The sequence below is a fragment of the Priestia sp. YIM B13491 genome (assembly GCF_042787605.1).
GTDB classification, from domain to species: domain Bacteria; phylum Bacillota; class Bacilli; order Bacillales; family Bacillaceae_H; genus Priestia; species Priestia megaterium_E.
The window spans coordinates 1-57671 of sequence record NZ_JBHZOR010000008.1; the positions used below are offsets into that span (position 1 = coordinate 1).

60 protein-coding genes and 2 riboswitches (1 of these 62 running past the window's edge) are annotated in these 57671 nt (G+C 38.0%); of the genes, 21 read left to right on the forward strand and 39 right to left on the reverse strand.

Translation table 11 applies throughout. From position 1 onward, the window contains the following. Positions 1-325: 325 nt before the first annotated feature. Positions 326-1192 carry a nucleotidyltransferase-like protein gene (locus tag ACFX4E_RS22695; RefSeq protein WP_377238662.1) on the reverse strand — a complete coding sequence of 289 codons (867 nt, stop codon included), beginning with the start codon at positions 1190-1192 and terminating at the stop codon, positions 326-328. 222 nt (positions 1193-1414) lie between these two features. Here ACFX4E_RS22695 and ACFX4E_RS22700 point away from each other — a divergent pair, with 222 nt between their 5' ends. Next, positions 1415-1774 carry a YgzB family protein gene (locus ACFX4E_RS22700; RefSeq protein WP_014461817.1) on the forward strand — a complete coding sequence of 120 codons (360 nt, stop codon included), beginning with the start codon at positions 1415-1417 and terminating at the stop codon, positions 1772-1774. A 22-nt stretch (positions 1775-1796) separates the two neighbouring features. Here ACFX4E_RS22700 and perR read toward each other — a convergent pair whose 3' ends face one another. The 6 genes from perR to ACFX4E_RS22730 form a co-directional block, all read right to left on the reverse strand. Next, positions 1797-2231, reverse strand: coding sequence for a peroxide-responsive transcriptional repressor PerR (gene perR / locus ACFX4E_RS22705; RefSeq protein ID WP_013055172.1), 435 nt, complete (start codon positions 2229-2231; stop codon positions 1797-1799). A gap of 255 nt (positions 2232-2486) precedes the next feature. Further along, positions 2487-2957: a thioredoxin-dependent thiol peroxidase gene (gene bcp / locus ACFX4E_RS22710; protein WP_043977888.1), complete on the reverse strand. Its 471-nt coding sequence runs from the start codon at positions 2955-2957 to the stop codon at positions 2487-2489. A 69-nt stretch (positions 2958-3026) separates the two neighbouring features. Next, positions 3027-3419, reverse strand: coding sequence for an ion channel (locus tag ACFX4E_RS22715; protein WP_028410112.1), 393 nt, complete (start codon positions 3417-3419; stop codon positions 3027-3029). A gap of 92 nt (positions 3420-3511) precedes the next feature. Next, positions 3512-4297 carry an ABC transporter permease gene (locus ACFX4E_RS22720; RefSeq protein WP_028410113.1) on the reverse strand — a complete coding sequence of 262 codons (786 nt, stop codon included), beginning with the start codon at positions 4295-4297 and terminating at the stop codon, positions 3512-3514. A 9-nt stretch (positions 4298-4306) separates the two neighbouring features. Then, positions 4307-5098, reverse strand: a complete 792-nt coding sequence (locus tag ACFX4E_RS22725; RefSeq protein WP_028410114.1) for an ABC transporter permease — start codon at positions 5096-5098, stop codon at positions 4307-4309. Next, a complete protein-coding gene (locus ACFX4E_RS22730; RefSeq protein WP_377238664.1) occupies positions 5091-6104 on the reverse strand; it encodes an ABC transporter ATP-binding protein in 1014 nt (337 codons plus the stop codon). The genes ACFX4E_RS22725 and ACFX4E_RS22730 overlap by 8 nt, the downstream gene beginning before the upstream one ends. Before the next feature lie 202 nt (positions 6105-6306). Between ACFX4E_RS22730 and ACFX4E_RS22735 the strand changes: the two genes are divergently transcribed. Next, complete coding sequence (locus ACFX4E_RS22735) at positions 6307-7605, forward strand: glutamate-1-semialdehyde 2,1-aminomutase (protein ID WP_028410116.1); 1299 nt, start codon at positions 6307-6309, stop codon at positions 7603-7605. Between the two features lie 549 nt (positions 7606-8154). After that, positions 8155-9243: an FUSC family protein gene (locus ACFX4E_RS22740; protein WP_013081550.1), complete on the forward strand. Its 1089-nt coding sequence runs from the start codon at positions 8155-8157 to the stop codon at positions 9241-9243. 35 nt (positions 9244-9278) lie between these two features. On the opposite strand, the gene ACFX4E_RS22745 is transcribed toward ACFX4E_RS22740, so the two are convergent. The 5 genes from ACFX4E_RS22745 to fabL all read right to left on the reverse strand — a co-directional run bounded on the left by ACFX4E_RS22745 (position 9279) and on the right by fabL (position 13522). Then, positions 9279-11030, reverse strand: coding sequence for an ABC transporter ATP-binding protein (locus ACFX4E_RS22745; RefSeq protein ID WP_016762869.1), 1752 nt, complete (start codon positions 11028-11030; stop codon positions 9279-9281). A gap of 169 nt (positions 11031-11199) precedes the next feature. Next, positions 11200-11736 carry a nucleoside tri-diphosphate phosphatase gene (gene ntdP, locus ACFX4E_RS22750; protein ID WP_028410117.1) on the reverse strand — a complete coding sequence of 179 codons (537 nt, stop codon included), beginning with the start codon at positions 11734-11736 and terminating at the stop codon, positions 11200-11202. A gap of 195 nt (positions 11737-11931) precedes the next feature. Continuing rightward, positions 11932-12192: a YgaB family protein gene (locus ACFX4E_RS22755; RefSeq protein ID WP_013081548.1), complete on the reverse strand. Its 261-nt coding sequence runs from the start codon at positions 12190-12192 to the stop codon at positions 11932-11934. A gap of 189 nt (positions 12193-12381) precedes the next feature. Then, complete coding sequence (locus ACFX4E_RS22760; RefSeq protein WP_013055161.1) at positions 12382-12675, reverse strand: gamma-type small acid-soluble spore protein; 294 nt, start codon at positions 12673-12675, stop codon at positions 12382-12384. Between the two features lie 97 nt (positions 12676-12772). Next, positions 12773-13522: an enoyl-[acyl-carrier-protein] reductase FabL gene (fabL, locus tag ACFX4E_RS22765; protein ID WP_013055160.1), complete on the reverse strand. Its 750-nt coding sequence runs from the start codon at positions 13520-13522 to the stop codon at positions 12773-12775. Between the two features lie 116 nt (positions 13523-13638). On the opposite strand from fabL, the gene ACFX4E_RS22770 reads away from it, so the two are divergent. Further along, positions 13639-13863 carry a hypothetical protein gene (locus ACFX4E_RS22770; protein ID WP_014461827.1) on the forward strand — a complete coding sequence of 75 codons (225 nt, stop codon included), beginning with the start codon at positions 13639-13641 and terminating at the stop codon, positions 13861-13863. Between the two features lie 34 nt (positions 13864-13897). Here ACFX4E_RS22770 and mutY read toward each other — a convergent pair whose 3' ends face one another. Further along, complete coding sequence (gene mutY / locus ACFX4E_RS22775) at positions 13898-14992, reverse strand: A/G-specific adenine glycosylase (protein WP_028410119.1); 1095 nt, start codon at positions 14990-14992, stop codon at positions 13898-13900. Positions 14993-15231: 239 nt separating this feature from the next. On the opposite strand from mutY, the gene ACFX4E_RS22780 reads away from it, so the two are divergent. Beyond that, positions 15232-16212, forward strand: coding sequence for a metal-dependent hydrolase (locus ACFX4E_RS22780; protein WP_028410120.1), 981 nt, complete (start codon positions 15232-15234; stop codon positions 16210-16212). A gap of 63 nt (positions 16213-16275) precedes the next feature. Here ACFX4E_RS22780 and ACFX4E_RS22785 read toward each other — a convergent pair whose 3' ends face one another. Next, positions 16276-16545, reverse strand: a complete 270-nt coding sequence (locus ACFX4E_RS22785; RefSeq protein ID WP_377259224.1) for a YfhJ family protein — start codon at positions 16543-16545, stop codon at positions 16276-16278. A 135-nt stretch (positions 16546-16680) separates the two neighbouring features. Here ACFX4E_RS22785 and ACFX4E_RS22790 point away from each other — a divergent pair, with 135 nt between their 5' ends. Next, complete coding sequence (locus ACFX4E_RS22790; protein ID WP_016762865.1) at positions 16681-16836, forward strand: small, acid-soluble spore protein K; 156 nt, start codon at positions 16681-16683, stop codon at positions 16834-16836. Positions 16837-16914: 78 nt separating this feature from the next. On the opposite strand, the gene ACFX4E_RS22795 is transcribed toward ACFX4E_RS22790, so the two are convergent. After that, positions 16915-17229, reverse strand: coding sequence for a YfhH family protein (locus tag ACFX4E_RS22795; protein ID WP_028410121.1), 315 nt, complete (start codon positions 17227-17229; stop codon positions 16915-16917). An 82-nt stretch (positions 17230-17311) separates the two neighbouring features. Here ACFX4E_RS22795 and ACFX4E_RS22800 point away from each other — a divergent pair, with 82 nt between their 5' ends. Next, positions 17312-17965, forward strand: coding sequence for an SDR family NAD(P)-dependent oxidoreductase (locus tag ACFX4E_RS22800; protein WP_377238667.1), 654 nt, complete (start codon positions 17312-17314; stop codon positions 17963-17965). A gap of 155 nt (positions 17966-18120) precedes the next feature. Here ACFX4E_RS22800 and recX read toward each other — a convergent pair whose 3' ends face one another. Beyond that, positions 18121-18930 carry a recombination regulator RecX gene (gene recX, locus ACFX4E_RS22805; protein ID WP_028410123.1) on the reverse strand — a complete coding sequence of 270 codons (810 nt, stop codon included), beginning with the start codon at positions 18928-18930 and terminating at the stop codon, positions 18121-18123. A gap of 97 nt (positions 18931-19027) precedes the next feature. Between recX and ACFX4E_RS22810 the strand changes: the two genes are divergently transcribed. The 4 genes from ACFX4E_RS22810 to ACFX4E_RS22825 all read left to right on the forward strand — a co-directional run bounded on the left by ACFX4E_RS22810 (position 19028) and on the right by ACFX4E_RS22825 (position 22154). Continuing rightward, the gene (locus tag ACFX4E_RS22810; protein WP_050688500.1) at positions 19028-19930 is read left to right on the forward strand and encodes a TIGR01777 family oxidoreductase; all 903 of its coding nucleotides are present in this window, start codon (positions 19028-19030) and stop codon (positions 19928-19930) included. 61 nt (positions 19931-19991) lie between these two features. After that, positions 19992-21119: an amidohydrolase gene (locus ACFX4E_RS22815; protein ID WP_028410125.1), complete on the forward strand. Its 1128-nt coding sequence runs from the start codon at positions 19992-19994 to the stop codon at positions 21117-21119. Between the two features lie 255 nt (positions 21120-21374). Continuing rightward, positions 21375-21935 carry a GNAT family N-acetyltransferase gene (locus ACFX4E_RS22820; RefSeq protein WP_013055149.1) on the forward strand — a complete coding sequence of 187 codons (561 nt, stop codon included), beginning with the start codon at positions 21375-21377 and terminating at the stop codon, positions 21933-21935. Between the two features lie 102 nt (positions 21936-22037). Further along, a complete protein-coding gene (locus ACFX4E_RS22825) occupies positions 22038-22154 on the forward strand; it encodes a YfhE family protein (RefSeq protein ID WP_013055148.1) in 117 nt (38 codons plus the stop codon). A 424-nt stretch (positions 22155-22578) separates the two neighbouring features. On the opposite strand, the gene ACFX4E_RS22830 is transcribed toward ACFX4E_RS22825, so the two are convergent. From ACFX4E_RS22830 to ACFX4E_RS22860, 7 genes are all read right to left on the reverse strand, one after another. Next, on the reverse strand, positions 22579-24720 hold the full coding sequence (locus tag ACFX4E_RS22830) for a PAS domain-containing sensor histidine kinase (RefSeq protein WP_028410126.1): 2142 nt from the start codon (positions 24718-24720) through the stop codon (positions 22579-22581). Positions 24721-25063: 343 nt separating this feature from the next. Beyond that, positions 25064-26404, reverse strand: coding sequence for an amino acid permease (locus tag ACFX4E_RS22835; protein ID WP_377238671.1), 1341 nt, complete (start codon positions 26402-26404; stop codon positions 25064-25066). Between the two features lie 159 nt (positions 26405-26563). Next, positions 26564-26644, reverse strand: a riboswitch (glycine riboswitch). Between the two features lie 199 nt (positions 26645-26843). Continuing rightward, the gene (locus ACFX4E_RS22840; protein WP_377238673.1) at positions 26844-28193 is read right to left on the reverse strand and encodes an FAD-binding oxidoreductase; all 1350 of its coding nucleotides are present in this window, start codon (positions 28191-28193) and stop codon (positions 26844-26846) included. Between the two features lie 341 nt (positions 28194-28534). Then, positions 28535-29920 (reverse strand): 23S rRNA (uracil(1939)-C(5))-methyltransferase RlmD, encoded by a 1386-nt coding sequence (rlmD, locus tag ACFX4E_RS22845; RefSeq protein ID WP_377238675.1) that lies wholly within the window; start codon positions 29918-29920, stop codon positions 28535-28537. Positions 29921-30082: 162 nt separating this feature from the next. After that, complete coding sequence (gene pdaA, locus ACFX4E_RS22850; RefSeq protein WP_028410132.1) at positions 30083-30892, reverse strand: delta-lactam-biosynthetic de-N-acetylase; 810 nt, start codon at positions 30890-30892, stop codon at positions 30083-30085. A 94-nt stretch (positions 30893-30986) separates the two neighbouring features. Continuing rightward, positions 30987-32528 (reverse strand): fumarate hydratase, encoded by a 1542-nt coding sequence (locus tag ACFX4E_RS22855; RefSeq protein WP_081732061.1) that lies wholly within the window; start codon positions 32526-32528, stop codon positions 30987-30989. Between the two features lie 163 nt (positions 32529-32691). Continuing rightward, positions 32692-32877 (reverse strand): SE1561 family protein, encoded by a 186-nt coding sequence (locus ACFX4E_RS22860; protein ID WP_013081532.1) that lies wholly within the window; start codon positions 32875-32877, stop codon positions 32692-32694. A gap of 200 nt (positions 32878-33077) precedes the next feature. Here ACFX4E_RS22860 and yfkAB point away from each other — a divergent pair, with 200 nt between their 5' ends. After that, positions 33078-34196, forward strand: a complete 1119-nt coding sequence (gene yfkAB / locus ACFX4E_RS22865; protein ID WP_028410133.1) for a radical SAM/CxCxxxxC motif protein YfkAB — start codon at positions 33078-33080, stop codon at positions 34194-34196. Between the two features lie 35 nt (positions 34197-34231). Here the strand turns inward: yfkAB and ACFX4E_RS22870 are convergent, their stop codons facing one another. Both ACFX4E_RS22870 and cax read right to left on the reverse strand, forming a co-directional pair. Continuing rightward, positions 34232-35032 carry a YfkD famly protein gene (locus ACFX4E_RS22870; RefSeq protein ID WP_025752771.1) on the reverse strand — a complete coding sequence of 267 codons (801 nt, stop codon included), beginning with the start codon at positions 35030-35032 and terminating at the stop codon, positions 34232-34234. 178 nt (positions 35033-35210) lie between these two features. After that, positions 35211-36266: a calcium/proton exchanger gene (gene cax / locus ACFX4E_RS22875; RefSeq protein ID WP_016762856.1), complete on the reverse strand. Its 1056-nt coding sequence runs from the start codon at positions 36264-36266 to the stop codon at positions 35211-35213. A gap of 201 nt (positions 36267-36467) precedes the next feature. Between cax and ACFX4E_RS22880 the strand changes: the two genes are divergently transcribed. After that, positions 36468-36884, forward strand: coding sequence for a pyridoxamine 5'-phosphate oxidase family protein (locus ACFX4E_RS22880; RefSeq protein WP_060746126.1), 417 nt, complete (start codon positions 36468-36470; stop codon positions 36882-36884). Between the two features lie 145 nt (positions 36885-37029). Here the strand turns inward: ACFX4E_RS22880 and ACFX4E_RS22885 are convergent, their stop codons facing one another. Then, positions 37030-37413 (reverse strand): OsmC family protein, encoded by a 384-nt coding sequence (locus ACFX4E_RS22885; RefSeq protein WP_377238680.1) that lies wholly within the window; start codon positions 37411-37413, stop codon positions 37030-37032. 189 nt (positions 37414-37602) lie between these two features. Next, the gene (locus tag ACFX4E_RS22890; protein WP_252124036.1) at positions 37603-38091 is read right to left on the reverse strand and encodes a phenolic acid decarboxylase; all 489 of its coding nucleotides are present in this window, start codon (positions 38089-38091) and stop codon (positions 37603-37605) included. 380 nt (positions 38092-38471) lie between these two features. Between ACFX4E_RS22890 and ACFX4E_RS22895 the strand changes: the two genes are divergently transcribed. Continuing rightward, entirely contained in the window at positions 38472-39656 is a 1185-nt protein-coding gene (locus ACFX4E_RS22895) for an MFS transporter (protein ID WP_013081525.1), read from the forward strand. A gap of 15 nt (positions 39657-39671) precedes the next feature. Here ACFX4E_RS22895 and ACFX4E_RS22900 read toward each other — a convergent pair whose 3' ends face one another. Together ACFX4E_RS22900 and ACFX4E_RS22905 are read right to left on the reverse strand one after the other, a co-directional pair. Then, positions 39672-40595 (reverse strand): cation diffusion facilitator family transporter, encoded by a 924-nt coding sequence (locus ACFX4E_RS22900; RefSeq protein ID WP_098659215.1) that lies wholly within the window; start codon positions 40593-40595, stop codon positions 39672-39674. Between the two features lie 15 nt (positions 40596-40610). Continuing rightward, entirely contained in the window at positions 40611-40928 is a 318-nt protein-coding gene (locus tag ACFX4E_RS22905) for an ArsR/SmtB family transcription factor (protein WP_013081523.1), read from the reverse strand. A gap of 209 nt (positions 40929-41137) precedes the next feature. On the opposite strand from ACFX4E_RS22905, the gene ACFX4E_RS22910 reads away from it, so the two are divergent. Beyond that, a complete protein-coding gene (locus ACFX4E_RS22910; RefSeq protein ID WP_013055132.1) occupies positions 41138-41287 on the forward strand; it encodes a BH0509 family protein in 150 nt (49 codons plus the stop codon). Between the two features lie 224 nt (positions 41288-41511). Further along, on the forward strand, positions 41512-43431 hold the full coding sequence (locus tag ACFX4E_RS22915; RefSeq protein ID WP_060746124.1) for a heavy metal translocating P-type ATPase: 1920 nt from the start codon (positions 41512-41514) through the stop codon (positions 43429-43431). A 230-nt stretch (positions 43432-43661) separates the two neighbouring features. On the opposite strand, the gene ACFX4E_RS22920 is transcribed toward ACFX4E_RS22915, so the two are convergent. The 3 genes from ACFX4E_RS22920 to ACFX4E_RS22930 are packed head-to-tail and all read right to left on the reverse strand — an operon-like array spanning position 43662 to position 45367. Further along, positions 43662-44501, reverse strand: a complete 840-nt coding sequence (locus tag ACFX4E_RS22920; RefSeq protein ID WP_013055130.1) for a YihY/virulence factor BrkB family protein — start codon at positions 44499-44501, stop codon at positions 43662-43664. 14 nt (positions 44502-44515) lie between these two features. Next, positions 44516-44854, reverse strand: coding sequence for a hypothetical protein (locus ACFX4E_RS22925; RefSeq protein ID WP_028410141.1), 339 nt, complete (start codon positions 44852-44854; stop codon positions 44516-44518). Between the two features lie 39 nt (positions 44855-44893). Next, positions 44894-45367, reverse strand: a complete 474-nt coding sequence (locus ACFX4E_RS22930) for a low molecular weight protein-tyrosine-phosphatase (RefSeq protein ID WP_013055128.1) — start codon at positions 45365-45367, stop codon at positions 44894-44896. A gap of 176 nt (positions 45368-45543) precedes the next feature. Here ACFX4E_RS22930 and ACFX4E_RS22935 point away from each other — a divergent pair, with 176 nt between their 5' ends. Together ACFX4E_RS22935 and ade are read left to right on the forward strand one after the other, a co-directional pair. Continuing rightward, entirely contained in the window at positions 45544-45771 is a 228-nt protein-coding gene (locus ACFX4E_RS22935) for a DUF1128 domain-containing protein (RefSeq protein WP_013055127.1), read from the forward strand. Positions 45772-45953: 182 nt separating this feature from the next. Continuing rightward, positions 45954-46055, forward strand: a riboswitch (purine riboswitch). Positions 46056-46138: 83 nt separating this feature from the next. Next, positions 46139-47875 carry an adenine deaminase gene (ade, locus tag ACFX4E_RS22940; RefSeq protein WP_098334549.1) on the forward strand — a complete coding sequence of 579 codons (1737 nt, stop codon included), beginning with the start codon at positions 46139-46141 and terminating at the stop codon, positions 47873-47875. A 238-nt stretch (positions 47876-48113) separates the two neighbouring features. Here ade and ACFX4E_RS22945 read toward each other — a convergent pair whose 3' ends face one another. The 4 genes from ACFX4E_RS22945 to hmpA form a co-directional block, all read right to left on the reverse strand. Continuing rightward, positions 48114-48860, reverse strand: a complete 747-nt coding sequence (locus ACFX4E_RS22945; protein ID WP_013055125.1) for a CAP domain-containing protein — start codon at positions 48858-48860, stop codon at positions 48114-48116. 359 nt (positions 48861-49219) lie between these two features. Continuing rightward, positions 49220-49732: a type 1 glutamine amidotransferase domain-containing protein gene (locus tag ACFX4E_RS22950; RefSeq protein WP_013081517.1), complete on the reverse strand. Its 513-nt coding sequence runs from the start codon at positions 49730-49732 to the stop codon at positions 49220-49222. Positions 49733-49875: 143 nt separating this feature from the next. Further along, on the reverse strand, positions 49876-51165 hold the full coding sequence (locus tag ACFX4E_RS22955) for a lysine N(6)-hydroxylase/L-ornithine N(5)-oxygenase family protein (protein ID WP_028410143.1): 1290 nt from the start codon (positions 51163-51165) through the stop codon (positions 49876-49878). A 72-nt stretch (positions 51166-51237) separates the two neighbouring features. Beyond that, the gene (hmpA, locus tag ACFX4E_RS22960) at positions 51238-52419 is read right to left on the reverse strand and encodes an NO-inducible flavohemoprotein (protein WP_377238685.1); all 1182 of its coding nucleotides are present in this window, start codon (positions 52417-52419) and stop codon (positions 51238-51240) included. A 216-nt stretch (positions 52420-52635) separates the two neighbouring features. Here hmpA and ACFX4E_RS22965 point away from each other — a divergent pair, with 216 nt between their 5' ends. After that, on the forward strand, positions 52636-53085 hold the full coding sequence (locus ACFX4E_RS22965) for an Rrf2 family transcriptional regulator (protein ID WP_377238686.1): 450 nt from the start codon (positions 52636-52638) through the stop codon (positions 53083-53085). Between the two features lie 173 nt (positions 53086-53258). Further along, positions 53259-53390, forward strand: a complete 132-nt coding sequence (locus ACFX4E_RS22970) for a YflJ family protein (protein WP_016762840.1) — start codon at positions 53259-53261, stop codon at positions 53388-53390. 48 nt (positions 53391-53438) lie between these two features. On the opposite strand, the gene ACFX4E_RS22975 is transcribed toward ACFX4E_RS22970, so the two are convergent. Then, positions 53439-54524 (reverse strand): nitric oxide synthase oxygenase, encoded by a 1086-nt coding sequence (locus ACFX4E_RS22975; RefSeq protein ID WP_377238687.1) that lies wholly within the window; start codon positions 54522-54524, stop codon positions 53439-53441. A gap of 99 nt (positions 54525-54623) precedes the next feature. Beyond that, positions 54624-55556 carry a D-2-hydroxyacid dehydrogenase gene (locus tag ACFX4E_RS22980; protein ID WP_028410147.1) on the reverse strand — a complete coding sequence of 311 codons (933 nt, stop codon included), beginning with the start codon at positions 55554-55556 and terminating at the stop codon, positions 54624-54626. 261 nt (positions 55557-55817) lie between these two features. On the opposite strand from ACFX4E_RS22980, the gene ACFX4E_RS22985 reads away from it, so the two are divergent. Beyond that, positions 55818-57374: an ABC-F family ATP-binding cassette domain-containing protein gene (locus tag ACFX4E_RS22985; RefSeq protein WP_013055117.1), complete on the forward strand. Its 1557-nt coding sequence runs from the start codon at positions 55818-55820 to the stop codon at positions 57372-57374. 194 nt (positions 57375-57568) lie between these two features. Here the strand turns inward: ACFX4E_RS22985 and ACFX4E_RS22990 are convergent, their stop codons facing one another. After that, positions 57569-57671, reverse strand: the 3' end of a protein-coding gene (locus tag ACFX4E_RS22990; RefSeq protein WP_377238688.1) for an amidase. Its footprint extends 794 nt past the window's final position; 103 of the gene's 897 nt are visible here — the last part of the coding sequence; the start codon falls outside the window, past its right edge; the stop codon is at positions 57569-57571.

Sequence of the window (57671 nt, forward strand, 5' to 3'; positions counted from 1 at the left end):
TAAAAAATAAAAATTAACGTTGACGTTTGTCGCTTTGTTCAGTTTTCAAAGTTCAACCGCCGCTCTTAAGCGACTTTTTAATCTTACCAGTTTATCTCTTTCTTGTCAACAACTTTTTTTAAGAAGTTTTTTCAAGTTCTTGATAAATTTAGTATCGCTCATTGGCGACGTATATAAATTTACCACGGATATTTTAAAGCGTCAATAGATTTTTTAAAATAAATCGTGTTTTTTTAGAAAAACCTTTTATCCAGGCTATAAAGTCATATGTCAGGGTATCTAAACGTCATAACCGCACCGTATCAGATACCCTTTATCCTCTCTATCATTTCGCCACATAGTGTCTATGGTACAAACTCTTTCCTTTGGTTTCTACTTTTTTTACCATAATGATATTTTTTTCAATTAAATACTCAAGAAGTATTCCTAAATCAATAGCATAAGGGCGTATTTCGGGATGATGAACCAGTTCATTAAACGTCCATTCCTGCTTTTCACTTTTCATAATATGAACAAGATGCTTGGCACCCAATTCAGTTTTTTTATTTACTAGAAATTCACTCGCTAAGAAAAGCAGCTCTAAACGCTTGCTAACCTCTTCTTGGCTAATAATTAGCTCTTCGTAAAGACGATGAATTTCAGGTTCTATTTTTTTCACTTGGTTCCATACTGTCACTTCTGGGTGAAATCCATTTTCTAACACAGACAGTCGTGCTAAATGATGAAGAGCATGAATGACATGATTAAATGCATCTAAATAATGATTAGACGCATAAAAGTCTTTTCCTTCTTTAAATCGCCGAATCAATTTAGCAAACTCGACACCTATTCTCTTTGTCCGATCTTCTCTAGGAAAATCAATTAAGCGTTTCTTTAAGTTTTCCATATATTCGTTTCGATCAAATAGCACTTTACCATTTAAGATCCAATCAATAATACGGCGGTTCGTCCCATTCATAATCCATTCACTCATTTGCTGTTCAGAAGCCATATAAAGTGCCGCACGCTCATTTTCATATTCGTATTGTTTAATAAAAAGAGAAGTTTCTGTAGTTTTGGTCACAATAAATAAGATAGCATCCAAATTATCCGTCACTGGAGATTCTGATTTCTTTTTTTCAATCAGTAAAATACCTAGTGTGTCTTTATTGCTAGCTCTTTCTTGATATATTGGCCGTAAAACATCTTCCATTTTGAGCTCTCCTAACTGTAATAAACAAATATTTTTCAAAATTTTAAAGGCTATGGACTAAGATTTCTTTTTTTATTATATACGATGTATAACGGATATCCCACTCAGAATTATGGAAATCATTCAGAAAGCTCAAAAACCAACGATAATTTTCCGAAGATTCAATTTTTATCATCATTCACTGTCTCACTCTATGATATATTGGTAACAGGGGGGATACTGATGGGGATAAAGTATTCAAATAAAATTAACAAGATTCGCACGTTTGCACTCAGTCTGATCTTTGTTGGTTTCATTGTTATGTATGGGGGAATTTTCTTTCGGTCTTCAGTCTGGCTAATGACTATTTTTATGCTTTTGGGGTTGCTGTGCATCGTAGCCAGTACCGGCGTTTATTTCTGGATTGGCATGCTTTCTACAAAAGCGGTTCAAGTAACCTGCCCTACATGTCAAAAGCAAACAAAAATGCTAGGGCGCGTAGATATGTGTATGTATTGCAACGAGCCGCTTACGCTTGACCGGTCTCTTGAAGGAAAACAATTCGATGAAAAGTATAATAGAAAAAAACAAAAAGAAAGCTGATAGTATCACTACTATCAGCTTATTAATGCGCTTTTTTAGCCGTACAATCAGGACACGTTCCGTAAATTTCCATTCGGTGGTGACTAATATCAAAGTCAGTAATATGAGCAGCCAGCTTTTCTACTTCGTCTAAACCAGGATAATGAAAATCCACAATTTTTCCGCAGCTTTCGCAAATCACATGATAATGCTCTGTTGTAACATAATCAAACCGGCTTGATGCATCACCGTATGTTAGTTCCTTTACAATACCTACTTCGCGAAATACTCTTAAATTATTGTAAACGGTTGCTACACTCATATTTGGAAACTTACCTTCCAGCGCTTTATAAATATCATCTGCTGTTGGATGTGTCATGGAATTGATTAAATACTCTAAAATAGCATGACGTTGTGGTGTAATACGAACGCCAGTACCTTTTAACGTTTCAAGGGCTTCTTGTAAATGATTTGACACGTCATGCACCCCTCTTCTGTAAGTATTATTACTTTATAATTCTTATAATTAGTCTACATGTTTTACCCACGTTTTGTCAACTTGATGCCTATTCCTATTTTATGTAATAAGTAGAAGTTTTTCATATATTTTATGCAAAAAAAAGAAGTGTGGAAATCAATCCACACTTTTAAATATATTAACATCTGAGGAGGTATGCCCTACACTGATATTATATGTTCAAAGACTAAAACTGCTCTGGTTATCTGCCTGTTTTTATGCCATTTTTTCTTTAATAAATGATAAAGCTTCTTCCACATGCCCTTTCACTCGAACCTTGCGATACTCTTTTACGAGCATTCCTTCTTTATCAATGATAAAAGTGGAGCGTTCAATGCCCATATATTCTTTTCCAAAGTTTTTTTTCAGTGTCCATACTCCGTACTCTTCAGCTACGCTGTGATCTTCATCAGCTAAAAGTAAGAATGGAAGGCCGTGCTTATCAATAAACTTATGGTGTTTGTCGATTGGATCCGGGCTCACTCCTAGAATCACCGCATCTAGCTCTTCAAAATTTTCATGCTGATCTCTGAAATCACAGGCTTCTGTTGTACAGCCTGGCGTCATATCTTTCGGATAAAAATACAGCACAACATTTTTGCCTTTCATCGACGCTAATGATACTTGCTCTCCATTTGTAGACATCAATACAAAATCAGGTGCTTTTTCTCCAACTACAGCTGTCATATTTATCTTCTCCTTTACGCTTTTCATTTTCTTTGAATAGCGTACCCAATATTAGATAAGATGACAAGTTTAAGTGCGGGTAACAGTTCGCATCACGAAGATTGCAGGCATAATATAGCCGATAAACGCTTCAAAAGTTGCAAATAATTTCCCAATTCCAACCGGATACATATCTCCGTATCCTACTGAAAATAACGTTGCTGCGCTGAAATACATGCTGTTAAACAGCGTATAAAAATAATGACCTTCATGTTCAAACCCTCCGCTTAACACTGGTATACTCCCCATCTCACACACTGTATAAATAAGGCTAAATCCCAATAAAACTGTAATATATGAATAAAACAAGACAAAGAAGTGACCAATTGAGAAAAAATGAAATTCTCCAAGTTCTTTTTCAAAGAGAAACTTCATACTACCAATTACAAAAACAACGATAACGAGGATTAGAAAAATAACCATCATTCTACTCCTTTAATTTATACTCTATTACCACTATACGCGCGTTCTTGTCCATTCATTACTACTCCGAAGCCACGAAAAAGAGCAGGCATTTAATTGCCTGCTCCTCTGTATTTTTTGACACCTGTATTCCATAAGAAGATAGAGATTGTAAAAAAGATGATTCCCATTACTGGAGTTAAAAATGCATATCCGTACCATTCAGCTCTTCCTAGGAAATAAGCAGCTGGATATACGCCTACAAATGCAAAAGGAAGAATCCACGTTAAAACATAGCGGATGACATTATTGTAAATATCTACAGGATACCTTCCGTAGTTTCCAATATTATAAATAGTGGGCATAATAGAAGTTCTTGCATCCGACCAGAAGCCTATGCTTGCTAAGGCGATGAAAATTCCTGCGTATACAAGCGCTCCTCCCAAAATAAATAACAGAAAAATAAAAACATCATACCACTGGAAATGAAGATGTAAAGAAGACGCAGCGTAAGCCATTACGGCAATCCCTGTGACACCACCAAACAATGATTCTAGCTCCATTCGCTCCAAAATAACTTGAAACAAACTATGAATCGGCCGCGTTAAAATTCGGTCCATTTCTCCCTTAACAATGTAGCGCTCATTGAAATCCCAAATGTTAAAGAAAGACGAAAAAATAGCAAAAGGAACTAAAAAGAAACCATAAATAAAGATAATTTCCTCTCGTGACCATCCGTGCAGCGACTGAGTATGACCAAATACAACTAAAATAAAAATTAAGTTAACCGCTTGAAATAATAAGTCCGATATGATTTCAACTACCATGTCGGTACGATACTGAAGCCTTGTTTTCATATATTGACCAATGTACTGAAAGAAAATCGAAAAATAAAACATTTTCATAGACTACCCTCCTTGAATAACCATTTTTTTCTTCGCTATGTTCCACAAACATGCAATAGGGATAAATAGAAGTCCTGACCAAACTGCTTGTGTGATAAGAGCATTTATTACTTCCTGCCCTTTAAATCCATTTGTGAAAATCATGCTCGGAATATAACTAATGGCTTGAAAAGGGAAATAGCTCATAATATGTTGCGCCCAGAAAGGATAGAAACTGATGGGCAGAAGAAGTCCTGAAAACAAATCAATAACAACGCGCTTCGCTCGAATGAGTCCATCATTGTTAAAGAGAAAGAAAGTCGTAATACCCGTTAATAAATTAATTTGTGTATTGATAATGAAACTAAAAATTAAAGACAGTCCAAAATAAAGCCATGTTGCTGCATTTGCTGAGAACTGTACTGGAAATAAAAACGCGACAATAATCATGCCGGGCACTGAGAAAAACAGCACTCGAAAAATCCCTTCTCCCAGTCCTTGCATCGTTTTCATACCAAGGTAGCTGTATGGTTTAATTAACTCTACAGCCACTTTGCCATCTTTAATTTCCGTTGCCATTTCACGGTCAATGTTATTAAAGTAAAAGGCTCTGGCCATCCATGAAACGGCTACATACGTTGTCATTTGAGTAATGGATAAACCTTGAATATTCTCTTTTCCTCCATAAATAGCCGACCATAAAAAATAGTAAGCACCAATATTAATTGCATAAATCAATATTCCGCTGTAATAATTCGTCCGATACGCCAGCATCATTAAAAAGCGAATGCGTATCATCTCTATATATTTATCCATTCACAACACCTTCTTCATAAATGTTGCGGATAATTTCTTCCGTTGAAATTTCTTCAATGTTAATATCGCTGATTTCATGCTTTGCCACCACTTTAGCAATCAGCTGCGACATTAAGTCTCCTTTATTTTGAAGCTGCGCTGTCCACAAATATTTTTGATCACTTTCAATCCAGTTAACAGGCATTCCTTGCGTCAATAGCTTCAACTGCTCTTTATTTGGCGCAGTCCCAAATTCAAACGTAATCTGCTTAAGGTCGCCCCAGTTCGAACGCAGCTTTTGCAGCGATCCATCATAAATAATACTGCCTTCATCCAGCATTACAACGCGTTCACATAAAGCTTCAATATCTGCTAAATCATGTGTTGTAAGCAAAATCGTCGTGTTGTATTTTTCATTAATTTCTTTTAAAAATTGGCGGATTTTTAATTTAACTAGTACATCTAAACCAATCGTCGGTTCATCTAAAAATAGAAGCGGCGGATTATGAATGAGAGCAGCAGCCAACTCACAGCGCATTCTTTGACCTAAAGAAAGCTTTCGCACCGGCTTATCTAGCAGCGGCCCGATATCTAACGTTTGAATAACGTGCTCCATATGAGCGTTATAATCTTCATCTGACACTTTGTATACTTTTTTTAACAGGCGAAAAGATTCTTGTACGGCAATATCCCACCACAGCTGAGAGCGTTGACCAAAAACTACCCCAATCGTTTGGGCAAACTTTTCTCTTTCTTTATGAGGGTTCATTCCATTTACGGTAATGTCGCCTGCAGTTGGAGTTAAGATCCCTGTTAGCATTTTGATTGTGGTTGATTTCCCCGCTCCGTTTTCTCCTATATACCCTACCATTTCCCCTTGTTTTACGGTAAACGAAATATCGTTCACAGCTTTCATGACTCTATAATTACGGGTAAATAAATCCCGGAATGCCCCTTTAAGGCCAGAGCGGCTAGAATAGGCTTTAAATTCTTTCCGAAGTTGATTCACCTCAATAGCATTTTTCATTGTATTCCCTCCGTTACGTCGACGTATTAGTGGTTTCTTTTATTGCTTCCGGCGCCCTTGCTAGCAACTCCTCCAAGAGACGAAGAACTATTTTCTAGCAGTTAGCTCACAAATTTCTATCATACACGTTCTCGAATGTTTTTCAAGAAACAAATAAGTTTGATAGAATAAAGAAGTTGAACTTTTCATTAGGAGGCATACTATGCAATTCACAAAATCAGAACAATTACACGCTGAAGCGCTCGAACATATTGTAGGCGGCGTTAACAGCCCTTCACGTTCATATAAAGCCGTAGGAGGCGGAGCGCCTGTTGCAATGGAGAAGGCAAGCGGAGCTTATTTCTGGGACGTTGATGGAAATAAATATATTGACTATTTAGCAGCTTATGGTCCTATTATTACAGGACACGCTCATCCTCATATCACGAAAGCTATTACAAAAGCAGCTGAAACAGGTGTTCTTTACGGTACTCCAACTGCTCATGAAGTCACATTTGCTAAAATGCTCAAAGAAGCGATGCCCGCATTAGATAAAGTGCGCTTCGTCAACTCTGGGACAGAAGCCGTTATGACAACGATCCGTGTAGCGCGCGCTTATACTGGACGCGATAAAATTATTAAATTTGCAGGTTGCTACCACGGCCATTCTGACCTTGTGTTAGTAGCAGCTGGATCTGGTCCTTCTACACTCGGCACTCCTGACTCTGCTGGTGTACCAAAAAGTATTGCTAACGAAGTCATCACAGTTCCTTTTAACGACATCGAGCCTTATAAGGAAGCATTAGAAAAATGGGGCGATCAAATTGCGGCTGTTTTAGTAGAACCAATCGTTGGAAACTTCGGAATTGTTGAGCCGGAACCTGGCTTTTTAGAACAAGTTAATGAATTAACTCACGAAGCTGGAGCACTTGTTATTTACGACGAAGTTATTACAGCGTTTCGCTTTATGTACGGTGGAGCTCAAGATTTACTTGGTGTAAAACCTGATCTCACTGCATTTGGAAAAATCATCGGCGGCGGCCTTCCAATCGGGGCTTACGGCGGTAAAAAAGAAATCATGGAAAAAGTAGCGCCGCTTGGACCAGCTTATCAAGCAGGTACAATGGCAGGAAACCCAGCTTCTATTCTTTCTGGGATTGCTTGCCTGGAAGTACTAAAGCAAGAAGGTGTTTATGAACAGTTGGATAAGCTAGGGGCGATGCTCGAAGAAGGTATTTTAAAACATGCTCGTACATATAACATGCCTATCACTATCAATCGATTGAAAGGCGCTCTTACTGTCTACTTTACAACAGAAACGGTCAAAAACTATGAACAAGCAGAAAATACAGACGGCGAATTATTTGCACGCTTCTTTAAACTAATGCTCCACCAAGGTGTCAACTTAGCTCCTTCGAAATATGAAGCATGGTTCCTTACTACAGCTCATACAGAACAAGATATTACCGACACATTAGAAGCAGTCGAAAAAGCATTTAAACAATTAAGTGAAGAACGCTAATTCTTATTCTAAAAAGGCTGCGATAAAAGGATTTTAGACGAAGTGAAAAACGAACCATTGATCAAGATGTTTGATTAGTGGTTCGTTTTTTTTGTTAGGGTAAACGTAGGTTTCATGTGTATAGGTCTTTCTAGCAGCTGATTGGAGGGCAAGTCGAAGACTCCTGCGGAAATCAACTGCTGTGTCACAAGCCATTCAGCTCATGTATCCCATTTGTTCGTCTTTGGATTGGATTTATTTCGTTATGTCTCGACCTCTTTTTCGTTTTACCTTTGGGTTTCCTTATAGAACATTCCCACCTTTCATAACCATTTCTTACGCGTCATCTCCTTTTTGTCAGCCTGTCGAAAAATCCCGAGAAATACCCTGATTTTTCTGCTTGTTTTCTCTTGATATCCATTCTTAAACCTTGTATAGTATGTTATTGTTTATATTATTTCCAACAGGTTATGTAATAAAGAAGGATTGATTTTTGCAATTTATCATTTGTTTTGGGGAACATTCTTCATAACGAAAAAACTTTTTTACAGAAAGGAACTACGAACGCACATGAAACTTGGTGCCCGCATCTTAAAAACGGGAATTGCCATTACACTTTCATTGTTATTAGGTGAATTTCTAAGTTTACCATCTCCAATATTTGCGGCAATTGCGGCAGTTTTTGCAATTCAACCGTCTATTTACAGATCTTACTTAACAATATTGGAGCAAATACAGGCGAATGTGATTGGAGCTGCTTCTGCAGTTTGTTTTGGACTTATTTTTGGTACCCATCCCATCATTATTGGTTTTACCGCTGTTGTTGTCATTGCAGTCAACTTAAAATTACGTATTAATAATACAATTGGGCTTGCGCTTGTGACAGTAATTGCAATCATGGAAAATCCAGGAGATAATTTCGTTGAATATGCACTTATACGCTTTGGTACAGTGTTACTTGGGGTATTCTCAGCATTTATTGTCAATCTTATTTTTATTCCGCCAAAGTATGAAACAAGATTGTATTATAAAATTGTAAGCACAACGGAAGAAATTATTAAATGGATTCGTATGAATCTTTATCACGCATCTGAGCACACATTGTTAAAAGAAGACATTGAAAAAATGAAAGACAATGTGGCTAAAATGAATCAAATCTTTGATTTTTACAAAGAAGAACGCACTTATTCAACCAAAAAACGTTTTGTTAAGTCACGCAAGCTCGTTTTATTTCGTCAAATGATTACCGTAACAACACGAGCTCTTACAACCTTGAAACTACTTCACCGAGTAGAAAATGATCTTCAAGTCATGCCGCAGCAATTTCAAGATTTAATCAAATCTGAAGTTGAGTGCCTGTTAATGTATCATGAGCAAGTATTATTAAAATTCATTGGGAAATTACGCGTACAGCCAACCACTACTGTACCAAACGAAGCCTGCGTTGGAAAACGAGCTTTAATCGATAAATTTATGCAGTACAAAATATACGATAATGATGAAGAGAATAAGGTTATTTATCATATCTTCCCTTTAATTTCTGTCATCATTGAGTATAGTGAAGAGTTAGAGCATCTTGATAAGCTGATTGATACGTTCCAAAACTATCACAAAGATGCTAACTCATTTGATATTAATCATCAGCGACAAGAAGATTAAAAACACCACCTATTGTTAGACAATAGGTGGTGTTTTTAAATTGTATCAAGTTGCTGAACGTTAAAGAGCTGATAGTAATGACCTTTTTTCTTAATTAACTCCTCATGAGAACCTCGTTCGACTACTCTTCCATTTTCTAAAAGTACAATTTCATCAACATGAGTAATTGTAGATAAACGATGGGCTACAATGAAAGTCGTACGGTCTTTTGCTAGTTCAGCTAATGCTTCTTGAATATAGTGCTCACTTTCCAAATCTAGAGCTGAAGTGGCTTCATCAAAAATAAGAATAGCTGGATTTTTTAAAAATACGCGCGAAATGGAAATACGCTGCTTCTGTCCCCCTGATAGCTTCATTCCCCGCTCTCCCACTTTTGTATCATATCCTTCGGGCAAATTCATAATAAAATCGTGGGCATTTGCGGCTTTTGCCGCAGCAATTACTTCTTCATCTGTCGCTCCTGGCTTTCCAAGCAGTATATTGTTTTTAACCGTGTCACTAAACAACACCGTATCCTGCAGGACGATTCCAATCTTATCTCGCAGGCTGCGTACTTTATAGGTTTTGATATCAATGTCATCAATGAGAATTTTACCCTCTGTCACATCATAAAAGCGCGGAATTAAGCTGATAAGCGTGGATTTCCCTCCTCCGCTCATTCCAACAAACGCAACGGATTTTCCTTTTTCTACATCTAAATTAATATCATGAATCACAGGTTTTTCTTCTTCTTCATAAGCAAATGAAACGTGCTCAAACTGCACCTTTCCATGAAGCTCAGTGCATTCTTTTGCATCTTTCTTGTCTGTAATATCGTATTCTTCATCAATGAACTCAAACACCCGGTCCATAGATGCAACAGACTGCGTGAGCGTAGTCGATGAATTGACCAAGCGGCGAAGCGGATTATACAAGCGGTCAATATAGGCCACAAATGCTACCATCGTTCCTACGCTAAGACTTTCTGTGATGACTTGATATCCAGCAAATGTAATCACGATTAAAGGTGCCAAATCGGTAATGGTATTCACTACTGCAAATGTTTTTGCATTCCAATTCGTATGATTGATTGCTTTTTGTAGAAAATTTGAATTTTGCTTATCAAATTGCTTCTGCTCATGAGGCTCAATAGCAAAGCTGCGAATAACAGAGATCCCTTGAACCCTTTCATGTAAATGCCCCTGCACTTCCGCTAAAGCCTGCGAACGGACTCGTGTTAAATGGCGAAGACGACTGTAAAAATATTTTACAGAGAACGCATAAACCGGCAGCAAAATAATCGACACCAGTGTTAAAGGTACATTCATCGTAAACATAATCACAATGGCTATTACAATCGTCATCATATCAAGCCATACGTTCATTAAACCTGTGATAACAAAGTTTTTTGTTTGCTCTACATCATTAATGACTCGTGAAATCACTTCACCCGCTCGCGTATTTGCATAATAACGCAAGCTAAGCTTTTGAATATGGCTAAACAGCTGATCCCGTATATCATATAGTACTTTGCTCGATACCCACTGAGCATAATACTGCCTGTAATATTCAATGGGAGGTCTTAACACTAAAAATACAACAAACGAAATCCCCATAATCGTCACCATTTTATGAACTTTTTCAGAGGAGGACATGCCATGTCCATTTACGATATCGTCCAAAACATATTTCAAAAGCAGCGGAATTAATAAAGGAATAGCAAATTTAATAATACCAATTAATACAGTGCCGACAATTTGCCATTTGTATGGCTGTACAAACTTCATGTAGCGTCTTATACTTCCCATAAAATCTCCCCTTTCTATCTATGAGGGCAAGCTTTCTTAGTATATGTACACCCGTCGATTTTTTAGTGCTTTTATCTCTTCTAAAAGATGGTGAGCATAACGCCAAAAAGAACATTATATCAAACAGTCAGCTTTAGACGGCCTAACATAATGTTCTCTAGATCATTCATCAAGAATGCCGATATGTTAAAAAACGCTCATACCAAATGTCAATGAAATCTGGAGCAAACGGGCCTTTTCGCTGTCGAATCCAACCTTTTAACTCCTCGACGTGATTATGTAAAATACGGTCAATCACTTCTGGATAATTCATTTCTTTTCGATGCTTCTCATATTCATCTTCATCAAGAAGGGTGTATGTCATATCTGGATAGACTTTGATATCTAAATCATAATCAATATATTTGAGCGCTTCATTGTCATCATAAATGAACGGCGAACTGATATTGCAGTAATAATAAATTCCATCTTCACGGATCATCCCAATGACGTTAAACCACTGCTGAGCATGAAAATAACAAATTGCAGGCTCTCTTGTGACCCATGTTCGTCCATCTGATTCTGTAACGATCGTACGATCATTTCCTCCAATCACTAAGTTATTGGTTGCTTTTAATACGGTTGTCCGATCCCACACGCGATGAATATGTCCATTATGCTTGTAGCTGTGTATTTGAATTGTTTCTCCTTCCACCGGAATTCCCATCTCCAATACCTACTTTCATTTTAGCACTTAAAAAAATTCATATAACGTCTCCATTTGTCTTATGTTTATTATAACGGTTTCTCTCTCATTTTAACACAAATGTGCTAACCTTCTTGAGTTCAAAAAAGCCACTCCCCCTACTTTTCCTTTGCTTGGCAGCCTTAAAAAAGAGAGGAAGTGACACATCAATGTTCATTAAGCAAGTGTAGAGCAAGCCCCTTCACTTTTATATGTACGAATAATGTCTTCGGTTTGTGCTTCAAACGTCAATTGAATCTCTTTTAATTTTAGCTTCATTTCACTAATTTCATCTTGCACAGAATGAAGTTTTGCTTCTTCATGAAGTTTTATTAGTTCACCTTCGATTTCCTGACAGCGCTCAATCTCAGACTGCAAAAACAGAAGTTGATCCATGGTCTCCAATTGTTGAGTCACTAGCTGATCAAATTTTTTCATACGGTAGCTCCTCCCTATTTGCCTTAACCATACACGCGGCACTTCTGTTAACATTCTGTTTAGGTGAGACAGATTCCTTTGACGAGTTGTGTAAAGTTTCAAGAAGTTTTGTCATACTTTGTTGCTTTTTATATAAGAAAAAGCGAACTTAACATCGCCGTATGAAAGACGTTAAGTTCGCTTTTGGTATTAACCTTGGTATTTACCAGAGTTTTGGTTTTTCTTTGCTTGAGCTTGTGCGTTTTGTTGTCTCACTTCTTGAGCACTTGTTTCGCTAGCAAATTCAGTACCGAAGTTGTTTTTAGATGCTTGAGCATTTTGGCTTTTGTTTGCCGCTGCTTGAGCATTTTGTTGTTTCACTTCTTGTACATTTGTTTCGCTACCAAATTCAGTACCGAAGTTGTTTTTAGATGCTTGAGCATTTTGTTGTTTCACGTGTTGTGTGCTTGTACCAGATGCTGTTTTGTTTGTTTGTTTTGCCATTGTAATCACCTCCACGAAAATTAATATGCCCGGGAGGTAAATAGGGTATGCAAACTTTTTTCAGTATTTTAAGGCGCGAGCACAAAACACATTTACCTTACATTAAAAGTGAACGCCCTCCGTCAATAATAAGCGTTTGACCGCAAATCATATTTGCTTGATCGGACACTAAGAACATAACTGCATCTACCATGTCTTTTGGCTCCACCATACGACCAGCTGGAGTATGCTTGCGTGCATCATCTAGAAGCTCATCGCGATTTGGGAAATGTTTTAATGCCTCTGTATCCACAGCCCCTCCAGAGACAGCATTTACCACAATATTCTTTGGAGCCAGCTCCACTGCTAAATAGCGTGTCAACGCTTCTACAGCAGCTTTTGACACGCCTACTGTTGTATAATTTTCTAAGTAGCGAATAGACCCAAGCGAACTGATGGTAACAATCTTTCCTCCCCCTACTTTTTCCATACGTTTAGCCGCTTCTTGTGCACAGAATAAATATCCTTTGCTGTTAATATCCATTGTCCAGTTCCAGTGAGTTTCTTCCAATTCCATAATAGGACGTAGAACTCCTGACGCTGCATTACTTACAAATACGTCTAAGCGACCGAATACTTCATCAATTTGCTCAAACATTTCTTTAATTTTTTCTACTTTTCCTACGTTTGCTTTAACAACTAATGCTTCTCTGCCTAGCGCTTTGATTTCTTCTGCTACTTCCTGCGCTGCACTTTTGCTTCGTGCATAGTTTAATACAATATCGTATCCTTCTTTAGCCAGACGTAAGGCAATTTCTTTACCAATACCCCTGCTGCTTCCCGTAACTAGTGCTACCTTTTGTGACATGATGTCATCTCCCTTATGTATCGTATTATCTTTACATTGTACTGATTTTATCGCATAAGAAACAAGTAATATAGAGAAAATAGATAAAACTTGATGAAATGAATGAGGTGAATAGAATGTATGTAGGTAGAGACATGACGGCTCTTTCAATGATTTCTAAAAGCGAGTGGAAAGACAGCGAGCTTGCGTTTTTCCATCACTCTTTACAGCAAATGACGCCGTATTTAAATGCTGAAGGACAAAGTATTCATCAGCAAATTATTAAAGAAATTGAAGCACGGGGCGGGCTACAGCGCCACGAAGCAGATTATACACACGGCACGCATGTATCATATGATTAAATAAAAAGAAGCGCGGAGTTTATCCACGCTTCTTTTATTTAACAAGTACATATTCTTTTAAGATTTTTTGATGGGAAACAGGAAATGCATATTGTTCTAAATCTTTTTCAGAAACCACTTTCAAATTTTTTAATGCACTGATATCACTTGCAAGCTCTGCTTCATATACTGTGATGTTCCAGACGATATGAGAAAACACGTGCTGAATTGTGGTAAACGGCGCATGAATTTTAATATCGGCTCCGTACTCATTTTGAATAAATGCCTGAAGCTGCTGATGATCTGGCGCTATACTAAGATCTACTTCTATATTTGGAAATTCCCATAGGTTAGCTAAAAGTCCTTTGCTTGGACGTTTATGAATCAGATAATTTCCTTCCTCGTCTCTAATCACCGCTGCAGCAAGCTGAAGAGCACGCGGCGCTTTTTTCTTTGATTTGACAGGAAGCTCATTCTGCACTCCTTCTTCAAACGCGCGGCAGTGTTCGCGAACTGGACATAACAAACAGGAAGGAGAAGTTGGTGTACAGACAATGGCACCAAGTTCCATCATGCCCTGATTGAAATAGGAAGGATTATCTTTTGAAATAATTTCATGCACGATATCTTCAAACAACTTTCTTGTTTTCGGTTTTGCAATATCATCCCAAACGGATAAAATGCGCGATAGCACACGCATGACATTTCCATCTACAGCAGGCTGCGGCACTCCGTATGCAATACTTAAAATGGCTCCTGTTGTATAAGGGCCTACTCCTTTTAGTTTGGAGATTTCTGCTGGCGTATTTGGAACTTCTCCCCCGTATTGTTCGTGAACTTCTCGAACGGCGGTTTGTAAATTACGGGCACGGGAATAATAGCCTAACCCTTCCCATGCTTTTAACACATCATCTTCATTCGCATAAGCTAAATCTTTGATAGTGGGAAATTTACTAATAAAATTATTAAAATACGGAATGACCGTATCTACTCTCGTTTGTTGAAGCATAATTTCAGATACCCACACTTTATAAGGGTCCTGATCTTGACGCCAAGGTAAAATGCGCTGTTCCTGTTCAAACCAAGAGATTAAGTCATCTTGAAATGCTCGAATATCGAAATTTTGTACAATATCTTTACTTTGTTTCACGTCATAGCCTCCGAGGTATTAACTATACATATACAATGTGTTGCTTTTTGAATCTTAGTAACTTTATGATAACCTTATAACAACTACAAATATGAATAGTAAAATGAATTGTTCAAATAATGAATAAAAACAGCTAATTTGCTGCGTTAGTAATAAAGCGAAATTTTTCGCCCTAAATTAAGCTTCCATGCTGAATTAGGATACTCTAAGATTGTCATTTTACAAAGGAGGAGTTCGCTCTGGATACTGGTACACACATTGCAATGGGAATCGCTTTAGGCGGCCTTGCAACATTAGACCCCACTGTATCTGCGAATACAGCCACAATGGATGCTGTAATGATTGGCGTAATGGCCGGGTCATTAGCACCTGATTTAGACACTGTTTTAAAGTTGCGAAACAATGCACAGTATATCCGCAATCACCGTGGAATTACACATTCTATCCCGGCTGTTATTTTATGGCCTTTGCTTATCGTGCTCATTCTTTCGCTTCTGCTGCCAGGAGCTAACTTGCTGCATCTCTGGATGTGGACCTTTGCAGGCGTCATTATTCACGTTTTTGTTGATATCTTTAACGCTTATGGTACGCAAGCTTTACGGCCTTTCACAAATAAATGGATTGCGCTTGGCGTAATCAACACGTTTGATTACGTGATTTTCTCAGCTCACGTACTCGCGATTTTAATCTGGTTTATTGGAGCAGAGCCAGGACCAACATTTATTACGCTGTATGTGTTATTGGCGTTTTACTATGGATTGCGCTTTTATATGCGCCACCAAATTGCCAAGAAGCTTCGAAAACAGTTTCCTGATGTTATCAAGCTCAATATCTCTCCTACAATGCGTTTCACTCACTGGCACTTAGCTGTGACGACCGAAAAGTATTTTCATGTAGGAAGAGCAATCGGAGAAGAAATTTTTATTTATGATACGTTTGATAAAGTTCCAATTCCCGAATCAGCCGTAATTGAAGTAGCGAAAAAAGATGAAAATTTATCTGCTTTTCTTTCATTTTCACCTATTTATAGATGGGAACTGGATGAATATAACGACCACATTGAAGTGCGCTTTATTGATTTACGCTACCGCAGCAAGGATTACTATCCATTTGTAGCCGTGGTCCAGCTTGATTATGATTTAAATATCATTTGTTCGTACACAGGTTGGATTTTCAGTGAGAAAAAATTGCGTAAAAAGCTTGATTATCTCCCGCACTAATCATAACAAGAACAAATATGAAACCCAAAAACGAACCGTCTGCTCAAGACGGTTCGTTTTTATTTAATGTTTTAAATAGTCATCGTTATTCAACAAATGCTGATATTTAGGGTTTTTGACCGCGATTTCATGAAGCTTATCATCGTAGCTGTTAATATACATCGTAACAACCTTTTCCGTCGCTTCTTTCCCTTTATAATCATATCCGGCTTTTGCGTAAGATGACTCAAAATCTTCCCAGAAAAGTTCAACCCACGTGCGTGCTTGAGCATATGAGAGCGAACTGTTTTTATTTAAGAGCTGATTCGTTAATCTTTCAAATATATCGTTCATAAGAACACCTCGATTACCAAAATTCTTTATGAGTATGTTTGCACTTTTAACTTACACTATAAATGCGGAGTTATTCACTCCCTCATGTACTATATCATAACCGCAACGCTTTCTGTTGTAAAAGGAGAGGTATCGATGCGCAACAAAGCAAAAGATTTTACAAACCAACATCATACTAAGCTTGAAGGCGAACCTCGAGCAAAAGCTGAGTACGCTTCAAAACGTGCAAATGGAACGATTAACACGCATCCTCAAGAACGTATGCATGCTTCTAATGAGCGTGAAGAATAACCGCTTGCTTTACGTTTAAAAATAGAGTGAATATAGAAATCAAACAAGCAGCACACTTCGTGCTGCTTGTTCATCCCGTTATTTTTTCAACATGGAAATAGGCAATGCCTCTTCGTTATGCGGTGAGCCAAGCCTAAATCCCCACGCAAAAACTCCGTTCATATAATCAATTTTAAAATATGAACCCGGATCTCCTTGAATTTCATATACTTCCCCTGCTTTAAACGTTTCGGGATCCAATAAATACGACCTAGCCATTGTTACTTTTCTTTCTAATACTGCATACTCATTGACCATGCCAAGCTGTTCAGCTTTTCGTGCTTTTTCTTGAAGAGACCCAATTTCTTGTTGAAGTTCATACGTCGTCATATCGCTGTAACGTTTTTCAGACATGCTGTTTTCCCCCTTGTTTGCTTTCATTTTATTATAACAAAAGGTATAACTAAAGGGAGACTATGAAAAGGGAGTTTTGGGAATGAAAACAGTGCTAATCACGGGCGGTTCGACGGGTCTTGGAAAAGAACTCGCTAAACTTTACGCAAAAGACTACAACGTCATTCTGGCTGGACGCAATCAACATAAATTAAAAGAGGCGCAGCATGAGCTAGGAGACAACGTATATACGATGCCTGTAGATATTACAAAGTATGAAGAAGTAGGAAAATCTGTAGAAAAACTGCTGATGCAGCATTCAGTAGATATCCTTATCAACAATGCAGGCATTGGACATTTTGGTCCTTTGACGGATTATACAAAACAAGCCATCGATGAAGTCATCGATACAAATGTAAAAGGAACTATTTTTTTAACACAAGCGCTTATGCCTCATCTCTTAACGAGACCTGAACCTAAAGTGATGAATATCATTTCAACTGCAGGACTTCGCGGGAAAGCTAATGAAAGCGTCTATGTGGCAAGTAAGTTTGGCGTAAGGGGATTTACAGAAAGTTTAAAAGTGGAGTATCAAGATACCAACCTTCATGTGATTGCAGCTTACATGGGAGGCATGAATACCCCTTTTTGGGATCACAACAACCACATTAAAGATAAAAGCCGATTGCGCTCGGCTTCAGAAATTGCTGAGATTATTTATAAACAGCAGAATGACTCAGAAGATATTTTGTTTTAAAAAAGAGTGAAACATAACTGCATTAATCTAAAGATAAACACATGAAGTTTACGTTTGCCATCTCAATGAAAAAATCCGAACGAGTTGGATTCTCCATCAAGAATCTCGATTCATCGTTCGGATTTCCCTTCAACTAACATACTTTTGTCCTGCCTTTATTCCTCTTCAATAGAATCTAGAAATGATTGAATTTGGTCAATAGAGAATCCTTTTCTATAAAGAGCTTGCTTCATTTTTTGCTGATATTCCCAGCCTTCATACTTTGAAAAACGACGATGAGCTTTCATTCCTTGGTATTGCAGAGCTTCCCATGCCTCATCGCTTTCTTTTTCTGTATTCGTGCGCTGAAATGCTTCTTGAATAATAGAAAATGAATAGCCCTTCACTGCCAATGCTTGTTCCATTTTTTGTTTCATCATTACCTGAGATAATTTTTTATACTTTCCTTTTAACTTTTCAATTAATTTCACAGCAGTTTGAATTTGCTGTTCTTCGGGGTATTCACATAAACTAAGAGTAATAATGGAATCAGAAATTCCCTTTTCTTTTAATTCTCTTTGAATCACATTTGGTCCTTTTGATGTCGTGTTCATCTGAGTTAACACAAATGCTTTGGCAAACTCTTCATCATTTAAATAACGGTGGCTGACTAATTTTTGAATAACTTGTTGAATAATAGTAGAGTTAATTTCTTTTTTCTTTAAATAATCATGTACCTCTTTTTCAGAGCGCATTCGATAAGATAAGTAAGTGATCGCTAAATTATAAGCTTTCTTCTCATCATCTGCGTACTGAATTTCCGTTAATTCAAATTCATCAAGCTCACGACCTTTTTTCAAGTCATATTTGATGAGGACATTTTCGTCAACACCAAAGCCAAACTCTTCACCTTTACCGTAATCTAAATACACATTATAACGTTCACCGCTATTCTTTTGCGTTGTGATCTTTGTGACAACAGGCATACACCTTCACCTCATATTTCTTATTAAATTGATGGCTGAAGAACCGCCAAACGTATCATACACATTTTTATTTATCTCAACAAAGGAGGAAGTTCGTATGAAAATTGTTATTGCTGGAGGAACTGGATTCGTAGGTAAAGCTTTAACAAAACATTTTTTAACACAAAAACATTATGTATATATTTTAACACGCAATGCAGATAAAGCTGCAAGAGATCCGAAACTTAAATATGTAGAATGGATGCAAGAAAACAGCCAACCTGAAGAGCATGTAGAAGGAGCAGACGTTTTTATCAATTTAGCTGGCGTTTCACTTAACAGCGGCCGCTGGACGGACGAGCGCAAAAAAGCCATTGTGGAAAGTCGCCTTTCTTCTACTCAAGAAATCCTTCGTATTATGGCTGCCTTACCCGAAAAACCTTCCCTTTATGTAAATGCAAGCGCAGTTGGTTATTACGGGACATCGACTACAGAAACGTTCACAGAAGCTTCTCCATCCATCGGCACGGACTTTTTAGCTGAAACGGTAAAAAAATGGGAAAATGAAGCGCTAAAAGCGATGGAACTCAATATTCGTACTGTTTTAACAAGGTTCGGCGTTATATTAGGCAAAGATGGCGGGGCACTCCCTTCTACTGCCCTTCCTTATAAATTATTTGCAGGAGGGACAGTTGGTTCGGGAGAACAGTGGATGTCTTGGGTGCATCTTCAAGACGTCGTCAAAATTATTGATTATTGCATTCATACCGAACAAATAGAAGGACCTGTTAATGTAACTGCTCCAAACCCCGTTCAAATGAAAGAGTTTGGAAAGACGATTGGAAAAGTGTTGAATCGTCCTCACTGGATGCCCGTACCTAGCTTTGGCCTTCAGCTGCTGATGGGAGAAATGAGTATGATTATTTTGAAAGGACAGCGCGTTTTACCTGAAAAATTGATTCAACAGAATTACATTTTTACATATACTGTATTAGAAGATGCATTGCGAGATTTACTCTAGTTATTTTCTGATATTTACCTAAAACAGGTGACTAAGCTGCCGATAGATAGGAGCATCCTTTATGAAAACCATTCTCTTGAAAAATGCAACGCTCTATCCTATTACGTCAAAACCTATTTATAATAGTGATGTGCTCATTCAAGATGGAAAAATTGTTTTAATTGGGCCAAACTTGCAGCCTCCTCTTCAAGTAGAAGTTATTGACTGCAAACAGCGCTATTTATTCCCTGGATTTATTGATGTTCATACACATCTAGGACTATATGATGAAGGAACCGGCTGGGCCGGAAATGATGCTAACGAAACAATCGAGCCTATGACTCCCCATATCCGAGCTTTTGACAGCGTACATCCTTTAGATCCTGGGTTTAAAGATGCCATTGAAGCGGGTATTACGTCTGTACACATTATGCCTGGAAGTGCAAATGTGATTGGAGGCACAACGTCTGTTATTAAAACAGCCGGAACAAGTATTTCTCAAATGTTGATTCAAGAGACAGCTGGACTTAAGATTGCGCTAGGAGAAAATCCAAAACGAATCCACAGCCATGGCAATAAAGAATCCATTACACGAATGGGTATTATGGGGATGCTGAGAGAAGCCTTTTATCATGCAAAAAGCAGTGACAATAAAGATGATTTGCGAATCAAACCACTCATTCAAGCACTGAATAGAGAGATTCCCGTTCGAATTCATGCTCACCGAGCCGATGATATTCTATCAGCTCTGCGCTTAGCAGATGAATTTAATTTAGACGTTCGTATTGAACACTGCACAGAAGGTCATTTAATCGCTAAAGAGCTAGGGGGAAGAAACTTAAAAGTAAGCGTGGGACCAACTTTAACACGCCGCTCAAAGGTTGAACTGAAGAATAAAACGTGGAAAACCTATCAAGCTCTCTGCAATGAAGGAGTAGAAGTTTCCATTACAACAGACCATCCTTATACGCCCATTCAGTACTTAAATATTTGTGCATCCATTGCCGTACGTGAAGGGCTCGAAGAACAAAAAGCATTAGAAGGCATCACGATTGCTGCTGCTAGGAATCTCCGTATTGATCAGCGAATTGGCAGTATCGAAGCAGGAAAAGACGCTGATTTGGTGCTATGGAGCCATCATCCTTTTCACTACTTAGCAAAGCCTATTTTTACGATGATAAATGGTAAAATATTATTTAAAAAAAATTAACATTTTACCTATTTTCTTTTTTTATTTTTTTTAGTATGATACGTTTAGAAGCATGTGAATTTCACAAAAGCATAAACATCACACGTTGACTTTTTATGTTTGTTGACTTGTAATGGGAAGGCAAATGGTGCGCCACCAGGTAACTGGTTCTAGTGGGTTCGATTCCCACCCCGAAATTTTTTTAATTATTAAAAAATTTCGAGGGTGGGGACTTGATTGGAGTCTGTATATACCCTCGATCAGGAGGGAAAAGTTATGTTAAAAAAACGTGACCTAAATGACTGTCAATCTCTATACGAACTCATGGTACATCCTGATGTCTTCCCTTTTGTTCGTCATAAAGCCCATTCCTATGAAGAATTTTTATTTGTGACTAAACAAACGATGGAAGCAGAAGATCATGGAGAAATCATTTCTCGCACGATTTTAGACGAATGGGGTAACCCTATCGGCACCATTAATTTATTTGATGTACAGGACCAAGCTGGTTTTTTAGGCACTTGGCTTGGCAAACCGTTTCATGGAAAAGGATATAATCAAATTGCAAAAGAAGCGTTCTTTAATGAACTGTTCTTTGAGTTAAATATAGAGCGAATTTTTATGCGAATTCGTAAAATCAATATCAGGTCTATTAAGGCTGCAGAAAAACTGCCTTACGCAGTACTTGCGAATGAAACACACAAAGCTTTATACGATGAAATTAATCAACATGAAGACGTATATGATTTATACGAAATTCCAAAAGACTTGTATACATTATACTACTTGCGTCACGAACAAGACGTTCAAGAAGATCACCAGCTTAAAGAAGCGTAAGAGTCTCTCCGTGTAACGGAGAGCTTTTTTTTATGATTAAAAACGAGAGATTCTGGAAAAAATAAGTAGCATGATCGAAAAACGTTAATTGGAGGGTTTTTTATGTCTGAAAAAAAACGAAAAGAAAACGCAAAAAATACGTTAAGTAGCGCTCAAGAAATCTATTACGGCCGCGAGTTTAAAAAAGCAGACCGTGCAGGCGGCTACACGAAAAAATAAGTGAGGCAAAACATCTCTATCCAACGCTTGATCATCCCAACGTCCTTTCTGTACAGTTTGTATCGGAAGGACGTTTTTATATTATGTAAAAATAATAACACGAAGATTTCAAGCGTATGATTTACGTTTTTTTAATACTCTACTATATCCACAAAGTTTACCCACAATTATGTGGATAATGTGTATAACTTTGTTGAATATGCATATTACCGCTTTCATAACTTGAAATAACAGTGGGTAATTTTTATGTAAATTTTCTGAAAAAATGTGAATAGTGTGGATAAAGTTGTGAATATCCTATATAATTCAGCAGTTAACTTCTTGTTAACCTGTGGATATCTTCTTTAGTACTTTCATTGATTTTAGTACCATCAAGGCTTTTGATATATTATAAGTATAATAATAAAAAGTAGGGGAACTTCCCCTACTTTTTTATGATTGGAAACAATATATCCACACTTGTTCCTTTATCTAACTGACTAGAAAACGTCATCTGTGCGTGGTGAGCTTTAATAATCCGATAGCTGACCATCAGTCCTAAACCTGTACCTTTTTCTTTTGTACTATAAAAAGGCTCACCTATCTTCGCTAACCGTTCAGGAGGAATACCCTGTCCTTCATCAGCAAGCTGCAGCCAAAGGTGGTTTTCTTTTACCTTAGTCGTAATATGAATAGCTCCTCCTTCAGGCATTGCTTCGATAGAATTTTTAATAATATTAATAAATACTTGTTTTAACTGATTTTTATCTCCATACACCCTTGGTAACTGGTCGTCTCTTTCAAATATGAAAGCTACTTCCCTTTCTACTGCTTCAGGTTCAAGAAGTGAGCACACTTCTTGAACAAGCGCTTGCATATTCAAAGATTCAACCTTCATTACCTGAGGTTTTCCTAACATCAAAAATTCTTCTACTATTCCATTCATTCGCTCTAATTCAGTTTCCATAATATCTATATACAAAGCATCTTTAGGATGTTGTTCTTTTAATAAGTGAACAAAGCCTTTTAAAGAAGTTAAAGGATTTTTGATTTCATGAGCCACTCCAGCTGCAAGTTCTCCTACCACGGCAAGCTTCTCAGAAGTTCTAAGCTTCTCTTCTGCCTTTTTACGCTCCGTAATATCTGTCGATACGCACAGCATTTGAATCACTTCCTGTTTTTCATTCATAATAGGAAGTTTTGCTGTTTCGACCCAGCGCCGGTTTCCTTTCGAATCTTTAAACTGTTCTTCTAATACCATCCCTTTTTGGGTACAGTTTGAAAACGCCCCTTTATATAAAAGATCTGATTGAAGGTTGAACTGATATTTATCAATTGATTGTCCAATTAAGTCATCAGATTTTTCACCTAAGAGCATCGCAAAAGATTCATTAACGAGAATGAATTCCCTTTTTTGATTGATAGCATAAATATAGCTTGGATTAATGTCAATAACTTGTCTTAAAAACGTTTTTTGTTCCTGCAGCTGATTTTCTTTTTGCTGTAAATTTGCTTTAGAATGGCGTATATAGCTAATCATTTCATTAAACTGTTTAGATAAAATACCGATTTCGCCCCGCTCAATTTCTCGTTCCGGAATTTTTTGATTAAAATTCCCGCGCGCTACTTGTCCCGCCAATTCATATAGTTTATGAATAGGATTCACAATTTGCCTTGCATATAACGCAGTAAAAAAAGAAAGCAGTAAAATCGTAACGCCTGAAACGATCCAAAGAGTTTTTTCAAACATTTCATAAGGCCTGTAAATTTCTTCAACGGGTAATTCAGCGACAATTCCCCAATCCAAAACAGGAATATATTCGAAAGACGCAAAGAAATACTTACCTTCGGTGTTCACCACGCGCTGATATCCTGATTTATGATTCATCGTTTTCTGAACGATTTCATTTTTCTTGGCATTTTCACCGATTCTCTGTTTCTCTGGGTGGGAAATAATTCTACCATTGCGGTCTACAATAAATGTATAGCCGTTCTCTCCTATATCAAACGTTTGAAAGATGGATTGAAAACTTTTATTTTCTTCAATTCGCAGCGCTAAATTTACAACCTTTTTTACATTTTGCTGCCCATCCAAAATAGGAATCGCCATCACCACAATGTAGTGCTTTGTATCTGCTGAAACGACATCGCTTAAATATATTTTTTTGGTTCGCAGCGCTTCTTGAAAATATTTTCTTTTACTTAAGTTCACATGTTTCATATTTTTTAAATCATTCGGGTAATAATGCTCAACATACCCTTTTACATTAAAAATGGTTCCGCTATCGATATACGGTGAAATATTAACTATTTTCTGCAATTCTTTGTCTATTTCTTGTTCATCATCCGATAAAAAAATAGGATCTTGCTGTACCTCGTCGCCTAGGCTCCAAATATCTTTAATGACGACGTTAATTTGCTCTTTCATTCTCTTGACGGTTTTATCAGTTACCTGTCGATATTGATCTTGAGAAATATTAGGCAGCATCACTCTTGAAACAATAAACATTAGCGTTAATATGGTACAAATAAGAAGCACGTTAATCGTGAAGATTTTCCAAAACGTATGAGATTTAAACCATTTCATGTTTGTTCACCTTAATCTAATGAAGTCTACCTTCATTGTACTCCAAAATGAAGACTTTTCCATATAAATGACGGAATTCCATCTTTAGACATAGAAGAAAAGCAATTTGTTCTACATTCCTAACAGAAAACTATGAGCTTTCTCACTGTGTTTTCTGTTAGAACAACTTTTAGTTTTCTTCTATAAACTTTGCTTCCTGCATTTTATTCATGCAGTAGAAATCAATTATTTATCCTCCACTAAAAAGACCTCATCACGGAGTGATGAGGTCAGAAGTTTACTATATTCTTTTATAAAAAATTATGATTGTTTCCTGCTGATTTTCTAGCCTTTAAAGATTTATTTATTTTCCCTTTCTAGTCCAGTAAAAAATAAATAAGAGAATAAACCAAACGGGCGTCAACAATAAGGCTGGGCGCGTCGCGTCAGAAAACAGCATAATAATAAGAATCACTGCAAACAACGCTAGCACAACATAGTTTATAAATGGTGTTAACGGTGCTTTGAATGTTGATGCTGCATGCAGCTGCGGACGCGTTTTTTTATATCTTAGATGGCAAATCAAAATGATACTCCACACCCAAATAAAACAAATAGCGCTGATGGTTGTTACGATGCCAAAAGCTTGATCTGGTATCAGTTTGCTTAATAAAGCTCCCGCCGAGATAACCAGCGTAGATACAAACAATCCGTTGCTTGGTACGTGGTTTTTGTTCAGTTTTGCAAACGTAGATGGCCCTTGGTCATTTTTACTTAAGTTATATAAGATACGGCTCGTTGAAAACATTCCGCTATTACAAGCAGAAGCGGCTGAAGTTAATACAACAAAATTAATAATTCCAGCAGCAAGCGGAATTCCGACTAAACTAAAGGTTTTAACAAATGGGCTTTCTGCTGCATTCAATTCCATCCACGGGTTAATAAATAAAAGAACGATAAGCGCTCCAACATAGAAAAATAAGATTCGCAGCGGAATTTTATTAATGGCCGATGGAATATTTTTTTGGGGATTTGATGTTTCCGCTGCCGATACCCCTACCAATTCAACCCCGACGTATGCGAAAATAACCATTTGGAATGAAAGTAAGAAACCTGAAACCCCATTTGGAAACAGTCCTCCGTGATTCCAAAGATTTTGAACCGTAACGGATCCTGCATCTGTTTTAAATCCGATTACCAGTAAAATAACGCCAATAACAATTAACGCAAGAATCGTAATAACCTTTATTAAAGCAAACCAAAACTCTAATTCTCCAAATAATTTTACGGTTAATAAGTTAAGTCCTAATAAAATGATTACACAAATAAGTGCAGGAATCCACTGAGGAATATTGAACCAATATTTCACATATACGCCAACGGCAATCACATCAGCCATAGCTGTCATGATCCAGCAAAACCAGTACGTCCACCCTGTGACAAATGAAGCCCATGGTCCAAGATACTCTTCAGCAATATCTGTTAACGATTGATAACCTGCTTTAGACAGCAGTAGTTCTCCTAGCGCTCTCATCACAAAGAAAAGCGCAATACCCACAATTAAATAAGCAAAGATGATAGAGGGACCCGCAAGCTGTATGGCTTTACCAGAACCTAAAAATAATCCCGTCCCAATGGTTCCTCCAATCGCGATTAGCTGAACATGACGATTGGATAAATCCCTCTTTAATTCTCGTTGTTCCAACTCTAACTCCTCCTAACAATAAAACCTTTGATGCGATCGTGCGGACTACAAAATAAAGTCCAATAAAAAAAGAGATTGGATGCGCTCCAATCTCATGGTCATAAGAATAACAAATATTATGGTACATGCTACCAATTAGTAACATGCCAAATAAATATCCGGTACTCTTCTGTCCTTTTGCCTGAGATTGTGAACCCTTCGGCGTCGCGAAACTATCGCGATCTCTCCAGAAGCTGCTCCTGCTATAGTTTGATCCATAGCAATCATAGCTTTCTACGTATTAAATTTTTCGATCAAGATAATGACTGTCGAATAGTTGTTTATTCTAATACCAGTTGGATGCTTTGTCAACAAGAAAGATGACTTTCATTTATTTACCTTCTTCGAAAGAAGGTAATGAAACAGGTTCAATCGTCAACTTAGTATCCTTTTCTACATGCTACCTGAGTCCCTGCGGAAACCTAAATACGTTAAATGGATCGTACTTTTTATTTACTCTTTCTAACCGCTCTGCGTTGTCTCCAGAATACTCATACTCGTAGTTTCTAAGGTTGCTGATAGGGAAATTCACATAGGAGCCTTTCGTAATACGTTTAATATATTGAAATCGCTTATACAGCCACTCTCTGTTTGCTCGTGCAAACGCATCGTCTGTCCATACAGATTGAAAGCCCAGAATATATCTAGCGTTTCTGTAAAAGAAGGCCGTTTCTCTGTTACCAACACTGCGAATTTCTCCTCCTAGTGCATAAAAAGAAATCGCGGCGTAAATGGACCCTTCTGCTGGACGCTGTATGAGATCTGCAAGATTTTCAAGCTCGCCAACTGAATAACTTCTTTGCACAAATCTTCCCGTTGACTTAAATTTTTCAGACGGAGGATAGGTTGCTTCTATCTTTTGTACCGCTTCAAGAAAAGATAATGACTCTAGCTCGACTCGGAACCCCTCCACCTCTGCAAAAGGCTGCAAGATCTTTCGAGCTCTTTCTGGAGATCCGTAAAAGAAGCCGTTCGCAAATATGCCCAATCCTTCTCCTTCTGCATTATAAAAACTGGCAACTAGCGTCATACGTTTGTCCAATTCAGGCAGCCAGCTTTGCCATATATTCATCACTTGTACCTGTTTTTCTCTTGTAGTACCTACATAAAAGAAGCGAACAAGCGTCACAGAGCTGTTCGTCGGTTTTGGAAGCTGAAACGTCATGCTTGCCACAACGCCAAAATTACCGCCACCAGCACCTCGGCATGCCCAAAAAAGATCCGCGTTACACGATTTGTTTGCTTTAATAATCTTTCCTTCATAATTGACCAACTCTAGCTCTATCAAGCTGTCACAGCCTAATCCGTAAAGTCTGCTCGAAAGCCCCCAGCCTCCTCCGAGCGTAAAGCCAGACACCCCAACAGTCGGACACGTTCCTCCTGGAAACACATATCCATTCGAACCGATAAAATCATACACTTCCGTATTTTTCGCTCCTGCTTCCATCTTTAAAATGTTCCGTTTCCTATCTAATTTCACCCCATTTAATCGACTAATATCAATGACTAATACACAGTCACCCGTAGAATATCCTTCATAATGATGACCGCCAGATCGAATGCGAATCTCAACACGATGCTTACGCGCCCAGTGGATCGCATTCACAACATCCTGGTTTTTTTCACAGTACACAATCACAAGCGGAAATTTATCAATAGCGCGATTCCATTCCTGACGAGCTTCCTCATAAATGGGGTCTTTTGGCGTTACCACTTCGCCCGTAAGTCCTTTTAAAAACATTGAGTCCATTTAACCTCTTACCCTTTGTACATACTTTTTAGTAGTTTTATTAATATAGTATTATCGATGTGGTTAAAGGTTTGGGTTTTGGGATAGAGTTTGCGTTTATTATTTGTACAAAAGACGTCACTATAGTTTATCTTAAAGGCATTAACCCTCTTATGTAATTTCTCTTTAGCGACGTAACACTTTCCATGACTAAACTTTATGGGAATTTCATCTCACTATACTAAGATATTTTTTTACACTAAAAGAACAGATGTTGAATTTTAACAACTTTCTCCATTTAATAAGAGTACAGCTCAAAGAAAAAAGAGCAGAATCTAATCTGCCCTTTACTCTTTTTCTATTCATTTTTTTAACGTCAAACTCACCACATTCTCCACGTGCGCCGTATGCGGAAACATATCAACAGGCTGAATGTAATCAACATGATAAGCCTTCGACAGCTGCTGCACATCTTTCGCTAATGTAGATGGATTACAAGAAACGTAAACCACTTTCTTTGGCTTCACTTGTAAAATCGTTTTTAGAAGATGGTCATCACAGCCTGTTCGCGGCGGGTCAACGACGATAACTTCTGGCTTCCAGCCTTCTTTTACCCACTGCGGCATCCATTTCTCAGCCGGACCCGTTACGTACGTAGCATGCTCAAACCCATGATCTTGGGCATTTTTTCTTGCGTCTGCAATCGATTCTTCAATCGTATCCATTCCGCGAATTTCTTTGGCGTCTTTAGCAAGCCATAAGCCAATTGTCCCTACTCCGCAGTAAGCATCTACAATTTTTTCACTGCCTGTTAACGCAGCTGCTTTTTTTACTTCGTCATATAGCTTCACGGTTTGAAGAGGATTCAGCTGGAAGAATGCACGAGCTGAAAGTTCGAATGAAATGTCTCCTAACGTTTCTTGAATCACTGACTTTCCAGCAAGAGTAAACGTTTCGTCTCCAAAAATAAGCGATGTTTTTTGGCCGTTTACGTTTTGTACGAGCGATTTCACTTCCGGTAGGCGACGCTGAATTTCTTTAATCAGCAGCTCTTTTTTCGGAATGTCTTGTTTAGCCGTAATCAAGACAATTTGCACTTCACCCGTTTCAAATCCTACTCGAGATACGATAGTACGTACAATACCACGGCGTTTGCGCTCATTGTAAATAGGAATTTGAAGGTCTTGTAAAATTCGTTTTATTTCTTTTGTCACGTGATTTGTAGCTTTATGCTGAATGGGACAGTTTTCAATATCAATCAAGCGGTGAGAATTCAGTCCGTACAAACCAGCGATGACTTTTTGTTTGTCCATACCCACTTGAAACTGGGATTTATTACGATAGCGCCAAGGATCTTCCATGCCAATCGTTTGGCGTGTTTTCTCTTCTACTTTTTTTAATGAACTGTGACGTTCGAACGCCTGCAAAACGATATCGCGCTTAGATTCTAGCTGACCTTCATACGATAAATGCTGAAGCTGACAGCCTCCGCACTGCTCGTAAATAGGACAGGGTGCTTCTACGCGATGAGGAGATTTTTTGCGAATTCGCTTGATTTTCCCCTCGGCAAAATTACGCTGAACGTTTGTTGCTTCTACAACCACTTCTTCATTTGGTAGTGCTCCCGGCACAAAGACGACTTGGCGCTTAAAATATCCTACGCCTTCTCCATTAATACCGAGCCTTTTTATCGTTAACGGAAACGTTTGTCCTTTTTGAACTTTCATTTCAGTTTTTGGTTTATTCATGAGACCCACTCCGATTAGTTTAAATTCTTTATATAGTTATTAACGGTCCTTAGCTGCTTAAAACCTAGTAGACCGTATCGCTTTAAAAAAGACATCAACGCATATTATAACACTTCAACAGCAAAAAACCGACAGGAGAAACATTCCCATCGGTTTTTATCTTTATTTCGTTTTAGAAGAACTTTTCTTCATTTGTTTGCGTTCGTTCATTAAATCATCAATGCTTTTAAACGTATAGCCCTGCTTTTTTAAATCTACAATCGCTTGATCTAATGCATCTGCGTTATCCTTTGAAACAGTATGCAAAAGCATGATCGCACCTGGGTGTATTTGAGCCATCATATTGTCGTATGAGTAGCGCCAGCCTTTTTGTTCATTCACTTTCCAGTCAACGAATGCAAGTGACCAAAATACATTCGTATAGCCCTCTTGCTTTGAAAGAGCTAGCGTTCGTTCACTAAATACACCTCTAGGTGAGCGAAGATACTTCATTTCATCACGACCCGTAATGTTTTTGTATTCATCTTTTACTTTTTGCAGTTCTTCTTTAAAACGTTTGTCATCCACTTGAGTTAAGTCAGGGTGATGCCATGAATGATTGCCGACAATATGCCCTTCTTTTACCATTCGCTTAATTAGCTCAGGCTCTTCTTTTAAATAATGTCCTGTTACAAAGAACGTCGCAGGAACCTTTCTTTTTTTGAGGACGTCTAAGACCTGCGGTGTATAGCCATTTTCATAACCGTTATCAAATGTTAAATAAATATTTTTTTTAGTTGTATCTCCGAGATAAAAAGCATCATACTTAGCAAGAATTTGTTCATAAGCTGTACCTGCGGATGCAGGCTTGTGATTTTTGCTTTTTTGAAATCCCCAGCTGATCGGAGTGTTTGGATACATTTGTGCTTCAACAGATGCTATGCCTGTTGACATCACAAATAAAAAAACGAGAAAAAAGGTGAACCGGCGCATAAGAAGCTCCTTTCGGAAGTCATTTTACGCTTAGTATCCACTCAATTTTCTCGTTCATGAACGTTACTTTTTACCATACGCTCCGGACATATGTTTATTTAAATACCGGTTCTTTAAATTGCTCAAGCTTTTCAAATGAAGACTTGTCTACATCTGCATGCAAGCTGTTTCCGTGTGAATCCATCGTCACTACAGCTGTAAAGCCTTCTACTTTTAAATGCCACATTGCTTCAGGAATACCGAACTGCATCAAATCAACGCCTTCTACGCTCTTGATACAGTCAGCATAGTACTGTGCAGCTCCGCCGATCGCATTTAAATATACGCCGCCGTGCTCTTGAAGAGCAGCAAGTGTTTTAGGACCCATACCGCCTTTACCGATAACCGCTCGGATACCAAATTTCTTCATAATATCTCCTTGGTACGGTTCTTCACGGATACTTGTTGTTGGTCCTGCAGCGGTTACGTGCCATTTTTCATCTTCATCTTTTAACATAACCGGACCACAGTGATAAATGATTTGTCCATTTAAATCAATTGGCGCATCGTGATCTGTTAAATGCTTATGAATAGCGTCGCGTCCTGTGTACATCATACCGTTGATACGCACCACGTCGCCAACTTTTAATTCACGAATTTGCTCTTCTGTAATAGGTGCTTGTAATACAACTTCTTTTGTTTCATCCGCATTTTGTTTCTCTTCTTCGCCTGCATTTTTATTAAAATCTACTTCTTCGCCTTCTTGATACAGCCACTCTTGAACGCTTCCTGTATCGGCATTGATTTTAACGCCCAAACGGCGGTAAGCCCAGCAGTTATACGCAACTGACACATAAAAGCTAGCAGGAATACGATTGATTACGCCGACTTTACAGCCAAGTAATGTCGTTTCTCCGCCAAAGCCCATTGTACCAATTCCTAACTTATTGGCATTTTCCATTACATACTCTTCTAATTCTTTCAGCTGAGCATTTGGATTTTCGTCATCTAAGTTTCGGAACAGCTGCTCTTTTGCTAATTCATAGCCTGTTGTACGGTCGCCACCGATTCCAACACCAATGACGCCGGCACTACAGCCTTGACCTTGTGCTTGATACACAGAGTGCATCACACATTTACGAATGCCGTCTAAATCACGGCCAGCTCTACCTAAACCTTCTACTTCACAAGGCAGGCTGTACTGAATGTTTTTATTTTCACAGCCGCCGCCTTTTAAAATAAGACGCGCATCAATATAGTCATTTTCCCACTGTTCAAACTTAATAACCGGCGTGCCGCCGCCTAAATTATTACCGCTGTTTTCTCCCGTTAACGAATCTACGGAGTTAGGGCGAAGCTTTCCGTGCTTTGTTGCTTCTTCAATTGCCCAATAAATCGCTTCTTTAATTTGAAGCTGATTCACTCCTACAGGGGTTTTAATTTTAAATGTTGGCATACCCGTATCTTGGCAAATTGGCGATAAATTATCATCCGCCATCTTAATATTATTGGTAATGGTCGCTAAAGACATTGCTGCACGCGTTCCTGCATTTTCACGCGCTTTTGCCTTTGCGATAGCACGTCGAACGTCTTTTGGCAATTTTGTAGATGTTTCAACAATTAAATCGTACATGCTTTGTTTTAAAGCTTCAATCATCACTTAATTCCTCCCATATCCCGCTAATGTATGTATTTATCTATCTGTCGTACAACTTTCAAAATTTATTATACTCCTTCAAAAATTGTTTCGAAAGACCTTTATAGGAGGATTTCCACTTCAAGCAAAAAAGCGCTAGTTTTTCTAGCGCTTTTTCCTTTGTTCATTCTTTATCTTTTTTAAACTGCTCACATTTTGCTTCGAGGTCATCAATCATCGTAATCAAACGGTCAATGTCTTCTAGGTCTGTGTTTTCAGGCTCCATGGAGTCTAATACGTGTACAAACATATTTAAACGATCTTTTAAATAACGTACTTGTGAATCTTTATCTCGAACGGCGTTTCCCATTTTAAACCCTCCTGATATAGCTTTTCATTCGTATTTCTTTATATCCTAACGAATACTTTCATATTTGACAACTAAAAGCAATAAAATCCATAATAGTCACTGGTGTCCGTTTTGAATGAGACGTATAATTTAGTCTAGCAGGACGGACCGTGAGATGTTTTCATCATTTCACTTTACGGAAAAATAAAAGGAGTTTTTTTATGGCCACTTTACAACGAATTACCCCGGAGTTCGATCCGTGGGAAGCGTATTTAGATATGAAACAATATGGCAAACCGACGCTTACAAACGTTGAATTCACCACAACGACGCTTTGTAATATGCGATGTGAGCACTGCGCAGTTGGATATACGCTGCAGCCAAAAGACCCAAACGCACTGCCGCTTGATTTAATTTTAAAACGTCTCGATGAAATTCCAACTCTTCGAGCGTTAAGCATTACGGGCGGAGAGCCGATGATGTCTCTATCTTCTGTGAAAAATTATGTGGTGCCTTTATTAAAGTATGCACATGAACGAGGTGTCCGTACACAGATTAATTCAAATTTAACATTAGATCTTGCTCGTTACGAACAAATCATTCCTTATTTAGATGTTTTACATATTTCTCACAACTGGGGAACGATGGACGATTTTGTGGAAGCTGGCTTTGCAATGATGGAGCGAAAGCCTACTTATGAGCAGCGCGCCAAATATTTCGACCGTATGATTGAAAACAGCCGCGCGCTTGTAAAAGCAGGTGTAACCGTATCAGCTGAAACGATGTTAAATAAACGTACGCTTCCTCACATGGAAAAGATTCATCGTCAAATTGTTGATGAAATGCTTTGTCAGCGTCACGAAGTACACCCTATGTATCCAAGTGACTTTGCTAGCACTCTAGAAACATTATCTCTTCCTGAAATGCGTCAAGCTATTCATCACCTTCTTGATATTCGAGATGAAAATGTGTGGATGCTATTCGGCACGTTACCGTTTTATGCATGCAGTAATAATGAGGAAGACTTATCGCTTTTACAGCGCTTGTATAGCAGTAAAAATGTAACCGTTCGAAACGATCCAGACGGGCGCTCTCGCCTAAATGTAAATATTTTCGACGGAGATATTATCGTAACCGATTTTGGTGATACGCCTCCTCTTGGCAACATTCAAGATACAAAGCTTACAGACGCTTTTGATATGTGGCAGCAAAGCACAATTTCTAAAGAACTTAGCTGTCATTGTTCAGCAGTATCTTGTTTAGGACCTAATATTTTGGTGAAAAACAGCTATTATCAAGATACTGATTTTAGCAAACTCCAAGCGAATATCACAAAATAACAAAAAGAGATTCCACCACTGGAATCTCTTTTTTATTATCTCGGCTGATCGTAAGCCCCAAAGCTTAAGGAAACATAATCTTGTACTGGAATCCATGCTCCAATTCCTTGAGACGTTACATTTCTCACTACAATTGAACGCTTGCTTCCTTTTACCGTTACATACACTTCTCCATATGTTACTTTTCCTTTTTCACTTACAGCAGGCGTATACGCATACAGATAACCTACTTTTTTAGGAGCTACGTTATAGACCTGGTCTTTTTTCGTTCCGGCACCTACAAACGTTTGAAATGATAAAGTGAGCTTTGTTTTTTTAGCTGCTTCAATTAGCATCATTTGTTTCACATGATCAGGCTGAGGCACTTTTGCTGTTAATCCGCCTTTTATATGGCTTTGATTTTCCTGGCTGTACATCATTTTGTACTGAGTTTTTCCTGCTCTGTTATCATAATGATTTGTATTGATTCGCTGGTGCTGCCAGTTAACGTTTGTTTCTGTTGATTCGTAATTTAATGGCCACTGTCCTAAAAAGATAGTTGCTCTAAAACCAATTGCCCATGGAGTTTTAGAAATGTTTGATTCATTTAATATACGAATTAAATCAGGGTTTTCAATTTTCACATTTGATGTTTCAATGAGCTCTTTTGTAAACTCACTCGGCTGCAAATATGGCGTATCTTGACTAGCATTTGGATACGTATTTTCTTTTGAAATATTTAAAGCTGAAGAAGGCACGTTGATGGTAGGCTGAGCTGTTTTCGCAATGGCGATCTTCGTTGAACATGAAAATGAAATAATGATGGTAAACACAAATAAAAGCAATTTACGTAACATCTAGAAACTCCTTTCAACATCGTTAATGAATGCAACCATAGTTTTTTCAAACATCTCCTGTTTTATCCTGAATACTAAAAGGGAAATTCTTCTATTTACTTACACAAAAAGAATCCGAACCATTAATCGTTCGGATTCTTCCTTCAACTAAAACATGTTTGTTCCAGCCTCTTCTTTTTTAAATAAGATAAAAACCAATTCCCATAATAATATAAGCACCTAAAAGAGTTGCACCTTCGAACCAGTTTGTATCTCCGTCATTAGAAATAGCAATAGTTAAAAATACGGCCGTTACCATCGCAATCAACTCAGGCCAAGTAAAGACAAGAGACATTTGGTTTTCGAACATCAGCGAAACTAACACTAATATTGGTGCTACAAACATCGCGACTTGTAAAGTGGATCCAACAGCAATTTCAACAGCTACACCCATGCGGTTTTTAACGGCCATAATAATAGCGGAAGCGTGCTCTGCTGCGTTTCCAACAATCGCTACAATGATGACCCCGATGAACAGCTCACTCCACCCAAAACTTTCGGATACAATTTCGATTGTACTAACCAAGCTTTCGGATACGTAAGCTACAGCTAACGTAGACAAAAAGAGAACAGTAATCGCTTTCCACATTGACCATTCTGGCTCTTCATGTTCTTCCACTTCTTCACTTTTATGCTGATACACGCCTCGATGCGTTACCAGCTTAAAAAATAACGCCGCTAAGTACAAGATGATGAGAATAATGGATATTCCGACACTCAGGGACATGGTCTTCGCTTCGTCCATTTCGCTAGCAAACACTTCAGGAATAACAAACGCAACGATAACGGCAAAGATCAATAATCCAGAATTATGTCTTGCATCATAGACATTAAATTCTTGACGCTTAAATTTTAATCCCCCAATGAAGAATGAAAGACCGCCTACAAGAAGGAGGTTTCCTAATACAGAACCGGTTAACGATGCAAGCACCACCGCTGTAAGACCTTCTTTTAGAGCAAAAATAGAAATAATTAATTCTACAGCGTTACCAAACGTAGCGTTTAATAGTCCGCCTATTCGAGGACCAGCTACAACAGCTAAGCTCTCTGTTGCTCTCCCCATAAAAGCTGCGAGGGCAATGATTGTTAAACAGTAAATAATAAACATAAGAACATCTGACCAGTGCATCATGTGCCCAATAACAGATAGCGGCACCCCAAGAATAACCGCTATAAGAAAAATCCGATTGATCATCGATATGTACACCTACCTTATTCATTTTTTGACAACAAAATCAATCATATCAAATTAATGGAATTTGTATAGACTCACCGTCAATGTTAGTATTTTTAACCTATTTTTATAAATGATAAACCCTTAATTGATTTTTGATTAAGATAGTTAAAAATCAGCCAAACTACCAAGGGTAAAAAGATATAATAAGGAGTGAAAAAAATGAGCAATAATGATGTGAAAAATCAAATTTTATCCGTACTGGATGACTATACAATTGGAACGTTAGCTACAATTCAAGATGGAAAACCTTATTCACGCTTTATGATGTTTTTTCATGAAGATCTTGTGCTCTACACCGCCACCAATAAAGATACACATAAAGTCGAAGAACTAGAAAAAAACCCTTACGTTCATATTTTGTTAGGCTATGATGGGCAAGGTTGGAGTGATCCGTATGTAGAGGTAGAAGCGAAAGTAAATGTAGAAACAAACGAAGAGTTAAAAAAGAAATTTTGGAATGAAAAGTTAAAAGAGTGGATTAAAAGTCCAGATGACCCAAGTTATTTGCTTCTTCAGCTGACTCCTGAACGCATGCGCTATTTTGATAAAGCCGGCAGCAAACCGAAGGAAATATGAGATTGAGACGTAGCTAAGTCCATTCCATCTGAAGACAAACAAATGGGAGCAAGGAGATAAACCGCTTGTAACAACACCATAAAGATCCGAACGAGTTTGATTCATCGTTCGGATCTTCTTCAACTAAAATATTTTTGTCCCAACCTCATTTAATTTCGAAGGTTTCTGTCACTTCAATACTGTCAATAACCGACTGTAGCATCGAACAATTTTTCCGTGCTAGCTCCATTGATTTTTCAATTTTGTCTAATGGAAGGTCTTCTCCTGTGATGATATAGTGCAAATGAATTTTTTCGATTCGCCCCGCTTTTTCATCATTTCGCGTCACATCAGCTTGGATGCGTAAATCGGAAAAAGCAATCCTTTTTTTCTCTAGAATCTTTCTTAACACGCCTCCGCTGCAAACAGCAATGGACGATACCATTAGCTGATACGGACGAAAGCCATACTCTTCATCTCCGGCGATATGTAGCTCTCCATAAGGAAGATTTGTTGTAAACCCCGCCTCTTTTTTCATGTTAAATTCCACTTTCTTCACTCCTTTACTTCATTATAAACCGCTTTTTATATAACCAACTACTCTCAATAGGGATACTTGTTACACCGTCACCATAAAAAAATCCGAACGAATTTGATTCTCCATCAAGAATCTCGATTCATCGTTCGGGTCTTCCTTCAACTAAACTACTTTTGTCTCAGCCTTTTTTATGACTCTGTGTTAAATTAATTTTCCGGCGCGAATATCATTTGTCATTCCTTCGTAAGGCGCTTGAGCGATAACTTCCTCATTGTTCGCTCCGACATTTTTGATAAATGTAATGTCAGCAAATTCGGGTACAACGTATTTCGGATATGTTTCGTATTTTTCACGGGATTCATGCATTAAATTAAGATGATCATTTTGATAGCACACGGTAATTTCAGGATGTTCATGTACCCATTTTGGGAAGAAAATAATGCCGTGCATCCGTTTTTCATCAGGCATAAAGTTCAAAGATACATCTGTTCCAGTCGGCTCAGTCCACGATACTTTATATACACCTTCTGTTAATTTCACAATATCTACTTTTTGGTCGCGAACCCATCGTCCTGCCACCATTCCGCTGTGAATACGATAATCGATTGTATTTTCGTTTTTGATATAAATTTCATATTCCCATCCGTTTTCGTACGTGTAAATCATATGATTTCCAATAAATTTTCCCATTTTTATATCGCTCCTTTGATTTATAACACTTCGTATATGTCTGACACAACGCGATCCGATCTAAGCGTCTCACAGCAGTGCCTAGAAAAACGCAGTTTTGTAAGCGTTTGTATTTCGCACTTCCTGTATGACCAATGACAATCGCTGTACCGACATTGATTGTGAATGTCGCTATTTTCTTAAGCACTGTGTGTATTCTAGCGACTGCCTTTTAATTGTAAATTAAAACATGTAAATAGTTACATGTTTTATTCTACTTCCCTTATAAAAAGATGTCAAATTAACAGCACAGCACGTCTACATCCTTGTCAATAAAGCGTTTTCCTTGTACGATTAAACAGTTGGATTGACAAAATATAGATAAAAAGAGGTTGAATGCTATGAGTGCTACTCATAAACAACGTTTCTGGATTTTAGTTAGCCTTGTCGCCATTTCTGGATTCAGCCAAGGTATGCTGCTGCCTTTAATTGCTATTATTTTTGAGAAAGACGGTCTTTCTTCTACTATAAACGGATTAAACGCAACGGGATTGTACCTAGGCATTTTATTTATTTCTCCTTTCATGGAAGGGCCGCTTCGCAGATACGGATATAAACCAATTATCGCAGCAGGCGGACTTTTAGTTATTGTGTCTTTAGCTTTGTTTCCCTTGTGGAAATCTGTTGTTTTTTGGTTTGTGCTCCGTTTATTTATTGGAATAGGAGACCACGCGCTGCACTTTGGTACTCAAACGTGGATTACATCGTCTTCACCTGCTGATAAACGAGGTCGAAACATTTCATTGTACGGGCTTTTTTTCGGTATTGGTTTTGCTGTTGGTCCTTTAATGACGCCGTTAATTGAAATTAATCAAGCGCTTCCTTTTATGATTTCTTCAGCTCTCTGCCTCATAACGTGGGTGTTTTTATTTTTGATAAAAAATGAATTTCCCCTACAGGAAGTGGAGGTTAATTCATTAAAAGAAACAGCTAAACGATTTTCTAAGGCGGCTAAGTATGCTTGGATTGCTTTTTTGCCGCCTTTTGGATATGGATTTTTAGAATCATCACTGAACGGAAGCTTTCCTGTATATGGCTTACGAATTGGTTTGCAAGTAGAGTTTATTTCACTCCTCTTGACTTCCTTTGCAGTTGGAGCTATTGTATTTCAGCTTCCTCTCGGAATACTGAGCGATAAATTTGGACGGAAATTGGTATTAGGATGGATTTTATCAATTGGAGCCGTTACGTTTTTTACAGCAAGCCTCTTGGAAGAGACTGCTATTCCATTAGTAGCTTGTTTATTTATAGCTGGCATGGTTGTAGGCTCGACGTTTAGTTTAGGAATCAGCTATATGACGGATTTGATTCCTGCTCGTCTACTGCCTACAGGTAATTTACTATGCGGCATTGCTTTTAGTATCGGAAGCCTTGCCGGCCCTTACATAGGCGGCACGTTTATTCAGTTCTTTCACCATATCAGCTTTTTTAATATTATTAGCGGGATGCTTGGCTTTATTTTTATTATTCTTTTTGTATTCGGACAAAAGATGCCTATGCAACAAAAAACAAGCGAGAACCTATAGGTTCTCGCTTGTTTTTTAAACTTTTAGCGTTCGATGCTGAAGAGCTGATTTTTCAATTTGTATCGTGGTATGCTCAATGCCGCAGTGATCATGTACTAAATCGATGGCTTTTTGCAAAATTTGCTGACAATCTTTTTCATCTTCTACGCGCATATGACAGCTCAATGAGTCCAGTCCTGAAGTAATGGTCCAAATGTGTAAATCATGCACATCTTTGACTCCTTCAATGTTTTCAAGAAGGTTTTTTATTTCACTGTGATCTACCCCTTCAGGAGAGCCTTCCATCAAAATATGAACGCTATGAGCAAGCACGCCCCAAGCGCTTTTTAAAATTAATACAGACACAACTACAGAAATAATAGGATCAGCAATATACCATCCAAACAGCATCATAAGAAGTCCCGCTACAATAGCTCCAATAGACCCTAAAGCATCTCCCAATACGTGTAAGTAAGCGCTGCGTAAATTTACGTTTCCTTTTACATCGCCTTGTCTCATAAGTGACCAGGCGCTGATTAAATTAGCGAGTAAACCAACAGTAGCAATCAGCATCATGCTGCCGCTTGCTACAGACTGCGGCTCTAATACGCGCTGATAGGCTTCATAGATGATAAATCCTGCTATTACAAACAGTGCCACTCCGTTAAAAAGAGCCGCTAATATTTCAAAACGATAATAACCGTACGTTTTTTTAGCCGATGCAGCTCGGTTAGCAAACCATATCGCTACAAGGCTAAGAGCAAGTGAGCTTGTATCAGAAAGCATGTGTCCGCTATCGGATAATAACGCTAAACTATTTGTAAAAAGCCCTCCAACAAACTCAAGAACCATAATACCCGCGGTGATAATGAGTGCAATTAACAAACCTTTTTTGTTGCCTTCACGCTGTGTATCAAAATGGTGATGGTGACCATGATGGTGGTGATGATCATGACTCATGCAAAGCCCCTCCTTCTACTCGTTATGTGCGCATTCTACGTGCTGAATTACTTGATGCAGTATTCCAACCACGTGTTCATCATCATACGTATAGAAATACGTATTCCCTTCACGGCGATATTTTACTAAACGTAAATGACGCAAATGTGTTAACTGATGTGAAATAGCTGATTGTGAAACACCAAGCACTTCAACCATATGACCGACTGAACACTCTTCTTGAAATAGCAAATAAAGAATTTTCATTCTCGTAGGATCTGAAATAGCTTTTAGTATTCTTGACGCTTCTTCTACTGTTTGAGGCGATAAAAACGAATGTTCATCTTTTTTCATAACATCTCTCCGTTCATTATATGCAAGTATATGAGCATATGTTCATATATAAATTATAAAACACCTTTTTCTATATAGTCAATTATTTACGTCTTTCTAAATTTTTTTTGCCTATTTTTAAAAAAAATACACACAAAATACTTTTTCTGTTATATAATACAATTAAATATAATAAACTGTATTAAAACAGATGGAGAGGAGAATAATAAATGAGCAGACAAGAACGCAAAAACATGATTACATTTATTGAAACAATGAAGGGGATTGACCGTGAAACCTTAATGTACATGACGGATGCCGATATCGAGCACATTTACACTTCCGCTTATAAATATTATGAAGAACATTTAGATATGTAGTACGTTTTTTACAGGATGCAGACGTCCAGCTGCATTCTGTTTTTATTTTTTAAGCGTTAGTCGTTACCTCCTTGCTTGTTCCGTGCTATACTATACTAAATATCCCAATTTAAAAGAGAAGAACTGAAAAAATGTGCTGCTATCGCTGAGATGGCAGCTTTCGTGTTTTTTTAGGGGTAATGATTGTGATTATTCTTCTCAATTATCGTTCAAGGAGGATTTGTATGGAAAATGCGTTACCTAAAAAACAAGAACAAACGCCTCAAACATCTTCTGCTGTCAACGTATTAAAAACACATGGTGAACTCATTGCTGCACTGTTAAGCGGCGTGCTGATTTTAGCCGGCTGGCTGCTGTCAAAACAGCAGGATACTGCTGTATCAATTACGCTCTTTGTATTAGCTTACGTGATAGGCGGATTTGCTAAAGCAAAAGAAGGCATTGAAGAAACGATTGAAAATAAAGAATTGAATGTCGAAATGTTAATGATTATTGCAGCCGTTGGAGCGGCTGTAATTGGCTACTGGACAGAAGGTGCTATGCTTATTTTCATTTTTGCATTAAGCGGTGCATTAGAAACGTACACCATGAATAAAAGCAACCGAGAAATTAGCGCCTTGATGAATTTACAGCCGCAAGAAGCAACGCGTCTGATTGGAGATCAAGAAGAAATTGTATCCATTTCGGATTTACAAATCGGTGACTTGCTGCTAGTTAAGCCGGGTGAACGAGTGCCATCCGATGGGATTGTTGTCTCAGGTCAAACAACGATTGATCAGGCTGCTATTACAGGGGAATCTGTTCCTGTACTAAAACAGCTCGATGATGAAGTATTCGCGGGCACGGTGAATGTGAAAGGCGCCATTACCATTAAAATGACAAAGCCAAGCGCTGAGACGCTGTTTCAAAAGATCATTCAACTTGTTCAAACGGCTCAAAGTGAAAAGTCGCCTTCTCAATTGTTTATTGAACGATTTGAAGGCACATACGTAAAAATTGTTCTATCGGTTGTGGCAGTTATGCTATTTCTCCCACACTATGTGCTTGGATGGAGCTGGACCGAGACATTTTACCGTGCAATGATTCTCTTAGTTGTAGCGTCTCCTTGCGCTCTGGTTGCATCTATCACTCCTGCTTCGCTGTCTGCTATTTCAAACGGAGCAAAAAAAGGAATTTTGTTCAAAGGCGGCGTTCATTTGGAAAGGTTAAGCCATTTAAGCGCAATCGCTTTTGACAAAACAGGAACGTTAACAAAAGGAAAGCCCGAAGTGACAAATGTCATTGTCCGTTCTGATATGAACGAGCAGGAATTTCTTGTTAAAATCGCATCAATTGAACGTCAGTCCAATCATCCGCTTGCTCAATCCATTGTTGACTTTGTGAAAAACAAGCAGGAATTGATGCTCGTTCAGCCAGATTCGCTTGAAGACGTTCCCGGATATGGTGTCATTGGGTCTCTTCAAGGAGATACGTGGAAGATAGGAAAAGCAGATTTTGTAGGTAAAGAAGATGCAGGTGAATTTGAAAATGGGATTTCATCTACGCTTGCCAGTGAAGGAAAAACGATTGTGTACGCAAAAGACCAGCATGGTATTGTGGGATTGCTTGCGCTAAAAGACGTTGTACGAACAGAAGCTGTAGATGCTGTTAAATCTCTTAAAGAGCAGGGTATTCATACCGTCATGATTACAGGAGACAGCGAAAAAACAGCCGAAGCCATTTCAAAAGAATGTGCAGTCGATGAATACATTGCAGAATGTTTGCCTGAAGCGAAAGTAGATAAAATTAAAGCGTTAAAAGAAAAATTCCCTACCGTTTCAATGGTAGGAGATGGCATTAACGATGCACCTGCTCTGGCTACTGCTAACGTTGGAGTAGCCATGGGAGAAGGAACGGATGTTGCACTTGAAACAGCGGATATCGTTTTAATGAAAAATGATCTATCAAAAATTTCGGATGCAGTAGCTCTTTCCAGACGAATGAACTCAATTGTGAAGCAAAACGTTATTTTTTCTATTGCCGTCATCTTTTTATTAATTTGTTCGAATTTTTTCCAAGTGCTTGATATGCCATTTGGTGTTATAGGTCACGAAGGCAGCACCATTTTAGTTATCTTAAACGGCCTTCGCTTGCTAAAATCTTAACGCAAAAAAAGCCTAACGTATTTGTTAGGCTTTTTATTATGGAAATCAATGCCTTAATGGTAACCGTTTTGTCCATTTTGGCTGTTGCTTGTTTTATGCTTTGGCTGGCTCTTTTTATTTTGCTTTGTATTGCTTCCGTCTTTTTTTGTATGCTTTGTCATGATGTAAAACCTCCCTTTCACTTTGTTAGTATGCTCATATCTTGCGAATGATTTCATCCCAATTTGTGACTATGAAGATTTAACTCGACGGTCGTAGAAAATAGCGTTAATTTCTCCTCCAATAACGATAATCATCCCCGATAGGTACAGCCAAATAAGCAGGATAATAATTCCGCCCAAGCTTCCATATGTAGCTGTATAGTTATTGAAATGATTTACGTAATACGCAAACAGCATCGATACCACTGTCCATCCGACCGTAGCAAAAGCCGCTCCTTTTACAACATTTCGAATCAGCAGCTTTTTATTAGGAGCAAAGTAATACAACCCCGTAAAAACAGTAAACAAAATGAGGCCGCTGATAATCCAGCGGGAAGCAGACCATAAAGCGAGAAAGGTTTCTGAAAACCCAAACGTAGACGATAAATAAAGACCAATCATATGACCGAAAACCGGAAGTAAAAGCGCTACAATAATAACAAATATCATCGCAAAAGTAAGGAGAACTGCCATACCTCTCGCCACTAAAAAAGGCCGATTTTCTTGTACGTGATACGCTCGGTTAAATGCTCTTACAATCGCATTAATTCCATTTGAAGCAGACCACATCGTCGCAATGATACCAAAGGACAATAGCTTTTCATTATGAGAACCAATGATATGGGAAACGTTGCTTTCAATCATGTGCAGCGTTTGCTGTGGCGCTACATTTTCGACCAAGTCAAGCAGGTCTGTTGATTCCAATGGCAAAAATCCAATCAGCGTAATTAAGAAAATTAAAAAAGGAAATAGCGAGAGCAGCAAATAATAAGCCAATTCAGCTGATAAACTGGGCAGCTCATCTCGATGAATGCGACCCATCAGTTCTTTGCCAAACCTTACGATGTTATTCATGTACATTCCAGCCATATGTGCCTCCTTATTTATTTTTGTTCATCACCATACTTCTCCACAAATGCTTCTTTTGTATCGTTTACAATTTCCATCACCTGAGGCGTTGTTTCTTTTAACTTTTCTACTTTTCCTGCTACAAATGATACATCTTCAGAAACTTGCTCAATGGTCGTGCGAATGGTTTCGTATTTCTCTTTGACAGTATCCGTTACAAGTTCAGGGTGCTGAATAAGATTTGTTGTTTTGTCTTTCAGTTTTTTACTTCCTTGAATGACGGATCTTCTTGTTTCTTTATCAAATAAAGAAATAGCTCCTCCTATAATTGCTCCAATGACAATACCTTCTACTAGCTTATTGCGTTTACCCATTTGTCGTTTCTCCTCCGTTTTTTATTTTTTAAGTATCGCTTATTCCGAGAAATGCTTCTCTATAATTTCGTCTAAAAGAGCCTTGCATCCTTCTTGAACTAAGTCATATACTTCGTCAAAGTTTCCCGTGAAATAAGGATCAGGCACATCTTCAATATGTAAATCGGGCACAAAATCCAAAAGCCTTGCAATATAACCTGTTTTAGTATGTCCAGCCATCCTTCTCAGATTTCCTACATTTTCGACATCCATTCCAATAATATAATGAAATTTAGCTACATCTTCTTGAATCACTTGTCTTGCTGTTTGCCCTTTAAAATCAATGTTGTTTTTCGTTAAAATAGATTGCGTCCCTTCATGAGGAGGATTGCCTTTGTGCCAGCCTCCTGTGCCTGCAGAATCTACGTGAATTTGTCCTTCCAGCCCTTTTTTCTTCACCATATCTTTAAAGACCGCTTCTGCCATGGGTGAACGACAAATATTTCCTAAACAAACGAATAATACGTTAATCATAGTCTCGACTCCTTTCCCTTATTACAAACATTATATACAATCATTTTTAAACTAAAAAATAGTTTTCTTTTATTTATATCGTTTCCACTCTTCTGTGGATAAGAACCTGACATAAAAGTGTTCACACGATAAAAACATGTTACAATAAAAAAAACGCAACTGGAAGGATGAACAAAGTGGATTTATCAGTAAAATCTCCAGAGAATATTAAACATATGGTCGATAGCATTAGTGAAAAACTGCGCATGCTAAATATCGGAGCAATTAAAGCTGAAGCTTTTGACGAAGAAATGTATGAAGACTTAAAGTACTTATACGATATGGTAATGAGAAAAGATTCTTTTAGCCCAAGTGAAATGCAAGCGATCGCGGAAGAATTAGGTACACTGCGTAAACAAGCTTAATGACAACTCCGTCAATGACTAATAGCCATTGACGGTTTTTTCTACATTTTTTTCTACACATGAATGCTGCGCCTTTTAGCGAGCAAATAAGAGTTAAATCGTTTACATACACATAGATGAAATATTCCCAAAAATCTTTCTTTTTTATTAGGAATTGACGTTTTTATTATTTGTCTATAGAATGTATCGAAATACCTAAAGCTCGTATAGTCTTGGAAATAGGGTCCAAGAGTTTCTACCGAACTACCGTAAATAGTTGGACTACGAGGGTTGAACATCATTCATACTGCATTTTTATTCTTCTTTATGTTCTCCCTTACATAGTCCTTCATTGTTATTCAGTTATACAATGAGAGGAGTCACATTCATGTCAAATACAAAAACAACCTTAAAAAAACAGCTTGCTGTTGCCAATAAAAAAATACCTGCAGATCTTGTAGTGAAAAACGGGAAAATTATCGATGTCTTTACGCTTTCCATCATTGAAGCTGATATTGCGATTGCTGATGGAGTGATTGTTGGAATAGGTCAATACGATGGGAATAACGTCGTGGATGCAAAAGGAAAATACATTTCTCCTACATTCATTGATGGACACGTTCACATTGAATCATCAATGGTTACACCTAAAGAGTTCTCAAAACTTCTTGTACCTAGAGGCGTCACAACTGTCGTAACGGACCCTCATGAAATCGCGAATGTTTCAGGGAAATCTGGCATTGAATTTATGCTTCAAAACTCGGATTCCATTCCTTTAGACGTATTTGTAAACTTACCTTCAAGCGTGCCAGCAACTCCTTTTGAAAGCTCTGGAGCCGTCTTAAAAGCAGCTGACTTAGCGCCATTTTTCTCTCACCCTCGCGTGCTTGGATTAGCAGAAGTGATGGATTTCCCTGCTGTGCGAGATGGAGATGACGATATGCTCGATAAATTACAAGCAGCTAACGATGCAAACGGCGTAATTGATGGGCACGGCTCAGGGTTAGATGCTACGGGCGTTAATATTTATCGTACCGCTAACATTTCAACAGATCATGAATGCGTAACAGCAGAAGAAGCAATTGAACGTATTCAGCGCGGGATGTATGTTCTGATCCGCCAAGGTTCTGTCGCTAAAGATTTGAAACAATTATTACCTGCTGTAAATGAACGCAACGCGCGCAGATTTTTATTCTGTACAGATGACAAACACCTAGATGATTTATTAACGGAAGGTTCTATTGATTATAATGTTCGTTTTGCTATTGAACTCGGGCTGGATCCGTTAATTGCGATTCAAATGGCTTCGTTAAATGCCGCTGAATGCTACGGGTTAAAAGATAGAGGTGCGGTTGCTCCTGGTTACAAAGCGGATTTTATTCTATTAGACGACTTAACCGATATATCTGCAGCACATGTCTATCAAAACGGAGAGCTTATTGCTGAAAATGGAGAGATGCTTTCTGTTCAAGAAGAACAAATTGATCTTCCAACAGAACTAATGAATTCTGTTCATCTCAAAGAGTTTTCCATTAAAAAACTTACGATACCACTTCAGCACAATCGCGCTAATATTATTGAAATTAATCCAAACAGCCTGATTACAAATCATATTGTAGAAGAAGTTCAAGTGAAGCAAAACGAATTTCAGTCTTCTGTAGAAAACGATCAGCTGAAAATGGCTGTTGTTGAGCGTCATCATCTAACAGGGAATATTGGTCTTGGAATTGTAAAAGGTTTTCAGTTAAAAGACGGAGCGATTGCTACCACGATTGCTCACGATTCACATAATATCGTAGCCGTAGGAACAAATGATGAAGATTTAGCAAAAGCAATTGCGGCAATTGAAGAAATCGGCGGAGGTATTGCTATTGTAAAAGGCAATGAAGTGATTGGCTCCCTCCCTCTTTCCATTGGAGGATTAATGTCACCTCACCCTTACAATGAAGTAAACAGCTTACTTAAGCAGCTTCACGGGGCTCTTCATGAGCTTGATATTTCACAGAAATTCAACCCGTTGCTGACACTGTCTTTCTTAAGCTTGCCTGTTATCCCATGTCTAAAATTAACCGACAAAGGATTATTTAACGTAAAAGAATTCAAGCATATCACCGTTCAAGCATAAAATAAAAAGGACTCTTTCGAGTCCTTTTTATTTATATCCTTTAGACGGCGCAGTTCGAGTTTTACGATTTTTATAATGACGATATCCTTCTTTTAAAAGGATAGGAAAAACAGCGACTAGAATTTTTTTTAATATACGTCCCAATTTAAGGCACTCCTTTACGTGTTCTTACTTTACTATACCCAAATTGGACAGCTAAAAACGCAAAAAAGAGCAGGTATATCCTGCTCTTTTTGTATTACTTACCGATAAATTGTTGAGTCCAGTACGTAGTATCACCTTTTACGTATCCAACACCAATTTCAGTGAAATCAGGGTTTAGAATGTTTTTGCGGTGACCGTCACTGTTCATCCAAGCATTCATTACATCTTCAGGAGATTGCTGACCTTTTGCAATGTTTTCACCTGCTGTTGTATATTCAATGCCGAATTGTTTCATCATATCAAATGGTGAACCATATGTTGGTGAATTGTGGTCAAAGTACCCTTTGTCCATCATGTCTTTTGATTTAGTGCGTGCAACGTCACTTAATTTTTTGTTAAGTGTTAGAGGTTTTAAACCTTGTTTTTCACGCTCTTGGTTCACTAAATCTACGACCTTTTGTTCGAATTGACTAGCATCTTTTGTTTGTTCTGCTTTATCAGTATTTTCTGATTGTTGAGCTTTTGTGTTTTGCTGTGTTTGCTCTGGAGCTTTTGCTTCTTCACTTTGCTCTGGTGCTTGTGCTTGTTCCTGTGGAGCTGCTTCAGCTTGCTCTGGTGCTTGTGTTTCTTGTTGTGGAGCTGCTGCTTGAGCAGATTGGCCTTGAGCGTTAAATTTCTTTAATAGCTCATCTACATTTATATTTTGTGCTGCTTGAGCATCTTTAATGTTAATTTGTTTTGGAGTGTTGCAATCAGGAGCTGCTGCATTTGCTTGTCCTGCTGTTAGTAATCCTAATGATACGGCACCTGCGACAGTGGCAATACGAAACCTTTTCTTCATGTTTGAAATCCTCCTATGTGATAATAAAGTTTTTTTGTAAAACCGCAACGCATCTAAGCTTTTAGCAAGCCAATCTCGTGATGCACCCTCATTGTTGCATGAAAACTATGAAACTCGCAACGTCTTTTAAGCTACCAAAATTATACTTTCATTTATGTAAAAAATATTTCGATTGTGTTACGTGGCTTCTATCTATTGATAGTAAAAGGTTTTCATATTCTTTTAGAAACCTCTTCACCTAATGCAGTAATATAACTGTAAATTCCTCGTCAAAATCGTTACATATAAAAAAGGCGACAGCAGAGTGGTAAACCACCCTGTTATCGCCTTTTACAGAAAGTTTTGCTAATATTATTTACTTATTTTAAGACATTTACTGATTCACGTACGAATGCTTCCATATCGTCTGGTGTACGGCTTGTAACTAGTTGATTACCGCATACCACCACTTCTTTGTCATGGAAGTTTGCACCTGCATTTTTCAAATCAATAGCAATTGATTTGAAACCAGTTACGTCACGTCCTTTTAATGTTTCAGCATTGATTAGCAACTGTGGTCCGTGACAGATAGCCATAACCGGTTTGCCTTCATCCATAAATGATTTTGTGAAAGCTACGACTTGATCGTCCGCACGTAAGATATCTGGTGAGAAACCTCCCGGTAAAAACAATGCGTCAAAATCTTCTGGTTTTACATCCGCAATTGCTTTATCAATTGTTAATGTTGTTTCGCCTTGTTTACCTGTTACTTCACCTGTTTTAACATCGATTTTTGTTAGCGTATGGCCTTCTTCTTCAAAGGCTTTGGCTGGATCTGTATATTCCACATCTTCAAATAAATCTGTTACTAATACTGCAATTTTCTTACTCATTCTAAGCAACTCCTTAATTGATTTGTGTACTAATGTTCTATAAATAAAATACCCGTACACTATTCTTTTAAACATAGTTTATGGGTAAAAAACTTTTCTACAATAATCAAAAACCACATTGAAGATTTTTATAAAGAAGAAATTCAAAACAAATTAAATGTCTGAAACGTCGTCTCTTCTGGAACTGGGTACACGTCTCTCCCTGCAATCACGTTCAGAATACGCTGATTGCGCTGAACGGATAAACCAAGATTTGTTGCGCCAGATCCATGTGAATGTTCAATATTGGTTAACGTAAAAAAGTGGTGGTTACGGGGTTGTTTAAAGACAAGCCGGTAATCTTTTGTGACTTTAAAACGCTTGTCATCTTCCCATTCGATATCATCTTTTATTCGTTCGATGAACGGCGAAACCTTCGGCTTATAGCCCGTGGACAATATCAAACGATCCGCTTCGTATTGAAAAGAGCGTTCAACCTTTAATTGTTTGCACTCCAGCTCATATCCATTTCCTTTTTTATGAATATCACTTACTTCAGTCGAAGCTTGAATCGTAACGGGTACTTTTCCTTTAAGTGAACGATGATAAAGTAAATCATAGATTTTCGTTAAGGTAGAAGATTCAATTCCGTGACGTAAAGGATTTAAATCTTCTACCGTGCTTGTACGTTCCTCAAAAGGCAGCGAATGAAAATAATCTACATAGTCTGGCGAAAATAACTCTTGAGCAAGCTTGGATTGATCAAGCTGAAAAAAATTAGAGGATCTTGTAAACCATGTAAGGTGGTAATGATGTTCAGTCTGTTCTTCTAGTAAATCAAGAAAAATCTCTGCAGCGCTTTGCCCTGAACCAACGATCGTTACATGTTTTCCTTTTTGAATCTCTTCTTTTTTATGTAAATAGCCGCTGCTGTGTAAAATATGCTCATTCAGCTTTTCTTCAAAAGCCGGAGGTACAAGTGGAATGCTTCCTGTTCCCATTACAACGTGTTTAGCATTGACCGTTTGAATTCCCTCAGGTGTTTCTACCTTTACTTCATAATACTCTTCTTCATTTTTCGGTATCACGTCCACAACTTTTGAAGAAAAGTGGCAGGAAGATAGCTGCTCCGCTACCCATTTTGCGTACTCGTTGTATTCTTGACGCGGAATGTCAAAACGATTAAAGAAAAAGAACGGATACAAGCGTTTTTGCTTGTGAATGTAATTTAGAAAAGAATAGGGGCTTGTTGGATCCGCAAATGTAACTAAGTCTGCTAGAAACGGAATCTGCAAGTCCGTGCCGTCAATTAACATGCCCGGATGCCATTCAAATTTCTCTTCTTTATCAAAGAAGATGGCATCAATTTCATCAAGAGGCTCAGCAAGGGCCGCTAAGCCTAAATTAAAAGGTCCTATTCCTATTCCCACCATGTCATACTGCGTATTTGTCATCTTTAAACTCCCTTTCATAAAAAAAGCTAACAGTATTGTCTACTGTTAGCTTTTTACCCTTTTTCCATACATTTATGCGGAAGGAGTCATACTCATTTTCGGGCCAAACGATTCATACATGATATTTTCTTGGGAAATACCCATTTCAGCTAGGCCTTCTAACACCATTTGCGTAAATGAAGAAGATCCACAAACATAATAATATGCATGTTTATCACCGGCATATTTAGCTAGCTCTTTTTTAGTTAAGCGACCATACGTTATATGTTCATCATGCTGAGCTGTTTGCGCTTGACTATAGAAAACGTGTTGTTCAAACGTATATGTCTCTGACAACGATTGAAGCTCTCGTTTCATTGCATGAAACTGCTCATTTTTAGCACTGTGAATAAATGTTACTTCTTGATTGTTTTCTAGTGCTTGATGAAGCATTGACATCATTGGAGTAATTCCTACACCTCCGCTGATAAATACTGATTTACTATTTTCTTTTAAGACAAAATCTCCTGCTGGAACGCTGACTTCAAGCAAGTCTCCTTCTTTCAATTGGTCATGTAAATAAGTTGACACGACCCCGTCTTCCATTTGCTTTTCTTTTTTCACCGTAATTTTATAGTATGGTTGGTTTGGATAGCCAGATAAGCTGTACTGACGAATGGATAAATACTCTTGACCAGGAATTCGTACACTCACATACTGACCTGGCAGAAAAGCAGGCAGCGCTTTTCGATCAGGTGATACTAAATAAAACGAGTACACGTCTTCTGCTTCTTTTACTTTTTTATGGACCATTAGTTTTTTATAATCTTTCCATCCTTTTTCTTCGGCTTCTTCATATAATTCTTTCTCCACACTTATAAATACGTCCGCAATGGCACCGTATGCTTCTTTCCAAGCTTCCATAATCTCATCGGTCGCAGCTTCTTTTAAAACATCTTTAATTGCTTTTAATAAGAACTCTCCGACAATTGGATAGTGCTCTGCTTTTACGCCGATACTGCGGTGTTTATGAGCGATTTGCTTTACAACTGGAAGCAGCGTTTCAAGACGATCGATGTACTGCGCAGCGGCATAAACTGTATTAGCTAACGCCATTTGCTGACGGCCTGTTTTTTGATTTGTTTGGTTGAATACATTTTTTAAAGAAGGATACTGTTCAAAAAGCATCTCATAAAAACGAGTTGTAATTGCTTGACCATGCTGTTCTAAAACAGGAACTGTACTTTTTACAATAGAAATAGTTGTTTGTTTCATAACTTTCGCCTCCGAAAGATTCATTTTTAAAAGATATATTTTTAATACATCTTTATAATACTCATATCCTACTTAAAAAGATATATTTTATATACATATTTAAAGAAATGTTCACAAATTCACCCTGTCAAAAATGTGAGCATTCTTTCTGTATTTCTTAGATATAGACATGCTATTATAGATATATCAGCTGCTGATAAGAGAAGAGGTAAAAAGATGAGGCTCACACAATATACAGATTACTCACTGCGAGTTTTATTATATTTAGGCGTTCGCGATAATAATAAACTAAGCAATATAAAAGAAATTGCTGAAGCGTATAATATTTCAAAAAACCATCTTATGAAAATCATTCACGAGCTTGGAAAACTTGGCTTAATTGAAACGATCCGAGGACGAAACGGCGGTATTCGTTTAGCTCAGCTTCCAAAAGACATTAATATTGGAAAAGTGGTACGTCAAACAGAAGAAGATTTTCATATCGTTGAATGTTTTGATCGTGAAGGAAACTTCTGCATTATTAGCCCCGTCTGCAAGTTAAAAAGTGTTTTACATGAAGCCATGCAAGCCTTCATTCAGGTGTTAGATCAATATACGCTAGAAGATCTAATTCAAAATAAAGATGAATTAAACCTCCTCCTTCTATCTCAAAAAAACGAGGAATGAGTAAACTAAAATTCACTTGAAATCATTCTCGTTTTTTCGACCTTTTTCCCTTTCATCATAAAATAAAAGATGTTACAATGAGGCACGTATTGGAAAGACAAGATGTCTCCATTCGAGCAGACAATGAACCTCATTCTGTTCATCCTAAAAAAATGACGAAAGGGTGTTTGAGTATGCACGTAGGAAGCAAAGGTTGGTATGTTGAGGAACTTAAAAAACGAGGAGTTCGCAACCACGAAGGCCGCAAAGTAGAAAAGTACAAAACATATGTACTTGCTAACTTACTTGATAAACACAAAAATTAATTAACGTGTAATAAGAGAGTACAAATGCGTACTCTCTTTTTTGTTCATTTAATAAGCAGCGTCTTGATAAAAATAATTTGGTGATAATACTTTATTTTTATAAGGCTTATGAAAAATATGCGTGGTAGCTGGCGAAACCGGTGGAATCAACCACGTCCAGTTCCCAGTCACTTCGCGGCCATTTTTTTGCTCTCTTTCTTCAAACAAGTGAAATTGCTGAGCAGCCGTATGATGATCTACAATGCTTACACCTTCTCGTTTGAAAGAAGAAAGCACCGCAACGTTTAATTCAACAAGGGCTTTGTCCTTCCAAAGCGTAGCGTTGTAATCCATGTTCAATCCCATCATAGAAGCTATTTTTGGAAGTTGGTTATAGCGATACGTATCCGCTAAATTTCGGGCACCAATCTCAGTCCCCATGTACCATCCATTAAATGGTGCTGCCACGTAATCAATCCCTCCAATTTCTAGCTTCATATCTGAAATCATCGGGACAGCGTACCATTTCAACTGTAAGTCTTCAAATTCAGGAAGTTCTGGATGCGTAATAGCTACTTCTTTCACTAAATGTTTTGGAATCTCAAAACATCGAGGTGATGCTTCATTAACTTGCAGGACCAAAGGAAGAACATCGAAGTGAGTTTTCTCACCTTCCCACCCCAGCTTTTGGCAAACCTCCGTGAACGCAACAGAATCAGGATCTCCTATCACACCATATTCCGTCTCGTACCCTGCATAGCGGATTAGCTGATGATTCCATATTCTAACCGGCTCTTTTTCTTTCATTTTCGGTTTAAACACCGTAATAGTAGGCCGGATTTTCCCGTCATTTGTTGCATATTCAATATGGTGAAACAGGGCGTCTCTTACCTCTTCAACTGTGTTCGCATCTCGCTTATCAAATACATTGAGTGAGTGCCAAAATAATCGTCCAATACATTTATTGCTGTTTCTCCAAGCCATACGAGCTCCTTGCTCTAACTCTTCAAATGTATGATCATAATGTCCGAGTGACATAATTTGCTGATGGATTTCTTTTAACCGCTTGTTTTTATCCGCTTCGCTTTTTTCAAGTTCAGCGTAACACGTCTCTATAAATACACGTGCTTGTTCAAATAATTCTTCTTGCTTCAACGTTTGTTCCCCCCTAGAAGAACAGATTTCATTCTTTTCGTTCAAGAAAAGCAAGTTTCAGTATACCATTCTCATAGCGGAAACGCGCATCATAATGCTTTAATAGCCTCTTTCAATATTAACCAAGTTAGAAGGCAATTCGCCTTGCTCAACTTTTTGCAGCGTTTCAACAAAGCACTCGACGGCTTCTTCAGGCGTAGTCACCGCTGAAATATGAGGTGTTATGATGATGTTTGAATGATCCCACCAAGCAGATTCTTTCGTTAACGGCTCATGCTCAAATACGTCTATGTATGCTTTTCGAATACGCTTTTGCTCAACAGCCGCTACTAACGCATGTTCATCTACAGTTGCTCCTCGTCCAACATTTATAAAGTATGCATTTTCAACTACATTCATCCATTTTGAATCAAAGTAGCTTTTTGTTTCATGTGTTAGCGGCATTGTACTAATGATCCAATCGGCTTCTTTTAGCAATTCTTTTTCCTTCGAAATCGAGACCACTTGATCAAATGACGGCTTTTCATTTCCACTTTTAGATACACCTATTACTCGTACACCAAAAGATTTTAAAACGGCTGCAAGACGCCCGCCGATTTCACCTGTTCCGTAAATTATGACCGTTTGAGCAGAAAGCTGCTTAGGCTCTACCACTTTCCAATGCTTTTGTTTTTGCTGATGCTGAAACTGTGCGTGATGCTGAAGTTCAGCTAGCATATAGCTAAGACAATATTCACTGATTCGCTGACCGAATGAACAAACCGTACGTGTTAACATCACACTCTTTTTCCAATTCCCGCTTTCTAAGAACCGATCGACTCCTGCGCCGAGAGAATGAATCCATTTAAAGCTATGATCTTCAAAGCAATTCGTTGGACCGAAGGATAAAAGCGCATCAGCCCAGTTTAAATCTTCAATTGTAACGTCTTGCTCTTCCATAAATCGAAACGTCTGAGACAGCTGCTTTTGTTTAATTATCTCCTCCAGCTCTTTATGCATTCTTCCTGCCACTAGTATCGTATAAATGTTCATTTCTTTTCCCCCTGCCTTTTTATTCTTTTATATACTCTATTTGAATGATTCGATATAACCGTCCCTTCTTCATGAAGGATTTTCTACATTGATATATATAGTATGAATGAAGTGAAAGGAAGACGCGAGTGAATTTTATATGACTTTCAAGGCTGGAAAACTCATATGGATTTATGTATATAAGTTCGCTATAATCGTTATGAATCAATTTGTTTATAACGAAACGTACGATAGATATTTTAAAAGAAAAGGTGTGTCAGCATGAGTGTATTAAACGTAAAAAATCTAAGTCATGGTTTTGGTGACCGTGCGATTTTTAACGATGTATCATTTCGATTGTTAAAAGGTGAACACGTCGGCTTAATTGGAGCAAACGGCGAAGGTAAATCAACATTTATGAACATCATTACAGGCAAGCTAGAACCGGATGCTGGAAAAGTAGAATGGTCTAAAAAAGTGCGCGTTGGCTATTTAGATCAGCACACAGCATTAGAGCGCGGCCTTTCTATTCGTGATGTACTAAAAAGTGCTTTTCAATACTTATTTGATTTAGAAGCTCAAATGAATGGCCTCTATGAGAAAATGGCGGAGGTATCACCAGAAGAACTCGAAAAACTATTAGAAGAAGTCGGTACGCTTCAAGACCTCTTAACAAACAATGACTTTTACGTTATCGATGCAAAAGTCGAAGAAATTGCACGCGGATTAGGATTAGAAGATATCGGCTTAGATCGCGATGTACAGGATTTAAGCGGCGGACAGCGTACGAAAGTATTATTAGCCAAACTGCTGCTTGAAAAACCAGAAATTCTTTTACTTGATGAGCCTACAAACTACTTGGATGAACAGCATATTGAGTGGCTGCGACGCTATTTGCAAGAATATGAAAATGCCTTTATTTTAATTTCTCACGATCTTCCATTTTTAAATAGCGTGATCAATTTAATTTATCATATGGAAAACCAAGAGTTAAATCGCTATGTAGGAGACTACGACGATTTTATGAAAGTGTATGAGATGAAAAAACAGCAGCTTGAAGCAGCTTATAAAAAACAACAGCAAGAAATGGCAGATTTAAAAGATTTCGTAGCAAGAAATAAAGCCCGTGTGTCGACACGAAATATGGCCATGTCCCGTCAAAAAAAGCTCGATAAAATGGAAGTAATTGAACTAGCTCAGGAGCGTCCAAAACCAGAGTTTAACTTTAAGGGTGCTCGTACTTCAAGCAAATTAATTTTTGAAACATCTGATTTAGTCATTGGATACGAAGAGCCGCTTTCTAAGCCACTGAATTTAAAAATGGAGCGAGGTCAAAAGATTGCCCTTGTAGGAGCAAATGGAATCGGGAAAACAACTCTTTTAAAAAGTATTTTAGGAGAAATCAAACCGATTTCAGGCTCTGTAGAAAAAGGAGATTACCAGCATATTGGCTATTTTGAACAAGAAATCAAAACCGCTAATTACAATACGTGTATTGAAGAAGTATGGAATGAGTTTCCTCACTTTACCCAATACGAGATTCGTGCAGCTTTAGCTAAATGCGGCTTAACAACAAAACATATTGAAAGTAAAGTAGAAGTTCTAAGCGGTGGAGAAAAAGCAAAAGTTCGTCTATGTAAGCTGATTAACAACGAAACCAACATTCTTGTACTGGATGAGCCTACAAACCACTTAGATGTAGATGCGAAAGATGAATTAAAACGAGCTTTAAAAGAATACAAAGGAAGTATCTTAATTATTTGCCACGAACCTGAATTTTATCAAGATGTGGTCACAGACGTGTGGAACTGCGAATCTTGGACGACTAAATTATTTTAAAAAAACGGGTTAAAAAAGGCATATCTTTTAGAAAAAGTGGGAATGATAAGATTAAGTTCCCCCCCTTTGTGTGAGTAGCCATTTTTTAAATGGTTACTTTTTTTATGTATAGTCCTTTAATAAAATGGCTATATTGTATCTATACTCCCTAAACCCAAAAAGGCCGCTGCAGCGATGCAGCGGTCTTTTCATTGTCATGGCTTCATCTGTAGCCAGCTATCAAAATGATGAACAGCTATACTGCTTGGAGGATTTTCAGCTTGACACTCCGTAAGCAACATACCCAGCTCTTGCATC

Coding starts and splice junctions, on each gene's coding strand:
- ACFX4E_RS22695 (WP_377238662.1), bottom strand. CDS start 1,192: ATGGAAGATGTTTTACGGCCAATATATCAAGAAAGAGCTAGCAATAAA.
- ACFX4E_RS22700 (WP_014461817.1), top strand. CDS start 1,415: ATGGGGATAAAGTATTCAAATAAAATTAACAAGATTCGCACGTTTGCA.
- bcp (WP_043977888.1), bottom strand. CDS start 2,957: ATGACAGCTGTAGTTGGAGAAAAAGCACCTGATTTTGTATTGATGTCT.
- ACFX4E_RS22715 (WP_028410112.1), bottom strand. CDS start 3,419: ATGGTTATTTTTCTAATCCTCGTTATCGTTGTTTTTGTAATTGGTAGT.
- ACFX4E_RS22720 (WP_028410113.1), bottom strand. CDS start 4,297: ATGTTTTATTTTTCGATTTTCTTTCAGTACATTGGTCAATATATGAAA.
- ACFX4E_RS22725 (WP_028410114.1), bottom strand. CDS start 5,098: ATGGATAAATATATAGAGATGATACGCATTCGCTTTTTAATGATGCTG.
- ACFX4E_RS22730 (WP_377238664.1), bottom strand. CDS start 6,104: ATGAAAAATGCTATTGAGGTGAATCAACTTCGGAAAGAATTTAAAGCC.
- ACFX4E_RS22735 (WP_028410116.1), top strand. CDS start 6,307: ATGCAATTCACAAAATCAGAACAATTACACGCTGAAGCGCTCGAACAT.
- ACFX4E_RS22740 (WP_013081550.1), top strand. CDS start 8,155: ATGAAACTTGGTGCCCGCATCTTAAAAACGGGAATTGCCATTACACTT.
- ACFX4E_RS22745 (WP_016762869.1), bottom strand. CDS start 11,030: ATGGGAAGTATAAGACGCTACATGAAGTTTGTACAGCCATACAAATGG.
- ntdP (WP_028410117.1), bottom strand. CDS start 11,736: ATGGGAATTCCGGTGGAAGGAGAAACAATTCAAATACACAGCTACAAG.
- ACFX4E_RS22755 (WP_013081548.1), bottom strand. CDS start 12,192: ATGAAAAAATTTGATCAGCTAGTGACTCAACAATTGGAGACCATGGAT.
- ACFX4E_RS22760 (WP_013055161.1), bottom strand. CDS start 12,675: ATGGCAAAACAAACAAACAAAACAGCATCTGGTACAAGCACACAACAC.
- fabL (WP_013055160.1), bottom strand. CDS start 13,522: ATGTCACAAAAGGTAGCACTAGTTACGGGAAGCAGCAGGGGTATTGGT.
- ACFX4E_RS22770 (WP_014461827.1), top strand. CDS start 13,639: ATGTATGTAGGTAGAGACATGACGGCTCTTTCAATGATTTCTAAAAGC.
- ACFX4E_RS22785 (WP_377259224.1), bottom strand. CDS start 16,545: ATGAACGATATATTTGAAAGATTAACGAATCAGCTCTTAAATAAAAAC.
- ACFX4E_RS22790 (WP_016762865.1), top strand. CDS start 16,681: ATGCGCAACAAAGCAAAAGATTTTACAAACCAACATCATACTAAGCTT.
- ACFX4E_RS22795 (WP_028410121.1), bottom strand. CDS start 17,229: ATGTCTGAAAAACGTTACAGCGATATGACGACGTATGAACTTCAACAA.
- ACFX4E_RS22800 (WP_377238667.1), top strand. CDS start 17,312: ATGAAAACAGTGCTAATCACGGGCGGTTCGACGGGTCTTGGAAAAGAA.
- recX (WP_028410123.1), bottom strand. CDS start 18,930: ATGCCTGTTGTCACAAAGATCACAACGCAAAAGAATAGCGGTGAACGT.
- ACFX4E_RS22810 (WP_050688500.1), top strand. CDS start 19,028: ATGAAAATTGTTATTGCTGGAGGAACTGGATTCGTAGGTAAAGCTTTA.
- ACFX4E_RS22815 (WP_028410125.1), top strand. CDS start 19,992: ATGAAAACCATTCTCTTGAAAAATGCAACGCTCTATCCTATTACGTCA.
- ACFX4E_RS22820 (WP_013055149.1), top strand. CDS start 21,375: ATGTTAAAAAAACGTGACCTAAATGACTGTCAATCTCTATACGAACTC.
- ACFX4E_RS22825 (WP_013055148.1), top strand. CDS start 22,038: ATGTCTGAAAAAAAACGAAAAGAAAACGCAAAAAATACGTTAAGTAGC.
- ACFX4E_RS22830 (WP_028410126.1), bottom strand. CDS start 24,720: ATGAAATGGTTTAAATCTCATACGTTTTGGAAAATCTTCACGATTAAC.
- ACFX4E_RS22840 (WP_377238673.1), bottom strand. CDS start 28,193: ATGGACTCAATGTTTTTAAAAGGACTTACGGGCGAAGTGGTAACGCCA.
- rlmD (WP_377238675.1), bottom strand. CDS start 29,920: ATGAATAAACCAAAAACTGAAATGAAAGTTCAAAAAGGACAAACGTTT.
- pdaA (WP_028410132.1), bottom strand. CDS start 30,892: ATGCGCCGGTTCACCTTTTTTCTCGTTTTTTTATTTGTGATGTCAACA.
- ACFX4E_RS22855 (WP_081732061.1), bottom strand. CDS start 32,528: ATGATTGAAGCTTTAAAACAAAGCATGTACGATTTAATTGTTGAAACA.
- ACFX4E_RS22860 (WP_013081532.1), bottom strand. CDS start 32,877: ATGGGAAACGCCGTTCGAGATAAAGATTCACAAGTACGTTATTTAAAA.
- yfkAB (WP_028410133.1), top strand. CDS start 33,078: ATGGCCACTTTACAACGAATTACCCCGGAGTTCGATCCGTGGGAAGCG.
- ACFX4E_RS22870 (WP_025752771.1), bottom strand. CDS start 35,032: ATGTTACGTAAATTGCTTTTATTTGTGTTTACCATCATTATTTCATTT.
- cax (WP_016762856.1), bottom strand. CDS start 36,266: ATGATCAATCGGATTTTTCTTATAGCGGTTATTCTTGGGGTGCCGCTA.
- ACFX4E_RS22880 (WP_060746126.1), top strand. CDS start 36,468: ATGAGCAATAATGATGTGAAAAATCAAATTTTATCCGTACTGGATGAC.
- ACFX4E_RS22890 (WP_252124036.1), bottom strand. CDS start 38,091: ATGGGAAAATTTATTGGAAATCATATGATTTACACGTACGAAAACGGA.
- ACFX4E_RS22895 (WP_013081525.1), top strand. CDS start 38,472: ATGAGTGCTACTCATAAACAACGTTTCTGGATTTTAGTTAGCCTTGTC.
- ACFX4E_RS22900 (WP_098659215.1), bottom strand. CDS start 40,595: ATGAGTCATGATCATCACCACCATCATGGTCACCATCACCATTTTGAT.
- ACFX4E_RS22905 (WP_013081523.1), bottom strand. CDS start 40,928: ATGAAAAAAGATGAACATTCGTTTTTATCGCCTCAAACAGTAGAAGAA.
- ACFX4E_RS22910 (WP_013055132.1), top strand. CDS start 41,138: ATGAGCAGACAAGAACGCAAAAACATGATTACATTTATTGAAACAATG.
- ACFX4E_RS22915 (WP_060746124.1), top strand. CDS start 41,512: ATGGAAAATGCGTTACCTAAAAAACAAGAACAAACGCCTCAAACATCT.
- ACFX4E_RS22920 (WP_013055130.1), bottom strand. CDS start 44,501: ATGGCTGGAATGTACATGAATAACATCGTAAGGTTTGGCAAAGAACTG.
- ACFX4E_RS22925 (WP_028410141.1), bottom strand. CDS start 44,854: ATGGGTAAACGCAATAAGCTAGTAGAAGGTATTGTCATTGGAGCAATT.
- ACFX4E_RS22930 (WP_013055128.1), bottom strand. CDS start 45,367: ATGATTAACGTATTATTCGTTTGTTTAGGAAATATTTGTCGTTCACCC.
- ade (WP_098334549.1), top strand. CDS start 46,139: ATGTCAAATACAAAAACAACCTTAAAAAAACAGCTTGCTGTTGCCAAT.
- ACFX4E_RS22945 (WP_013055125.1), bottom strand. CDS start 48,860: ATGAAGAAAAGGTTTCGTATTGCCACTGTCGCAGGTGCCGTATCATTA.
- ACFX4E_RS22950 (WP_013081517.1), bottom strand. CDS start 49,732: ATGAGTAAGAAAATTGCAGTATTAGTAACAGATTTATTTGAAGATGTG.
- ACFX4E_RS22955 (WP_028410143.1), bottom strand. CDS start 51,165: ATGACAAATACGCAGTATGACATGGTGGGAATAGGAATAGGACCTTTT.
- hmpA (WP_377238685.1), bottom strand. CDS start 52,419: ATGAAACAAACAACTATTTCTATTGTAAAAAGTACAGTTCCTGTTTTA.
- ACFX4E_RS22965 (WP_377238686.1), top strand. CDS start 52,636: ATGAGGCTCACACAATATACAGATTACTCACTGCGAGTTTTATTATAT.
- ACFX4E_RS22970 (WP_016762840.1), top strand. CDS start 53,259: ATGCACGTAGGAAGCAAAGGTTGGTATGTTGAGGAACTTAAAAAACGA.
- ACFX4E_RS22980 (WP_028410147.1), bottom strand. CDS start 55,556: ATGAACATTTATACGATACTAGTGGCAGGAAGAATGCATAAAGAGCTG.
- ACFX4E_RS22985 (WP_013055117.1), top strand. CDS start 55,818: ATGAGTGTATTAAACGTAAAAAATCTAAGTCATGGTTTTGGTGACCGT.